Annotated in this window: 41 protein-coding genes (1 of these 41 only partly in view); 12 read left to right on the plus strand and 29 right to left on the minus strand. The window is 56.1% G+C overall.

Features of this window, described 5'->3' with window-relative positions:
* From DX909_RS21420 to DX909_RS21440, 5 genes are all read right to left on the minus strand, one after another.
* Positions 1 to 484, minus strand: the 5' portion of a protein-coding gene (locus DX909_RS21420; protein ID WP_229311137.1) for a TlpA disulfide reductase family protein. The gene continues 644 nt to the left of window position 1, outside the view; the window shows 484 of its 1,128 coding nt (coding positions 1–484); it begins with the start codon at positions 482 to 484; its stop codon lies off the left edge, out of view.
* An 18-nt stretch (positions 485 to 502) separates the two neighbouring features.
* Entirely contained in the window at positions 503 to 1,966 is a 1,464-nt protein-coding gene (gatB, locus tag DX909_RS21425; RefSeq protein WP_229311138.1) for an Asp-tRNA(Asn)/Glu-tRNA(Gln) amidotransferase subunit GatB, read from the minus strand.
* A 226-nt stretch (positions 1,967 to 2,192) separates the two neighbouring features.
* Positions 2,193 to 3,029 carry a phytoene/squalene synthase family protein gene (locus DX909_RS21430; RefSeq protein ID WP_128547265.1) on the minus strand — a complete coding sequence of 279 codons (837 nt, stop codon included), beginning with the start codon at positions 3,027 to 3,029 and terminating at the stop codon, positions 2,193 to 2,195.
* Between the two features lie 88 nt (positions 3,030 to 3,117).
* Positions 3,118 to 4,590: a bifunctional phytoene desaturase/3,4-desaturase gene (gene crtID / locus DX909_RS21435; RefSeq protein WP_128547266.1), complete on the minus strand. Its 1,473-nt coding sequence runs from the start codon at positions 4,588 to 4,590 to the stop codon at positions 3,118 to 3,120.
* Between the two features lie 213 nt (positions 4,591 to 4,803).
* Positions 4,804 to 5,316, minus strand: a complete 513-nt coding sequence (locus DX909_RS21440) for an RNA polymerase sigma factor (RefSeq protein WP_128547267.1) — start codon at positions 5,314 to 5,316, stop codon at positions 4,804 to 4,806.
* Between the two features lie 468 nt (positions 5,317 to 5,784).
* Between DX909_RS21440 and DX909_RS21445 the strand changes: the two genes are divergently transcribed.
* Positions 5,785 to 8,040, plus strand: coding sequence for a TonB-dependent receptor (locus DX909_RS21445; RefSeq protein WP_229311139.1), 2,256 nt, complete (start codon positions 5,785 to 5,787; stop codon positions 8,038 to 8,040).
* Here the strand turns inward: DX909_RS21445 and DX909_RS21450 are convergent.
* Both DX909_RS21450 and DX909_RS21455 read right to left on the minus strand, forming a co-directional pair.
* Positions 8,037 to 8,867, minus strand: coding sequence for an SDR family oxidoreductase (locus tag DX909_RS21450; protein WP_128547268.1), 831 nt, complete (start codon positions 8,865 to 8,867; stop codon positions 8,037 to 8,039). The genes DX909_RS21445 and DX909_RS21450 overlap by 4 nt on opposite strands.
* Before the next feature lie 4 nt (positions 8,868 to 8,871).
* Positions 8,872 to 10,293: a serine hydrolase gene (locus DX909_RS21455; protein ID WP_128547269.1), complete on the minus strand. Its 1,422-nt coding sequence runs from the start codon at positions 10,291 to 10,293 to the stop codon at positions 8,872 to 8,874.
* A gap of 237 nt (positions 10,294 to 10,530) precedes the next feature.
* Here DX909_RS21455 and DX909_RS21460 point away from each other — a divergent pair, with 237 nt between their 5' ends.
* Positions 10,531 to 11,277 (plus strand): hypothetical protein, encoded by a 747-nt coding sequence (locus tag DX909_RS21460; RefSeq protein WP_128547270.1) that lies wholly within the window; start codon positions 10,531 to 10,533, stop codon positions 11,275 to 11,277.
* A 90-nt stretch (positions 11,278 to 11,367) separates the two neighbouring features.
* On the opposite strand, the gene DX909_RS21465 is transcribed toward DX909_RS21460, so the two are convergent.
* Positions 11,368 to 12,939, minus strand: coding sequence for an OmpA family protein (locus DX909_RS21465; RefSeq protein ID WP_128547271.1), 1,572 nt, complete (start codon positions 12,937 to 12,939; stop codon positions 11,368 to 11,370).
* 195 nt (positions 12,940 to 13,134) lie between these two features.
* Between DX909_RS21465 and DX909_RS21470 the strand changes: the two genes are divergently transcribed.
* Positions 13,135 to 13,359 (plus strand): hypothetical protein, encoded by a 225-nt coding sequence (locus DX909_RS21470; protein ID WP_128547272.1) that lies wholly within the window; start codon positions 13,135 to 13,137, stop codon positions 13,357 to 13,359.
* On the opposite strand, the gene DX909_RS21475 is transcribed toward DX909_RS21470, so the two are convergent.
* From DX909_RS21475 to DX909_RS21510, 8 genes are all read right to left on the minus strand, one after another.
* Positions 13,356 to 13,910, minus strand: coding sequence for an LOG family protein (locus tag DX909_RS21475; RefSeq protein WP_128547273.1), 555 nt, complete (start codon positions 13,908 to 13,910; stop codon positions 13,356 to 13,358). The genes DX909_RS21470 and DX909_RS21475 overlap by 4 nt on opposite strands.
* Before the next feature lie 81 nt (positions 13,911 to 13,991).
* Complete coding sequence (locus DX909_RS21480; protein ID WP_128547274.1) at positions 13,992 to 14,744, minus strand: hypothetical protein; 753 nt, start codon at positions 14,742 to 14,744, stop codon at positions 13,992 to 13,994.
* Between the two features lie 39 nt (positions 14,745 to 14,783).
* Positions 14,784 to 15,119 (minus strand): phage holin family protein, encoded by a 336-nt coding sequence (locus DX909_RS21485; RefSeq protein WP_128547275.1) that lies wholly within the window; start codon positions 15,117 to 15,119, stop codon positions 14,784 to 14,786.
* A 77-nt stretch (positions 15,120 to 15,196) separates the two neighbouring features.
* A complete protein-coding gene (hisIE, locus tag DX909_RS21490; RefSeq protein ID WP_128547276.1) occupies positions 15,197 to 15,802 on the minus strand; it encodes a bifunctional phosphoribosyl-AMP cyclohydrolase/phosphoribosyl-ATP diphosphatase HisIE in 606 nt (201 codons plus the stop codon).
* Positions 15,803 to 15,837: 35 nt separating this feature from the next.
* Positions 15,838 to 16,599: an imidazole glycerol phosphate synthase subunit HisF gene (hisF, locus tag DX909_RS21495; RefSeq protein WP_128547277.1), complete on the minus strand. Its 762-nt coding sequence runs from the start codon at positions 16,597 to 16,599 to the stop codon at positions 15,838 to 15,840.
* Positions 16,600 to 16,626: 27 nt separating this feature from the next.
* A complete protein-coding gene (hisA, locus tag DX909_RS21500; RefSeq protein WP_128547278.1) occupies positions 16,627 to 17,355 on the minus strand; it encodes a 1-(5-phosphoribosyl)-5-[(5-phosphoribosylamino)methylideneamino]imidazole-4-carboxamide isomerase in 729 nt (242 codons plus the stop codon).
* 27 nt (positions 17,356 to 17,382) lie between these two features.
* Positions 17,383 to 17,970 carry an imidazole glycerol phosphate synthase subunit HisH gene (hisH, locus tag DX909_RS21505; RefSeq protein WP_128547279.1) on the minus strand — a complete coding sequence of 196 codons (588 nt, stop codon included), beginning with the start codon at positions 17,968 to 17,970 and terminating at the stop codon, positions 17,383 to 17,385.
* 174 nt (positions 17,971 to 18,144) lie between these two features.
* Entirely contained in the window at positions 18,145 to 19,071 is a 927-nt protein-coding gene (locus tag DX909_RS21510; RefSeq protein WP_128547280.1) for a DUF72 domain-containing protein, read from the minus strand.
* Positions 19,072 to 19,158: 87 nt separating this feature from the next.
* Between DX909_RS21510 and DX909_RS21515 the strand changes: the two genes are divergently transcribed.
* Complete coding sequence (locus DX909_RS21515; protein ID WP_128547281.1) at positions 19,159 to 21,819, plus strand: valine--tRNA ligase; 2,661 nt, start codon at positions 19,159 to 19,161, stop codon at positions 21,817 to 21,819.
* Between the two features lie 81 nt (positions 21,820 to 21,900).
* On the opposite strand, the gene DX909_RS21520 is transcribed toward DX909_RS21515, so the two are convergent.
* A complete protein-coding gene (locus DX909_RS21520) occupies positions 21,901 to 22,998 on the minus strand; it encodes an OmpA family protein (protein WP_128547282.1) in 1,098 nt (365 codons plus the stop codon).
* Between the two features lie 196 nt (positions 22,999 to 23,194).
* Between DX909_RS21520 and DX909_RS21525 the strand changes: the two genes are divergently transcribed.
* Positions 23,195 to 23,719 carry a D-glycero-alpha-D-manno-heptose-1,7-bisphosphate 7-phosphatase gene (locus tag DX909_RS21525; RefSeq protein ID WP_128547283.1) on the plus strand — a complete coding sequence of 175 codons (525 nt, stop codon included), beginning with the start codon at positions 23,195 to 23,197 and terminating at the stop codon, positions 23,717 to 23,719.
* Between the two features lie 207 nt (positions 23,720 to 23,926).
* Here DX909_RS21525 and DX909_RS21530 read toward each other — a convergent pair whose 3' ends face one another.
* Entirely contained in the window at positions 23,927 to 25,420 is a 1,494-nt protein-coding gene (locus tag DX909_RS21530) for a type III PLP-dependent enzyme domain-containing protein (protein WP_128547284.1), read from the minus strand.
* 329 nt (positions 25,421 to 25,749) lie between these two features.
* On the opposite strand from DX909_RS21530, the gene DX909_RS21535 reads away from it, so the two are divergent.
* Positions 25,750 to 27,108: a UDP-N-acetylmuramate--L-alanine ligase gene (locus tag DX909_RS21535; RefSeq protein WP_128547285.1), complete on the plus strand. Its 1,359-nt coding sequence runs from the start codon at positions 25,750 to 25,752 to the stop codon at positions 27,106 to 27,108.
* Between the two features lie 7 nt (positions 27,109 to 27,115).
* Here DX909_RS21535 and DX909_RS21540 read toward each other — a convergent pair whose 3' ends face one another.
* Positions 27,116 to 30,052: a PVC-type heme-binding CxxCH protein gene (locus tag DX909_RS21540; protein ID WP_229311140.1), complete on the minus strand. Its 2,937-nt coding sequence runs from the start codon at positions 30,050 to 30,052 to the stop codon at positions 27,116 to 27,118.
* Positions 30,053 to 30,163: 111 nt separating this feature from the next.
* Positions 30,164 to 31,042 (minus strand): sugar phosphate isomerase/epimerase family protein, encoded by an 879-nt coding sequence (locus tag DX909_RS21545; protein ID WP_128547286.1) that lies wholly within the window; start codon positions 31,040 to 31,042, stop codon positions 30,164 to 30,166.
* 137 nt (positions 31,043 to 31,179) lie between these two features.
* On the opposite strand from DX909_RS21545, the gene DX909_RS21550 reads away from it, so the two are divergent.
* The 6 genes from DX909_RS21550 to DX909_RS21575 all read left to right on the plus strand — a co-directional run bounded on the left by DX909_RS21550 (position 31,180) and on the right by DX909_RS21575 (position 37,273).
* Entirely contained in the window at positions 31,180 to 31,734 is a 555-nt protein-coding gene (locus DX909_RS21550) for an RNA polymerase sigma factor (protein WP_128547287.1), read from the plus strand.
* Positions 31,721 to 33,379, plus strand: a complete 1,659-nt coding sequence (locus tag DX909_RS21555; RefSeq protein WP_128547288.1) for an anti-sigma factor — start codon at positions 31,721 to 31,723, stop codon at positions 33,377 to 33,379. The genes DX909_RS21550 and DX909_RS21555 overlap by 14 nt, the downstream gene beginning before the upstream one ends.
* 90 nt (positions 33,380 to 33,469) lie before the next feature.
* Positions 33,470 to 34,720, plus strand: a complete 1,251-nt coding sequence (locus DX909_RS21560) for a serpin family protein (protein ID WP_128547289.1) — start codon at positions 33,470 to 33,472, stop codon at positions 34,718 to 34,720.
* The gene (locus DX909_RS21565; protein ID WP_128547290.1) at positions 34,717 to 35,169 is read left to right on the plus strand and encodes an META domain-containing protein; all 453 of its coding nucleotides are present in this window, start codon (positions 34,717 to 34,719) and stop codon (positions 35,167 to 35,169) included. The genes DX909_RS21560 and DX909_RS21565 overlap by 4 nt, the downstream gene beginning before the upstream one ends.
* Positions 35,170 to 35,381: 212 nt before the next feature.
* Positions 35,382 to 36,674: an LVIVD repeat-containing protein gene (locus tag DX909_RS21570; protein WP_128547291.1), complete on the plus strand. Its 1,293-nt coding sequence runs from the start codon at positions 35,382 to 35,384 to the stop codon at positions 36,672 to 36,674.
* Between the two features lie 8 nt (positions 36,675 to 36,682).
* A complete protein-coding gene (locus DX909_RS21575) occupies positions 36,683 to 37,273 on the plus strand; it encodes a hypothetical protein (protein WP_128547292.1) in 591 nt (196 codons plus the stop codon).
* Between the two features lie 55 nt (positions 37,274 to 37,328).
* Here DX909_RS21575 and typA read toward each other — a convergent pair whose 3' ends face one another.
* From typA to DX909_RS21620, 9 genes are all read right to left on the minus strand, one after another.
* A complete protein-coding gene (typA, locus tag DX909_RS21580; RefSeq protein ID WP_128547293.1) occupies positions 37,329 to 39,143 on the minus strand; it encodes a translational GTPase TypA in 1,815 nt (604 codons plus the stop codon).
* 159 nt (positions 39,144 to 39,302) lie between these two features.
* Entirely contained in the window at positions 39,303 to 39,512 is a 210-nt protein-coding gene (locus DX909_RS21585) for a hypothetical protein (protein WP_128547294.1), read from the minus strand.
* Positions 39,513 to 39,714: 202 nt separating this feature from the next.
* Positions 39,715 to 40,035 carry a hypothetical protein gene (locus DX909_RS21590; protein WP_128547295.1) on the minus strand — a complete coding sequence of 107 codons (321 nt, stop codon included), beginning with the start codon at positions 40,033 to 40,035 and terminating at the stop codon, positions 39,715 to 39,717.
* 103 nt (positions 40,036 to 40,138) lie between these two features.
* A complete protein-coding gene (locus tag DX909_RS21595) occupies positions 40,139 to 40,987 on the minus strand; it encodes a dienelactone hydrolase family protein (protein ID WP_128547296.1) in 849 nt (282 codons plus the stop codon).
* Between the two features lie 69 nt (positions 40,988 to 41,056).
* Positions 41,057 to 42,340, minus strand: coding sequence for a metallophosphoesterase (locus DX909_RS21600; protein ID WP_128547297.1), 1,284 nt, complete (start codon positions 42,338 to 42,340; stop codon positions 41,057 to 41,059).
* A 67-nt stretch (positions 42,341 to 42,407) separates the two neighbouring features.
* Positions 42,408 to 45,833, minus strand: coding sequence for an efflux RND transporter permease subunit (locus tag DX909_RS21605; protein WP_128547298.1), 3,426 nt, complete (start codon positions 45,831 to 45,833; stop codon positions 42,408 to 42,410).
* A 44-nt stretch (positions 45,834 to 45,877) separates the two neighbouring features.
* On the minus strand, positions 45,878 to 47,008 hold the full coding sequence (locus DX909_RS21610) for an efflux RND transporter periplasmic adaptor subunit (protein WP_128547299.1): 1,131 nt from the start codon (positions 47,006 to 47,008) through the stop codon (positions 45,878 to 45,880).
* A 47-nt stretch (positions 47,009 to 47,055) separates the two neighbouring features.
* Positions 47,056 to 48,441: a TolC family protein gene (locus tag DX909_RS21615; protein ID WP_206513031.1), complete on the minus strand. Its 1,386-nt coding sequence runs from the start codon at positions 48,439 to 48,441 to the stop codon at positions 47,056 to 47,058.
* Complete coding sequence (locus DX909_RS21620) at positions 48,416 to 49,048, minus strand: TetR/AcrR family transcriptional regulator (RefSeq protein ID WP_128547300.1); 633 nt, start codon at positions 49,046 to 49,048, stop codon at positions 48,416 to 48,418. Before DX909_RS21620 ends, DX909_RS21615 begins: the two co-directional genes overlap by 26 nt.
* Positions 49,049 to 49,372: the final 324 nt, after the last annotated feature.

The following is a 49,372-nucleotide window of genomic DNA, read 5'->3' on the forward strand; positions in this document are numbered from 1 at the left end:
TCTCGATCCGCTTGTTGTCTTTCTTCTGCTCCGCTTCACTATACTGCGACTGCCAGGCTTTCGACTTCTCCTGCATATCGGAATAGAGCGCCATCAGCTTCTGGTAATACTCCATGTTTCTGGAGCCTTTCACTTCCGTTTTTTTCCGATCTTTAGCGTCGATCGATACGTCGAAGGTTTCACCGCCTTCCACCAGCAGGCCGACACGCTGCTGATTGGCCACGTTGAGCTGGAAAAAACTTCCGCCCTCGGATTCGCGGCCTTTGAAGGTAAACCGGCCGCTGCCGTCGACCTGGGTGGAATCGAGCCGCCGGGCGGGCTGCCCTCCTGCTTCCAGATAAATCTTTCCGTCCAGCGGTCCGTTCTTTACCGTTCCGTTGACGGTGAATTCCTTTCCTGCCTCCTGAGCGGCAACGGCAAACGGCAGTGCCAGCCCCAGCAGAGCAGTGGCAACCATCCGGTTTTTCTTAATAATCGTTTTCATACGCTTGAGGTATTTTGACTACAGGGCCAGTGATTTCTGAATCAGTTCGTTCGTCAGCTTCGGGTCGGCGCTGCCTTTCGATTTTTTCATTACTTCGCCGACAAACAGACCCAGCAGCCCTTTTTTGCCTTTTTTGTATTCTTTGACCTTGTCGGGCCAGGCAGCCAGTACTTCATCTACCAACGCTAGCAGCGAGTCGGTATTGCTGTTCTGCAGCAAATTCTGCTCCCGTGCGACCTGCTCCGCCGATTTCTCCGGCTGTTCGATCAGTACCGGAAACATCCGCTGACTGGCCGTCGAGAAGCTTACCTGTCCGGAATCGACCAGATTGATCAGCTCCGCCAGCTTGTCGGCCGGGAGCGGAAACTGCTGCTCCCGCAGGTTCTTTTCGGAGGTCTGGGCTTTGACCGGACCCATGATCCAGTTTGAAGCCGCCTTGTAATTGGCGGTCCGGGTGCAGACGGCCTCGAAATAATCGGCCAGCTCCCGGGCGTCCGAGATCAGGGCCGCATCATATTCGGGCAGACCGTAATGGGCCAGCAGTTTCTCGTAGCGTTCTTTCGGCAGGGCAGGCATCCCGGCGCGGATTTCGGCCAGCCACTCGTCGGAAATGACGACGGGGCTAAGATCCGGATCGGGAAAATACCGGTAATCGTTCATCGTCTCCTTTACCCGCATGCCGGCCGTCTGGCCCGTAGCGGCATCGAACATCCGCGTTTCCTGAATGATCGGCTGCCCGGTTTCGATGGCTTCGATCTGCCGCCGGAACTCGGTTTCGATGGCCCGCTGGACGTTGCGGATGGAGTTCATGTTTTTCACTTCCACCTTCGTGCCGAGCCGTTCCTCCCCTTTCAGCCGGACCGAGATGTTGACGTCGCAGCGCAGGGAGCCTTCTTCCATGTTGCCGTCGCAGATGTCCAGATACCGGACCAGCCGACGCACCTCGGTCAGGTAAGCCGCGGCTTCCTCTCCGCTCCGGATCACCGGGTCCGTCACCATTTCGATCAGCGGGGTACCGGCGCGGTTATAATCCAGCCAGGTATCCCACTGGCCGGCCTCGTGAATGGACTTCCCGGCATCTTCCTCCAGGTGAATGTGGTGCAGCCGGACAGCTTTCTCAAGGGTCTGCCCTCCGGCATCCCGGAACCGGACCGGCACTTCGCCCCCGACGCAGACCGGCGTCTTATCCTGCGAGAGCTGGTAGCCCTTCGGCAGGTCCGGGTAGAAGTAATTTTTACGGGCAAAAAGGTTGTATTGGGTAATGGTGGAACGGCAGGCCAGCCCCATCCGGACGGCCAGTTCAACCGCCTTCCGGTTCAGCTTCGGCAGCGTTCCGGGATGGCCAAGCGTAATGACGCTGATATTGGTATTCGGTTCACTGCCGAACTGATTGGAGTCGGCGGCAAAGATTTTGGTGGCGGTCAGCAGCTGACAATGCACTTCCAGACCAATAACCATTTCATATTTCTCCAAAACCTCCATCGATGCCCTGAATGCTGGTGAACCGGCTTTTTCAAATACCATAAAACCGTACTGAATGCTGAAAAAAGGTAATAATCAACAAAGATACGGTTTTTGGCCGGAATGGCAGGCCCTCGGGCGGTCATTTCGGACAGGGAACGGGCCGGGCAGGCCTTCGGCATCCGGACGAAAACCCACCGGTTGCAGCCGCATCGGTACGGATATGGAAAGGACGGCCTAAAAGTCGTCAGATGACGTTCAGCCGGAAGCGGACGTAGGTCTGGGCCAGCAGCGCAATTTTCTTCATATCCGGCACCCGGACCCGCTCCTGCTGAATCCGGGAGGCCGGAATCTGTTTGATTTTACTGAACAGGGTGCGGTAGTAGGTGTAGGCCAGGTGAACGCCCATCCGGGCGCCACGGGGCAGGTTCATGATCCCGACGAGAGCCTCGTCGAAGTCGCGCTGGATGTCTTCCTCGATCAACTGCTTGGCATCTCTGGTAAAATCACCGAAATCCACCCCCGGAAAATAGACCCGGCCCCGGTCGACGTAATCGCTCTTCAGGTCGCGCAGGAAGTTGACCTTCTGGAAAGCCGCCCCGAGCTTGCGGGCCGGTTCCTTCAGCCGGTCGAACATGGCCTCGTCGCCTTCGCAGAACACCCGCAGGCACATCAGACCCACCACTTCCGCCGAGCCGTAGATGTATTCCTGATAGCCGAGGTCGTTGTATTCGTTAACATACAGGTCCATTTCCATGCTTTTCAGAAATGCATCGATCAGGGACCGCTCAATGTGGTATTGCCGGACTACCCGCTGGAACGAATGCAGAATAGGATTGAGGCTGATGCCGTCGCGGAGGGCTTCGTCGGTGTCCTGGCGGAATTTTTCGAGCAGGTATTTCTGGTCGTAATCGTAGAAGGTGTCCACGATCTCGTCGGCATAGCGGACAAACCCGTAGATGCTGTAGATAGGGTCGTGAAATCGTCGATCCAGGGTTTTGATCCCTAAGGTAAACGAGGTACTGTACTGCTCCGTGACCAGCCTGCTGCACTCGACGGAGGTTCGGTTGAATAACTCTAACATACCGGTTTTAGGTTGGGCCGGGTCCGCCTGGGGAGCCAGACACGGCGGTCGTGGTTTTTTGGGTTACTACGGTCGGTTACGCTGTATTCTATAGAAATTCTTTCGCCACCTCATCCGCCACCACCAAACCGGAAATCAACGAAGGCGGTACACCCGGTCCCGGGACGGTCAGCTGACCCGTGTAGAACAAGTTGTTTACCCTCTTGTTCTTAAGAGTCGGCTTTAATAGGGCGGTCTGCCGCAGGGTGTTGGCCAATCCATAGGCATTTCCCCGAAAAGCATGATAGTCCGCAATGAAATTACTGTGCGCATAGCTGCGCCGAAAAACGACATGCTCCCGGATCGGCTCCCCGACGAATCGCTCCAGACGCTCCATCACCAGCTGGTAATAGTGCTCGCGGGTTTCTTCCGGGTCATTCAGGTCCGGCGCCACCGGGATCAGGATGAACAGATTCTCCATGCCTTCCGGCGCCACCGACGGGTCGGTTTTCGACGGAGCCGATACGTAAAACAGCGGTCGGGTCGGCCACTGCGGTTTTTCGTAAATCTCGACCGCATGCTGCCGGAAATCCTCGTCGAAAAACAGGTTGTGATGCTGCAGCCGCGGAACCCGCTTCCCGACGCCGATGTAGAACAGCAGCGAGGAAGGCGCCATGACCCGGGTTTGCCAGTAACTGTCCGGATAATTTCGCCAGGCCGGTTCCAGCAGCTTACTTTCCACGTGGTGATAATCGGCCCCGGCAATCACCACATCCGCCTTGAATGATCCCTGATAGGTTTCTACTCTGTTGGCTATACCTTTTGTTACATCAATTTGTTTAACAGGATGGTTTAATAAAATTTTCACCCCCTTTTCCTCCGCCAGCCTGACCATTGCCTTGACGATCTCGTGCATACCGCCCATCGGATACCACGTACCCATGGAAATCTCGGCGTAGTTCATCAGACTATATAAAGCAGGCGTATTCTGCGGAGTGGCCCCCAGAAAAAGTATGGGAAACTCCATCAGCTGCAGCAGACGCTCATCGGAGAAGTATTTACGGACGTGGGCGGCAAAGGATTGAAACACGTCGAGCCGGGTGACGTCGGCCAGCAGGCGGAGGCTCATGAATTCGGAAACCCGACGGCTGGGCTTCCAGACAAAGTTATTCATGCCGACCTCGTACTTATAGGCCGCCTGTTTCAGAAAGTCGAGCAGCCGCCGGCCGGCGCCGGGCTCCATGGATTCGAAGAGTTGCTGAAGATTCTCGACCCCCGCCGGCAGACTGACGGCCTCGTCGGGTCCAAAAATGACGGCATAGGACGGGTCCAGACGCACCAGATCGTAATAATCGGATGGTTTTTTGCCGAAACGGCCGAAGTAATTTTCGAAGACGTCGGGCATCCAGTACCAGCTGGGACCCATATCGAAGGCGAAGCCGTCCTGGTGGAACATACGGGCCCGCCCGCCCGGCTGATCGTTCTTTTCGAGAATGGTGACCTGAAATCCCTTATCGGCCAGGCTGGTCGCAACCGACAGGCCGGCGAAACCGGCCCCGATGACAATCACTTCTTTAGGCATTTCCTTTCCGGACACGGGGTCCGCAGCTTATGTGAAACGGTGGTGAATCCAGTCAAACGGGGCAGGACCCCCTAAAACCAAAAAAGTTAGACGGAAACCATCTAACTTTTCGGAACCTTCCTCTTTTTTAACCAAAAACTACTCAATCAGTATTTTCAGTCGTAGTCTTCTTCCACATTCTATTTCCGAAGTATTGTAGTCAGACTACGGTAATCAGGCCTGATAGGCATAGACTTTCAGCTTGTCTTTCAGTTCCTTGCGGGCGATGTGAATCCGGTTTTTAACCGTTCCGATAGGGATATCCAGACGAGCAGCGATTTCGTGGTATTTGAAGCCCCGGAAGTGCATCATGAACGGCGTGCGGTAGGTTTCATCGAGTGAATTCACGGCACGGTTGATGTCATCCTGAGCGAAGGTGGAATAGGCCCCGTTGTCGGTGCTGCTATCCAGCGAGTTGATGTAGTGCAGATTGTCCGTCGTGTCGATGAAGGTGTTCTTACGAACCATCCGCTGGTAATTGGTGATGAACGTGTTTTTCATGATGGTATACAACCACGCTTTCAGGTTGGTACCATCCGTGTATTTATCACGATTCGTGAAGGCTTTCAGTAAAGTGTCCTGCAGTAAGTCATTCGCGTCTTCTACATCTTTCGTTAAACGCAGGGCAAAAGGCTTCAGCGACTTTGAAACTTTGCCGATATGGTAAGTGAACTCAAGTGCTGTCATGGTTAGTTGAAATTTTTTGTTGAACCAAATCTATTCACCTATTAAACAACAATGCAACCAAAAGAACCAAAAATTTTTTTCACCCCCCTCAGACCCGCTTAATTAAATGAAAAACAGCTTTTTAAAAATCACGAATTGAGCCAACGGACCAGACTGACCAATTGATTAAGCGGCAGAAAGTGTGGAATTTTTCCCACAGTGTGTGGAATAGGTGGTCCATAGTTTGTTTAATATTCCACACCTCAAAGTTAAACAAAAATAATCGGCTTCCACAAAATCCCGATAAAAATTATTCGATTGAGAAGCGAAGTACGATTCGAAAACAGATAAACTTGTTGCAACGTAGTTGCAAATTTAATAAATTTGCAACCTGCTTAAATTGACAACTCGTTGAAAAACAGGCTAAAAAGGATTTTTTTTAATACTTTTCTGTTTTCTCTGCTTTTGTTGGGGAACGGTTTCCCCACTGTGGCCCAGCTTCGGTGCGACTGTACGGTCCGGGGACTCGTGCTGGACAAGGAGACGCGGCAGCCCCTGTCCGGTGCGGCCGTCTTCATCAAAGAGTTGAACAAAGGCACCACGACCGATACCCTTGGTGTATACCGGATTGATAACCTCTGCCAGGGCCGTTATACGCTGATAAGCAGGATTCTCGGTTATCGCGAGTCGGCCCAGACGATCGTGCTGGAACATACCTCGGAGCAGAACCTGCTGCTCGATGAAGCCGACGTCCACCTGCAGGACATCAACGTCACGGCCCAGCGCACCGACGTCACGGCCGGCCAGACGGTTTCGACCCTGGAGGGAAAATCGCTCGACCAGACCCGCGGGCGGTCGCTGGGCGAAGCGTTGCAGGGGCTTACCGGCATAACCACCCTTCAGACCGGGTCGTCTATCGCCAAACCGGTCATTCACGGTATGCACAGCAATCGTGTCCTGATTCTGAACAACGGCGTCCGGCAGGAGGGCCAGCAATGGGGTTCGGAACATGCCCCGGAGATCGACCCGTTCGTGGCCGGCCGGATCAAGGTGGTGAAAGGGGCCGCGGGGGTGCAATACGGCCCCGACGCCATCGGCGGGGTCATTCTGGTCGAACCGGCTCCCCTGCCGGTGACGCCCGGCATCCGGGGTGAACTGAACGGGGTCGGGTTCAGCAACGGCCGTCAGGGAGTTGCATCCCTTCAGACCGAGGGAGCAGCAGGCAAAGGATTCAGCTGGCGGGTTCAGGGAACGATCAAACGGGGCGGCTCGCTTCGCACCCCGAATTATTTTCTCGACAATACGGGCATCGCCGAACGGAACTTCTCGGCCTCGGCGGGATACCGGACGTCCCGGTTTCGCTCCGAACTGTTTTACAGCCGCTTCACGACCCGGCTCGGAATTTTTTCCGGCTCCCATATCGGCAGCCTGACCGACCTGCAGAAGGTGCTTGAAAACGGAGAACCGCTCGTTAAAACCGGCTTCAGCTACCGCATCGACCGTCCGTATCAGCAAATTCGACATGACCTGCTCAAATGGCGGACCGCCTGGAAGCCGAAAGCCGGCGGTGAACTCAGCCTGACGCTGGCCCGGCAGTTCGACGACCGCTCCGAATATGATCTTCACCGGCCTAAAAACGACTCCCTGGCGGCCCTGAACCGGCCCGAACTCCGGTTTCAGCTCACCACTTTTACCGGCGATGCGGTTTTCGAGCACAAACCGGTCGACGGCCGGCTCCAGGGCCGTATCGGCCTGAGCGGTCTGTACCAGTTCAACATCATGAACGGACGTCCGCTCATTCCGAACTTCCGGACTTACCATGCCGGGATTTTCTGGATCGAGAAGCTGAAGGTAAACCGGTGGGAATACGAAGCCGGCCTGCGCTATGACTATCGCCGTATGCAGGTGTTCCGGTATGAACGGCAGACGCTGGAAACACCGGTTTTCGTTTTCGGCAACCTGTCGGGGACTGTCGGCGCAGCTTACAGCCCGTCCGAACAATGGACGACGCGCTTCCATGCCGGAACCTCCTGGCGTGCGCCCAACGTCAGCGAACTGTTCAGCGACGGCGTTCACCACGGCGCGGCCGCCTACGAGCGGGGCGACCGGACCCTCCGGCCCGAGGTGGCCTACAACCTGAATCTAAGTGCGGAATATACCGGAAAGCGGCTCCAGGCGGAGGTAAGCCTGTTTTACAATACCATCAGGAATTATATTTATCTGAAGCCTCAGCCGGAGCCGATCCTGACGATCCGGGGGGCCTTTCCGGCTTTCCGCTACACCCAGACCAACGCGCTCTATACCGGTCTGGACGCAAGCCTGACGGCGCAGCTATGGCCCCGGCTCAGCGGCACCTCCAAATTATCGCTGCTGTACGTTCAGGACCGGATCAACCGTCAGCCGCTGGTGATGACCCCGCCCAACCGCTGGGAAAACGGCCTGCGCTACGAGATCGGCAAATGGGGACGTCTGCGGGAAACCTTTGTCGGCGTCGAAAACCGGTGGGTGGCCCGGCAGAATCGGGTGCCAGAAAACAGCGACTTTGCCCCGCCCCCGCCCGCCTACGCCCTCTGGAGCCTGAGTGCCGGCCTTTCCCTCCCCGTCCGGCCCGAGCGGGCCGTCGAACTGGGTCTGACGGTGACCAACCTTTTCAATACGCGCTACCGCGATTACCTGAACCGCTTCCGGTATTATGCCGACGATCCGGGCCGGAATATCTCGGTGCGGGCGAAATGGAGATTTTAACGGGGTCGGTAAAAGAACTTCAGCGGGTCGTCATACCTGAACGCATATCCAACGGTTTGCTGCAACTCCCGGGAACTGATGATTTTAAACGGGGCCGGAGTTTCAGGTTCGGTGAAGGTGGGTAGTTCGTAGCCGAAATCTTCGCTGTTTTTCCGGTAAACAGCCTCCCGCGTGGGGTGCCGGGGTGCCACCACGTTGAACGTCCGGCCGGGCTGCGGTTGCCGCAGCAGAGCCTCAAGTACGGCGACTCCATCGTCCCGGTGTATATAGTTGACCGGCACGGCTCCCGTGGTCAGCCCTTTCTTCCCGGCCACATAGCGCCCCGGAATCCGGTCATACCCCAGCAGACCGCCGAACCGCAGGACGGTCGTATGGCCCAGCGCCAGCAGTTCCAGTTCCGCTTCCACATAGGCCGGTGCCGCCGACTGCCCGGGTACCACCACGTCCGATTCGGTCATTTCCCGGTTCAGGTCCGGATAGACCGAAGTGGAACTTATATACATAAGGTACGGCGGAAGCGTGTCCGTTTCCCGGAACAACCGGACGAGGTTTCGGATCTGTTCGGGATGAAACCCGTCGCCCATCTGCCCGGCTTTAGGCGGTATATTGATGATGAGGGCATCGGCGGTCAGAAAATCCCGGAGATGTTCGCCTTCCGGCTGCGGATTCAGCCGGAGCAGGAAGGGACGAATCCCCTTTTGTTCGAGCAGCGCCAGTTTTTCGGCGGAAGTCGTGCTGCCTTTCACCTGAAAACCGGCCTGCACAAGCCGTTCGGCCAGCGGCAGCCCCAGCCAGCCGCAGCCCAGAATGCTTATCGTTGAGAACATGGCATCAGTTTTTTTCCAGGAGGCTGAGCAGCCCGGCGGTCAGGGTATCAATCGGGTTCTGGCTGTTGGTCAGGAGGACGACGGCCGTCCGGCGGTCCGGATTAAACGCCGTGAAAGTGACGAAGCCGCCGGTTCCTCCCTGGTGCCAGTACCAGGGGCGGGCGGCTTCGGTCCGGCGGTGCCAGCCCAATCCGACGGAAGTATCGCCGTTTTTAAACGTAGTTTCCTGAGTCTGCTTCATGGCGCTGACCAGTCTGGCCGGGCCATTACCCAGTTCTGCTTTCAGATACCGGATCAGGTCCCGCACGTCGGACCGAATCCCTCCGGCCGCCGTCAGGGCCTGAAATTCCCAGGACGACACCGGGTTACCCTTCGCGTCGTGCCCCTGCGCAAAAGCCGCCTTGTCCTGATCACCCAGCGCGATGACCGTATGTTCCATTCCGAGCGGCCGGGTAATGCGCTCCCGCACCAGTTCTTCAAAGGGTTTCCCGGCGACATTTTCCAGGACCGTTCCCAGCAGACCGACGGCCAGGTTGGAGTACTCATACTGTTCGCCGGGCCGGCGCGGAAGGGTAACGGTTTTCAGAAAGGCATACAGTTCCTTCCGACCGTAGTGCCGGTAGGGATTGTTCATATTCGTGGCAAAGGTGAACAGGTTGGCCGGAAGCCGGGGCAGCCCGGAGGTATGATTGGACAGCGTTTTCAGCGTCACGGGAATACCGTCTTTCTGTAGGGCCGGGATGGAGTCGGGCAGATACCGGTTAATCGGATCGTCGAGCCGCACTTCTCCACGCCGGACCGCGTCCATCAGCAGCGTTGCCGTGAAAGTCTTGGTAATCGACCCGATTTCAAACAGGGTCGTTTCGTCGGGAATCTTTCCGCTATCCCGTCCGGTTTCTCCATATCCGTAGACCCAGAGGCTGTCGTTCCGGAGCAGGCCGATGGACAGACCGACGGTATTCTGCCGACGGATATAGGGCTGCACCACCGTATCCACCTCCCGGTCGAAGGCCGTCCGGAGCGGATTGCTGCTGAGCGCGGGGGTCTTCCGGTCGGGCAGATCCTCTTCAAAAGGCCGGAACAGGAATGTATGCAATTTGCCTTGAGCATCCAGGCTGAGGTGGAAATCCATCTTTGCCCGCTCGAATACCGCCTTATACCGAACCACCTCCCCCGCCGTACTTCTCCGCTCCACCGATTTCCACCGACCGGTCTGGCCGAACAGCCCGCCGGTCACCAGCCGGAACTGTTCCGCCGAAATCTGCCGGCGGAAAACCTCGCCGGCCAACGCATAGATGGAATCGGGCTGCCGGTCATTGTAATGCCGACGGACCAGAGAAGCCACCGAATCCGGCGGGAGATGCCGGCCGCTCTGGGCCTGGGCCAGTTGTGCCAGAAGGGTGAAAATTAAAATCAGGCGTTTCATAAAATCAGGCAGGGAATTTGCTACTCCCTAAAGTACTATTTTCTTTTTTGATCGACGATTAAACTTAACCGAAGCGAGTCTATCTAAAGAATGCAATCAACCGAAGGATCTATGCCGGTTTTGCAATTTTACAATAGGAATTATTAAAAATTAATTAATCCAACAGTATGATATACAGGCAACTGGTTTTCGTGTTATTTTTATAAAAATCCAACGTAACCATAAACGTACAACCCAATGGAAGAGAAAGCGGAGTTGATACCGGGCATATACAATTATTGTGATTCGTGGTGTGAACGGTGCCTGTTTACCAAACGGTGCCGGAATTTCTCTCAACACTATCCTGATGGTCTCAAGCAGCAGGATATGGATGCGGAAACGCTGGTGAAACGACTGATGGAAGCGTTGGAACAGACGAAGGCGTATGTTCATAAAGCCCGGCAGCGGGAAGCCCTGTCGGAGGCCCAGGTCGTGACGCAGGAAGCAGAAGCGGCCGGTCTGTACGCCAATGAGCCGAAGAAAAGCCCGCTGGCCGCCCTGTGTGACGAATACCTGCGCGAAACGGCCGTCTGGCTGAAGGAAGAGAAGGACCTGCTCCGGCAGGCCGGCCATCAGCAGGCCTTCGAGGTGAATCTGGGCCTTCGGTCGGAAGAGGAAGCCCTCGGGCTGCTGAACACGCTCAAGGATGCCTGGGAAATCATCAAATGGTATCGTACGCTCATCCCGGTGAAGGTGATCTCCGCCCTGCAGATCAACCAGTCGCCGGACGGCAATAAAACCCTGTCGGAGTATTTCAACGGCAAGGCGAAACTGGTGCTGGTCAGCGTGGATCGCTCGCTGCTGGCCTGGCACACGCTGCTGAACAACTACCCGGAAAAGACCGACGAGGTGCTGGATATGCTGGTGCTGCTCGACCGGATTCGCCGGCAGATGGAAGGAACGTTTCCCGATGCCCGGACTTTTCTCCGGCCGGGTCTGGATTAATAAACCAACTGATTGAATTGAAAAGCCGGCGGGAAACCTTTCCCGGCCGGCCTTTTTTTATGCCCACGGTGAAGTGATTTCCGCAGAAGATTATTTCTTTTTGATGACGAACTCCACCCGCCGGTTGGCCTGTTTGCCCACCTCGCTGTCGTTGGTAGCCACGGGTTTCGCTTCGCCGTAGCCTTTGCTGGCGATGCGGTCCGGCTCGATGCCTTTGCCGATGAAGTACTCGCGGACGGCATCGGCCCGGTCCTGCGACAACTTCAGGTTGAATTCGTTCGACCCGGAATTGTCGGTATGGCCGCCGAGTTCGATGGTCATTTTCGGATTCTCGTTGAGCGTAATCACCATGCGGTCCAGTTCGGGAAAGGACTCCTCCCGCAGCGTGGCTTTCCCCAGATCGAAGAAAATATTGTTCAGACGAACGGCCCGGCCCACTTCGATGGGCACCAGCGTCAGTTCCTGCCCCTTGATTTCCTGGAAGCCTTTGGTTTCAGTCAGGTCGATGTTGCCGCCTTCGGCGATGAAATTAGGCGCGATGGCCCGCATACTGTATTTCTTGCCGTAGGGCAGCACGATCTTATATTCGCCCGTGACCGGGTCGGAAGTGGCTTCACCGGCCTCCGCGCCGTCGGGCAGGGTCTGGTACACGATCCGGGCTTCGATGGGCTGACCGGTTTTCTGGTCGATCACCTTCCCGCTAACCAGCGCCACGGGGTCGGGGCGGGTTTCGGCCGGGGCGGTTTTGTCGTTTTTGTCGTCGATAAGTTTGATCCGGACGATGTCGCCTTTTCCGAGCGTATTCTTGAAGGTGGTCATGTAGGCGTACTCACCCGAAGCCGACACGGAATAATAGGCGTCGTAGCCGTCGGTATTGATCGCCGGACCCAGATTCACCGGCTTCGACCAGTGCTTCCAGGTTTTATCGACCCGCCGGGTTACATAAATATCGTTACTGCCGGACCCGCCGGGCCGGTCGCTGGAGAAGTAAAGCGTAGCCCCGTCGGCGGCCAGGAACGGCGTAGTTTCGGTTCCACCGGTATTGACCTCCGGCCCCAGATCGACCGGTTTGGTCCAGGAGCCGTCTTTCTGGCGGAAACTGACGTACAGATCGTCTTCCCGGCTGTTTTTCTTTTCGCTGAACGCCATCACGAGCACCTTGCCGTCGGCGGAAAGGTAGCCGCAGTCATATTGTCCCTTGCTGAGTTTCTCGTAGCCGGGGATATTGATCTTCTGCGGGGCCGACCAGCCGGTGCCGGTGCGTTTGCTGATCGAAAAGCCCCGGGTTTCGTAATTTCCGGCGGTATAAGCCCCTTTGATCAGCATGGTATTGCCGTCGGGCGTGATGCTGTAGGCGCAGTTGTATTCGTCCTTATTGAGGGGAGAGGCCAATCGGCGGGCGGGCGTCCACTGGTTGGCCTGATCCAGTTCTGAAAACCAGATATCCTGGCTGCCTTTGTTTCCGTGCGTATTCTGAGGGTGGCTGATCCGGGCAAAATAAAGCGTACGCCCATCGGGCGAAATCATCGGATTGACCTCGTTATATTCCGAATTTACCTGATTACCAAGATTTTCAGCTTTGGATGCACTTTCCTGCTGGGCCACGGCCACGCGACCGATTACGACCGAAAGTCCCAACAGAACACTTACCCCGAATTTCATTCGCTGCAAAGGGAGAAGTTGATTAGTTAGTATAACGAAGAAGCCTTTCCCGTTAGTTTACGGTATTGTTGTCAAATCGAGTGCCACAATTGCGGGGAGGCCCGGTTTTTGCTGTGAAAGTTTATGAAAATCAGTTGGATAGTCCAGCTTTTATGTATATTCAGACCGGTACCGGCAAGCGGTATCGAAAACCGTATGGGACTTTTTCGAAAGCGAAGCAGAAAAGCGACCGAACCGCGGGTTTCGGAGATGTATCGCGAAACCGTCCGGACGCTTCTCAATATAATTTTCTGTATCGTCGGCCTCGCCCTGGGCATCGTCTATCTGTCCAAGGGGTTGCTGGTCGGCTGGGTGTTCATCGCCGGTTTTACCTTCTTCCTGCTCATTCAGTTCTCCGACCCCAGCGACACCGACATTTAGACCGGTTCTTCCCAAAGGGCTTCGATGCGGGCCAATAAGTCATCTACCGTCTCCGTTACGATCAGGATCTCCCGGTTTTCAGGCTTCAGAAAGCCGTCCTCCACCATAAGGTCCAGTTGCTGAAGCGTCAGGTCGAAATAGCCGTTTATGTTCAGAACGGCAACCGGACCCTCGTAAAGTTTCAGTTGCCGCCAGGCCAGAATTTCGAATAATTCGTCGAAGGTTCCGTAGCCGCCCGGCAGGGCCACCACCCCTTTGGCGAGCTGCACCATCCTGAACTTCCGTTCGTGCATGGTTTCCACGAAGTGGAGTTCCGTCAGGGTGGCATGAGCCACTTCGAGAGCCGCCAGGAAGTTTGGGATAACACCGGTTACCTGACCGCCACTGGACAAAACCGCATCGGCGACGGTTCCCATCAGACCCAGATTCCCCCCTCCGTAGATCAGCCGGATGTCCCGTTCGGCCAGCTTTTCGCCGAGTTCCTGGGCCACTTGCTTATATACCGGGTTGGTTCCCGGGCTCGATCCGCAATAAACGACAATACTCTTCATGCCGCAAAAGTACCACAACGAAGCGTGTTTTCCGGTATGGCGGACGGAAAAAGCAACCGATTAAAGCCATCCGGCCGCCTGCTATTTCGTCAGCGTATTGCTGATGGCCTGCCAGTCTACCTTCCGGACGATTTCCTCGGCCACGTCGAAAGGCGCCTTAATCGTGACGACCAGATTTTCGATCAGATTTCCACCCTTCGTATACGAATAATGGTACAGTTTATCCCCTTTGGCACTGGTACGAAGGTTATTTTTCCAGTTACCAAGCAGCACCACCGTCTCCGGCCGGGCCGCGATGCCGGACTGATCGGGCTTGAGCGTGATCTGCAGCGCCAGCGGGGCGCCGTTGACCTTGATGGTTTTATGGGAAGCCGCGAACCGGTTGCTGATGGGTTCCTCGACCCGGTAGTTACCGGCGTTCATCTCCACGTTGATATCGACGGCCGATTCCGCCAGGCGGCCGGTGCGGCCCGGATCCGCTTCCTTATATACGGAGTCCGTGCTCAGCACCAGCGAATGCTGCTGGGTAGTGATGGTGTCCCCGATGGCCTTGGCGCTGTCGGCCCGGGCGCGCTGCCGGCGGGCGGCATTGCCGCGCTGGAACGTCAGGTCATAGCGATCCCCGCAAACCCGGAAGATTTTGCCGTACTCGTCGCTGAGTTCCAGTTTCCCCAGCGAATGACGTTCGTCGAAAACCTGCCAGTCGCCCGAGGGAGGGTGGTTGCGGAATTGATTCTGAAGCTCTTTCACCACCCGTTCGTAGGCCGCCGTCTGGGCCGGCGAAGGGGGATCGCACTGGCTGTAGGCAGCCGCCGGAACCAATAAGAAACTCATTATCAACAAAGTGTGGCTTTTCATAGGGACAGGAGGTGATTAGTTGATGATCGAGTCGATCAGCCAGGTCACGACGGACACCAGAAGGCTGAACAGCAGGGCGGCTATGAAACCGCTCACCCCGAAGCCGGCGACCAGATAGTCGGTCAGATAGACCATCAGGACGTTGAGGACCAGATAGAACAGCCCGAGGGTGAGGATGGTGATCGGAATGGTGAGAAAAACAAGAATTGGTTTGACGAAGGCGTTCAGTAAGCCCAGAACGATGGCTACGATGAGTGCGGTGCCGAAACTGGCTACCGAAACGCCCGGAATCACGTAGGCGGCAACCATCACCGCGACCGCGCTGATGAGAATGCGAATAATAAGACCCATAACACGTTTGAGGTTTGAAGATTGATGGCGATGCAATAAATGAAATCGACAACAAAGGACAAACTTCAAACCTTCATCTATTGTTTGGCGTGCCGTTCCTGCAGAACCGCAATGATGTCGTCGAGGTCGATATTTTTCTGTTCGAGCAGCACCAGATAATGAAACATCAGATCGGCCGCTTCCCCTTTAAAAAGCTCGTCGTTATTGTCTTTGGCCTCGATCACCAGCTCGACGGCCTCCTCCCCTACCTTCTGGGCAATCTTGTTGACGCCCCTGGCGAACAGCTTCGCCGTGTAGGACGCTTCGGTCGGGTTCTGCTTCCGGTCGCGGATGATGTTTTGCAGGTAATTGAGAAACAGGCCCCTGCCCCGGTTCACCTCATTGAAGCAGGTATCAGCCCCGGTGTGGCAGGTCGGGCCGGCGGGATTCACCTTGATCAGCAGCGTATCGCCGTCGCAGTCGACCATCATCTGCCGCACATGGAGAAAATTGCCGGAGGTTTCGCCCTTGGTCCAGAGCCGCTGTTTGCTGCGGCTGAAGAAAGTAACGATGCCCTCGCGGCCGGTTTTTTCGTAGGCTTCGGCATTCATGTACCCGAGCATCAGCACCCGGCCGGTTTCGGCATCCTGAATGACGGCCGGAACGAGGCCGTCCGGCGATTTGGTAAAGTCGATTGGAATCATCGGTTTAGATTAATGGTTTAACGACCGGCGGTTTTTCAGGCGGTGGTCCGCATCGGGACCCCCCGGCCGACGAGATACTGCTTCAGCGCCGGTATTTCGATTTCCTTGAAGTGAAAGATGCTGGCGGCCAGACCGGCATCGGCCTTTCCGGTCGTGAAAACGTCCACAAAATGGTCCATTGTACCGGCTCCGCCCGAGGCAATGACCGGGATGTTGGCGGCCCCGGAAATCCGGGCGGTCAGTTCGGTGGCGAAGCCGGCTTTGGTGCCGTCGGTATCCATCGAAGTCAGCAGGATTTCGCCGGCGCCCCGGTTTTCGACCTCCTTCGCCCAGGGAATGGTGCGGAATTCCGTCGGTGTGCGGCCGCCGTGGGTATGCACGATGTGCTCACCGTCCACAAACCGGGTGTCGATGGCGACTACGATGCACTGGCTGCCGAACTCCCGCGCCAGCTCATCAACCAGGCCGGGGTTCCGCACGGCCGAGGAGTTGATGGAAATCTTGTCGGCTCCGGCGTTCAGCAGGGCCGAGACATCGGCTTTGGTCGAGATGCCCCCGCCGACCGTAAACGGAATGTTGACGGTATGCGCCACTTTCCGGACCAGTTCGATCAGCGTTTTGCGGCCCTCCACGGTAGCCGTAATGTCCAGAAAAACCAGCTCGTCGGCACCCTGCCGGGCGTAGATGGCGCCCAGCTCGACCGGGTCCCCGGCGTCGCGGAGGTTGACGAAGTGGGTGCCCTTGACGGTCCGGCCGTCCTTGATATCGAGGCAGGGAATGATTCGTTTCGTTAGCATGGCAATGGGTCCGGCCGGCGGCCAGGCTTATTTCATCTGTTCAATAAAAGCCGTCAGCTGGTTCAGTGAAATTCTTCCCTCGTAAATAGCCTTGCCGACAATCACCCCAAACAGCTTCATTTCGGCCAGTTTTTCAATGTCTCCCATGCCGCTTACCCCACCGCTGGCGATGATCGCCAGATCCGGAAACCGGTCCTGCAACTCGCGGTACAGGTCGAAGGAGGGGCCCTGGAGCAAACCGTCTTTGGCGACATCCGTGCTGATGGCGTACTTGATGCCTTTCTCCACGTACTTCTCGACGAAGTCGTATACCCACATTTCGGTGGCTTCCTCCCAGCCGCCGACGGCGATCTTCTCGTTGCGGGCGTCGGCGCCGAGGATGATGGCCTCCGGCCCGAACTGCTTCAGCCAGCTTTCGAACAGGTCCGGATTTTTGACGGCAATGCTGCCGCCGGTTACCTGCCGCGCGCCCGAATCGAACACGATGCGTAAATCCTCGTCGGACTGCACCCCGCCCCCGAAGTCGATGTGCAGCCGCGTTTTGCCCGCAATCAGTTCCAGCACTTTCCAGTTGACGACCCGCTTCTGCTTCGCCCCGTCCAAGTCGACCAGGTGCAGGCGCGTCAGGCCGGCATCCTCGAACTGCTGCGCCACTTCGAGCGGGCGGGCGTTGTATTCTTTCTTCCGGCTGTAATCGCCCTGCGTCAGCCGGACGGCTTTGCCTTCAATCAGGTCGATGGCGGGGATAATGTGCATCGTTACGGTTGCCGTTACCGGCGGTCATCAGATGTTCAGAAAATTTTCGAGGATGCGCTGCCCGACGTCCCCGCTGATTTCGGCGTGGAACTGGGCCGCGTAGAAATTGTCCTTTTGCAGCATGGCGCTGAACGGGCGGACATAGTGGCAGACCCCCACGGTTTCGGGGCAGACGTCGGCGCAGTAGCTGTGCACGAAATACACATACGGGTCCGGCGCCAGCCCGGCGGTCAGCGGGCCGTTGAGGTCGGTCAGGTTGTTCCAGCCCATGTGCGGCACCTTGAAGCCGGGCAGCGCCGGAAACCGCCGGACATCGACGTCGAAAACACCCATGCACTCGGTATCACCTTCTTCGGAATACCGACAGAGCAGCTGCATACCGACGCACGTACCCAGCACCGGCTGTTTCAGGGAGGGAATCACCCGATCCAGCCCCCGCTCCCGCAGGTAAGCCATGGCGGTGCTGGCTTCGCCCACACCGGGGAAAATTACCTTGTCGGCCGACCGGATTTCAGCTTCGTCGTCGGTCAGCAGGTAGCCGGCGCCCAGGCGGTCGAGGGCATACATCACCGACTGAACGTTTCCGGCATTGTACTTGATTATGACCGTTTTCATAACAAAAAACCCGGTTCGATGACAGAACCGGGTTGGGTATCGGGAGATTCGTTTTTTCGTTGCTTAACCCCAAAGACACATCCGTTCCGTCTGAAACTACCGGACAGAATGAGGATGGTGATGCGTGGCTTTGGAAAAATTCATAGCGCAAAAGTACGGGGAACGGTTCTGAAATCAAAACAAACTTCCCTGAACTACTTCGGGCCGGATGGTGGGCTCGTGCAGGTTGAGACCACAGACGGTGTTCAGTTTCCGCACCCAATACCGGATCAGCTCCGGAGCGGTGTCGTTTTCGCCCCCGCCGTGGACGAACAGATAGGCGGTTTGCAGGCCCTTCCGGAACCATTCGTTCAGCCGTTCGACCCAGGCGTCGACGCGTCGGTAATCGCTCGGATGGCCCTCGTTACCGATGAACCGCAGCACCAGAACCGGACTGGTCAGGCTCATGTGCAGCACATCGCGCCGTCCGGCGACATCGGTCATCACCAGGTCCCGGCGCAGCGCATAAAGCCCTTCCAGCGTCCGCTGCCAGACCTCGGGCCGGCTGAACCAGGTGGGATGACGAAACTCGACGGCCACTTCCAGATCGTCCGGCAGGCTTTTCAGGTACCTCTCCACCACCGGCCAGCGCGCCGGCTCGAACGACGGCGGCAACTGGAGAAACGTCGTGCCCAGATACTCTTCCAGGCTCAAAACCGCGTCGACAAATTCCTCCGTCAGGTCTTCGGCCGCGACCAGTCCGTGTTCGTGACTGATGATCTGCGGAAATTTGGGGCAGTAGGCGAAACCGGGTCGGATGGGCGAACCGGCGGCTTCCTGCTTCCACTTCTCCACCATCGACGGGGACGGAATATGATAATGGGTGCTGTTGAGTTCGACGGTATTGAACTGCCGCGTATAATAATGAAGAAAATCCCGCTCCCGGGCCTGGGAGGGATACACTTTTCCGATATAATTCTTATTGGCCCAGACCGGCCCTCCGATGAAGACTTCGGGGTGGGCGGTCGGCTCGACGTTGTCCCAGACTTTCCGGTTGAACGGATGGTCGGGCGGCAGGCTGAAATCGACTGCATCGACGTCAGGTACTTTTCCGAATTCCATGGTGTGCAGCGGTTAAGGTGCCAAAGTAAAACTACCAAACCTATGCTTTCGTTTTCGCACCCGTTCCGAATTGACTAATTTTGCACCATGATTTCGAAAACCTATAATCCGAAAGAGATTGAGGAAAAGTGGTATCAGTACTGGATCGATCACCGCTTTTTTCATTCCACTCCCGACGAACGCGAACCGTATACCATCATCATCCCGCCACCAAACGTGACCGGGGTGCTGCACATGGGCCACATGCTGAACAATACCATTCAGGATGTGCTGATCCGGAAGGCCCGGATGGAGGGGAAAAATGCCTGCTGGGTACCCGGCACCGACCACGCTTCCATCGCCACGGAAGCGCGGGTGGTGGCGATGTTGAAAGAACGCGGCATCGACAAACGGGAGATCGGCCGGGAAAAATTTCTGGAACACGCCTGGGAGTGGACCCATAAGTACGGCGGCATCATCCTGCAGCAGCTTCGGAAACTCGGTGCTTCGTGCGACTGGGACCGGACCCGCTTCACGATGGAACCGGCCCTGTATGATTCGGTGATCGACGTCTTCGTCGACCTCTTCAATAAAGGCCATATCTACCGGGGCGTCCGGATGGTGAACTGGGACCCGCAGGGCCGGACGGCGGTTTCGGACGAGGAGGTCATCACCAAAGAGGTGCAGCAGAAACTCTGTTACATCCGGTATGAGATCGTCGACGGCCATACGCCGGTCGACGGAGAGACAGATGCGGAACACCGCCTGGCGGCCGACTACATCACCATCGCCACCGTCCGCCCGGAGACGATCATGGCCGACGTCGCCATCGCCGTCAACCCGAACGACGAGCGGTATACCCACCTGCACGGCAAAAAAGCGCTGATTCCGCTGATCAACCGGGCGATTCCGATCATTACGGACGAATACGTCACGATGGAATTCGGAACGGGCTGCCTCAAGGTGACGCCCGCCCACGACCCGAACGACTACGAACTGGGCCTGAAGCACAACCTGCCGGTCATCGACATTCTAAACGACGACGGCACGCTGAATGAAAAGGCGCAGATTCTGGTCGGCCAGGACCGGTTTGCGGCCCGGAAGGCCATCATCCGCGAACTGGAAGAGAAAGGCCATCTAGTCAAAGCCGAGGAGTATAAGTCGAACGTCGGTTTTTCGGAACGGACCAACGCCGTCATCGAGCCGAAACTGTCGCTTCAGTGGTTTCTGAAGATGAAGGAGCTGGCCCGGCCGGCGCTGGAGAACGTCATGAACGACACCATCCAGCTGCACCCGGCCAAATTCAAGAATATGTACCGCTCCTGGATGGAGAACGTCCACGACTGGTGCATCAGCCGCCAACTCTGGTGGGGACACCGGATTCCGGCTTTCTACATGAAAGACGGTACCGTGATCGTGGCGAAAACCAAGCGCGACGCCCTGCGCATCGCCCGCGATCGCTACCAGCTTTTTGCCCTCAGCGAAGCCGACCTGACGCAGGACGAAGACGTGCTGGACACCTGGTTTTCGGCCTGGCTCTGGCCCATGTCGGTTTTCGACGGGCTGAAAGACCCCGATAACGCCGACATCAAGTATTATTATCCGACCAACGACCTCGTGACGGCCCCCGAAATTCTGTTCTTCTGGGTGGCCCGCATGATCATTGCCGGCTACGAATACAAAGGCCGCGAGCCGTTCCGCAATGTATATCTGACCGGTATCGTGCGCGACAAGCTCGGCCGCAAAATGTCCAAATCGCTCGGCAACTCGCCCGATCCGCTCGACCTGATCGGCCAGTATGGGGCCGACGGCGTCCGGACGGGGATGCTGTTCAGTTCACCCGCCGGCAACGATCTGCTGTTCGACGAAAAACTGTGTGAGCAGGGCCGCAACTTCTGTAACAAGATCTGGAACGCCTTCCGGCTCGTGAAGGGCTGGACGGTAAGCGAAACGGCCGATCCCGGCGACAGCCGACTGGCCGTCCGCTGGTTCGAATCGCGGCTGAACCAGACGCTGAACGAACTGGAAGACCACTTCGGCAAATACCGCATGTCGGACGCCCTGCATACGGTTTACAAGCTGATCTGGGACGATTTCTGCTCGCAGTATCTGGAGATGATCAAACCCGGCTTCGAGCAGCCCATCAGCCGGGAGATTTACGAAGCCACCATCGACTTCTTCGAGCGGCTGATGAAAGTCGCCCATCCGTTTATGCCGTTCATTTCGGAGGAAATCTGGCAGGACATCCGCGAACGGGCCGACCAGGAAAGCATCTGCGTCGCCGACTTCCCGAAAGCCGGGGTCGTCGACACCCAGTTGCTGGCCGACTTCGAGCTGCTGTTCGAGGTGGTTTCGTCGGTCCGCAACATCCGCAACGGCAAGCAGATCAACCCCCGGACCGAGCTGCCGCTGGCCATTCGGACGGGCGCCCCGCTGCGGTTCGACGCTCTCCAGGGTCTGATTCGCAAGATGGCGACGGTTTCGGAGGTCAGCTACGTGACGGAGAAGGCCGAAGGCGTCTCGTTCATCATCAAAGGCGATGAGTTCTTCGTGAACGTGGCCGGGGAGATCGATGCGGAGCAGGAACGGGCCAATCTGGAGAAGGAGCTGGAATACACCCGCGGCTTTCTGCAATCCGTTCTGAAGAAGCTTTCCAACGAAAAATTCGTCGCCAACGCCAAAGCGGACGTGGTGGAACGCGAACGCCGGAAACTGGCCGATGCCGAAGCGAAAGTCAGGGCGCTGGAAGAGAGTCTCTCCGCGCTTTAAGAAACCATAAACCCCCGGCCTTTGGCGGAAGACCCGGTCAGACAGACCCGGTCGGGTGGCCCGGAAAGGTTGGGGGTCTTTTTATTCCCTCAGAATCGTCACCTCTACCCGCCGGTTCAGCCGCCGGGTTTCTTCCCGCGTATTGTCGGCAATGGGTTTGCTGCCCCCGTTGGCCTGCGTTTTGATCCGGGCAGCCTGAATTCCTTTATTCGTCAGATAACTCTTCACCGCATCCACGCGCTGCCGCGACAGGGCCACGTTGAGTTTCGGATCACCGACGTTGTCGGTATGACCCGCCAGTTCGATCTCCATCGTCGGGTTGTCTTTCATCAGCGATGCCAGGGTGTCCAGCTGCGGGTACGAACTCGGCTGAATATGGTAATCCGACTGTCGGAACAGCAGGTTGTTCAGGCGGTAGGTCCGGCCGGCTTCGACTTTCGAGCCGAAATTCTCCACTTTTGGAGCCGGGGCCGGCGGTTCGACTGGGGGTGCCTTCGCCACTACCGTATCTTTGGGTGCCGGTTTCGGCGTGGCCTTCGCCACCGGCGGAGGAGCGGTCGTTTTCGGTGGGGTCTTTGCCGGGGCCGATGGTCTGGAAGCGGTGACGGGGGGTTTGGAATTCCGCAGATCATCCGTAAACGGCAGCACCCGAAGTTCATATACGTTATACGGCCACTGCGACCGCGATCCGCCCAGCGGGTTGTAGGGGTCCCGGCGGTTGATGTAATATTCCACATCCTCCTCGATCAGGTCCACGGACTGAACGCCCTTGCCCGGTCGCTCGAAGTGGGCCTCGCAGGTCAGCCGGTACACCCAGCGGAACCGGACGCCCCGGGGTTCGTCGAGGATATCGACGGTTTTTTCGCCCTCCAGACTTTCGACCCGGATGTTTCTGATATAAAGCAGCGCATACTCCAGGTTGTTACGGGTGTCGTACAGCCGCCAGGAGTTCTGGTGACCAGGGCCATACAGACTGGCGCTCTGCACGGGTTCGCCACGGTCGTCCGCCACAAAATGGACGATCATTTTGTGGTTCGTATATTCAACTTTCGATACTCTTCCCACTCCCTTCAGATTGCGCTGGGGAGGGTCAAAATCGCGTTGTACGATCTTCTGGGCATATGCAGGTAACGCCCAGCTGATACTCATGATCACCAGTCCCAACAGCCAGCGTCCCATAGTCTCCGTTCATTTGTGGGTAGTATACTTCTCTAAACGAATTTAACTCAGGTTAATCTACCTGTTTTGTTATTTTTTGTTAAAAAGTTTGAAATTTTTCATCCAGTATTTTCTAATTATTTCATAAAAAAGTACTATTATAGGAAATTAATGACCAGGGCGGCAACGTTTAGCGTCTGACAACGTTCTCTCCACAATGAACAAATGCGTTTTTTTAGACCGTGACGGGGTTTTGAATGAAGACCGGACCGATTATGTCTACCGGATCGAAGATATGATCGTGCCGGACGGCGTCGTAGAAGCCCTCCAGTTATTGAAAGAGGCCGGCTATTTGCTGATCGTCGTTACCAACCAGGCGGGCATTGCCAAAGGGATGTACTCGCGGGAGGATGTGATGCAATGTCACCGTCACCTGCAGGACCTCTGCGGCAACCTGCTCGACGACATCTATTACTGTCCGCATCACCCGGACTACGACACCCGGTCCCTGCTGCGGAAACCGGATTCGCTGATGCTGGAGAAGGCCATCGCCAAATACAACATCGATGTAAGTCGTTCGTGGATGATCGGAGACGCCATCCGTGATATGCAGGCCGGCCGGCGCGTGGGCGTCCGAACCGTACATATCACGAATGACCGTCAAAAACCGGCCGTGAGCGACCGGCAAGCTCCTAATCTGCTCGAAGCCTCCAGAATGGTAGTTAGCGCCGTGATGGCCTGATCAGGCGGCCCGTTCGGTCGTGACCGGCTGTTTTTTTATCAGGTAACTGTCATATGCCGGGCAGGATCTGCGCGCGCAGGAAGCCAGGGAGATCATCGCAACCAATCCTAAGGCGATACCAATTTTTTTCATAGATAGTAAAGTGTTTTCCGTAGTCAGTAACCCCAGGTTCGGGATTACTGATTACAGTGCAAAAATAATGCAGTATTAACTTTCCTGCCGTTCGAGTTCTTCGACCGGCTGTTCTTCCCCATTCTTCGACGCTTCCACCGATTCCAGTTTCTGAACCGGAGCGGGAGGGGCCGTCTCCTGAAAGCCCAGGATTTTCAGCATCACCTCACTGTCCTGTTCGGGCGCAAACAGCCGGGTCGTCAGGTTGCCATCGGTGTCCCGATCGACGATGACGTGCTGCGGAGCGGGAATCAGACAATGCTGAATACCGCCGTAGCCGCCCAGCGACTCCTGATAAGCGCCCGTATGGAAGAACCCAATATACTGATCTTCCGTCTCCTGTTCAAAAATCGGCAGATACAAATCGGCGCTGTGAGCCTCCGTATTGTAAAAATCATGCGAGTCGCAGGTCAGCCCGCCGAGGTTCACCTTCTGGTACGGATTGTCCCAGTTGTTGACCGCCAGCATAATATATTTCTGCCCCAGACCCCAGGAATCCGGCAACTGGGTGATGAATGAGCCGTCGATCATATACCACAGCTCTTTATCGTTCTGAAGCTTCTGATCGACCACCTTATATATAACGGCGCCACTCTCTCCTACCGTATAACTTCCGAACTCGGTGAAGAGATGCGGGACCGGCACATTGTTCTTGTTACAGATCCACTGGATGCTTTCGACGATCTGATCGACCATCGCCTGGTAGTCGTACGTGAACTGAAACGAGGTCTGGATCGGCATACCGCCACCGATGTCGATGGAGTCGAGGTCCGGGCAGATTTTCCGCAGTTCGCAGTATTTGTACATAAACCGGCTCAGTTCGCTCCAGTAGTAGGCGCTGTCTTTGATACCGGTATTGATGAAGAAGTGCAGCATCTTGAGCTTGAACTTCTCGTTATGCTGGATCTTCGACCGGTAGAGTTCATTGACGTCGCTGTACCGGATGCCGAGACGCGAGGTATAGAACGCGAAGTTCGGTTCTTCGTCGGTTGCGATCCGTATCCCCAGGTTCACCGTTTCCGCCGTCACCGTATTCTCATAGGCTTCGATTTCCTTGAGGTTGTCCAGCACCGGGATGACGTTGAAACCGTCGTTCAGCAGCTCACTGATATGCTGCGTATACAGCGGCCGCTTGTAGCCGTTGCAGATGATGTACGTACTCTTGTCGACCTTCCCGTTGTTGTACAGTTCCCGGATAATGGGAATATCGTACGCCGACGAGGTTTCCAGGTGTATTTTATTCTTCAATGCTTCTTCCAGCACAAAACGAAAGTGCGATGATTTGGTGCAGTAACAGTAGGTGTAGGTCCCTTTGTAGTTGTACCGCTTCATCGCATTCTTGAACAGCATCCGGGCATGTTCGATGTGTTCGCTGATCTTGGGCAAGTACGTCAGTTTAAGTGGCGTACCATACTGCCTGATGATTTCCATCAGGGGCACGTTGTTGAACAACAGATTATTATTCTCTACTTTGAATTCAAGTGTCGGAAATTCAAAGGTCTGTTCGATCAGGTCGTTGTAACTTTTCATCCTTTCGGCAGAAGCATAAAAGAGTTTTGTTTGTTTCGGAAAAAGCCTGCGAAAATGACATAAAAAGAGCAGCTTTGCAATACAGTAAGAACCTGTTTACAAAAACATGATGTACCGCAGGTCGGTTACCTGATTGTCAAGCTGCTGAGAGTTGGTCTACTCGCATGATAGAGAACGCAGAAACGGCGATTTTGATTCGGAAACCGGGTTAAATTTTACAGTACCCCGTCGGCGGCAAACCGGCTGCCCCCATCCCATAGGCCGGTTCTTATCGTAACCCTTTGCACCTTGGGGTTTAACCTCTATTTTTAGCGCCACAAGTTTTATAAATGAAGCCCTTGAAGATTCATTTCATTTCCATCGGCGGCAGCGTCATGCATAATCTCGCCATTGCCCTCCACCAGCAGGGCCATCAGGTCACCGGCTCCGACGATGAGATTTACGAACCCTCCCGTTCCCGGCTCGAACCCTTCGGGCTGCTCCCACGGCAATTCGGCTGGTTTCCGGAAAACATTCACACCGGGCTGGACGCGGTCATCCTCGGTATGCACGCCCGGCCCGACAACCCGGAACTCCGGAAAGCCCGGGACCTGAGCCTGCCGGTGTATTCGTATCCGGAGTTCGTTTACCGGCAAAGCCTCCACAAGCAGCGGGTCGTCGTGGCCGGCAGCCACGGCAAAACCACCATCACCTCGATCATCCTGCACGTTCTGCGCTATCACAAGCGGACCTTCGATTACCTGGTGGGCGCCCAGCTCGACGGCTTCGACACCATGGTGCAGCTGACGGATGACGCTCCGGTCATTGTCGTCGAGGGCGACGAATACGGCACCTCTCCCATCGACCCGCAGCCGAAGTTTCTCCACTATCAGCCCCACATCCTGCTCATCAGCGGCATCGCCTGGGATCACGTCAATATCTATCCGACCTACGAGTCCTACGTGCATCAGTTCGAGCTCCTGGCCGATTCGATGTCCAAAGCCGGCACGATCGTCTTCGACGATACCGACGACATGCTGGACGTCATCGCTCTGAAGGAGCGCGAAGACGTGACCCGTCAGCCGTACGATGTGCACCCCTATCGGATCGAAAACGGCCGGACGCTGCTCGTTACCCGCCAGAACGGCGAGGTGCCGGTCCTGGTATTCGGAGAACACAACATGAAAAACATCAGCGGGGCAATGGCCGTCTGCGACCGGCTGGGGGTTCCGGAGGACCTCTTCTACGAAGCCATCCAAAGCTTTCGGGGCGCTCACAAACGGCTGGAAAAAGTTGCCGAAAGCGCGCAGACCACCATCTACCGGGACTTTGCCCATGCACCTTCCAAAGTGGAAGCCACCACGGCGGCCGTCCGCGACCAGTTCCCGGACCGGAACCTGGTGGCCTGCGTCGAACTGCACACGTTCAGCAGCCTGAACAAAAGCTTCCTGAATCAATACCACGACACGCTGGCCAGAGCGGATGTTGCGGCTGTCTTCTATAGTCCGCACACGCTGGAGATGAAACGGCTCGAACCGATCAGCCCCGCCGAAATCGTCGCAGCCTTCGACCGCCCCGACCTTCAGGTGTTCACCGATGCCGGAGCGCTGCAAACCTTCCTGAAAAGCCAGCTCAACGGCCACCCAACGATCTATCTGCTGATGAGCTCCGGCAACTTCGGCGGGCTGAATGTGGAGAGTTTGACTTAGGAGCCTCCTATTTATCCCCTTTCATCAAATAGGCCACCAGGTCGGCCAGTTGCTGCTCCGAAAGGCCCAGCGAGACGGGGTCGGGCATCAGACTGGTCGTGTATTGTTTGCGGGAGGCTATCCGGTTCGTCGGGATGGTCTGTTTCTGGCCGGCCGCGTCTTTGACCACCACCGCCTGCTGGCCGTCGCTCAGCAGAAACCCGTAGTACGTCTGTCCGGTCTTGGTGGTGATCAGCCAGGGTTCGTACCCGAAAGCCAGTCCGGCGCTTGGATTCAGGATCGCGTCCAGCAAGGTATTTCGGTCGAACTTCTGATGAATCCTGGTCAGTTCCGGCCCGATGTCTTTTCCGTCCTGCCCGTGGCGGTGGCAGGTCGCGCAGGTCGTCCGGAACACCGTCTGCCCGGCCACCGCGTCACCGGAGATCGCCGAAAGCTTTTTCAGCGATAACGTCGCGCCACCGCCCGGCCGGGTGAAGTAGTCGCCGGCCATGGTCCGGACGCTCTGGTCGGGATTGGTGAAGATCGTTTCACCGATGGCGGCTTTCAGGGCGTCCGGCAGTTTTTTGTCGGCGGCCAGACCCACCAGCAGCTTACCCCCTTCCGGGCTGGCCGCCATTTCTTTCGCGAGTTTCACCCGGTCTTCCTCTTTGGTATATTCATCCATCAGTTTCTGCCGCATCGCCATCATTTTCTGTTCGGCTTCCGAAAGCTTCGGCGGCATGATCTCATCCCAGTTGAGCAGGGTGGCCCAATCGTTGGCCCGGCGGAAGCCGACCCAGTACCCGGCCTGTGAAGCTATGGTTTTGTCGGCGGCTTTAGCCAGATCGACCATGGCCCGGGCCGCCGTCTCGTCTTTAATGAAGCCGAGGGCGACGAGGGCCTGCCGCCGGGCATCCGCGCTCAGCCCGATTGCCAGCGCCCGCTGTTTCAGAAGAGCCGCTGCGCTTTTCGGATGCAGACGCCAGACCAGATCGGCGGTTCTCTGATCCCATTGAACCGGGTCGGCGGGCCAGCCGGCTTTGAGTGCAGCAAACAGGTCTTCTTCCTTTTTGTCGGCGGCCAGGCCAAGGGCTTCCAGATAATAGCGATCCCTGCCGTCATAGCTCCGGGCCAGCTTCAGCAGCAATTCCTTACTTTGACCGAACGGCACATCCCGCAGGGCAATCGCCACCTCCCGGCGGACCATCGCCGACGGATCGTCGACCGCCTGACCTGCCAGTTTCAATATATCCGGTACTACCTGCTTCAGCGCCCGGAAGGCGGTCACCCGCAGATCGGGGGTTCCGGACTTTAAAACTTCCTCTACCTTTTGCCGCCCTTTCGGCCCCAGTTGAGCGAGCAGCCAGACGGCGCGGGCCTGGTGATACGGGTTCGGGTCTTTCAGTAAACGCGCGACCGGCTTCACCGCCTTTTCGCCCTGGGCGCGAAGTTTCTCGAAGCCCAGCAGCCGGACGTTGACCGCCGGGTTGGTCAGGGCCGCCAGCTGTCCTTTTGTCTTTTCGGTATCGATGACCGGCGTCTTCAGGTTTTTGCCTTTGGGCGTAATCCGGTAGATGCGTCCATAGCCTTTCCGGTCTTTCATCTGGTGGCCTCCGACGACCGGGTCATACCAGTCGGCGATATACAGGGCACCGTCCGTTCCGACGGCGACGTCGCTCGGCCGGAACCACTTGCGGGTATCTTCCCGGATGTCGTTCCATTTATAGGCGGTATCTACCTGGGCAAAGGTGCTGATGAAGTCGGTCCGGGGCAGGCTGAATCCGGCCCCTTCCGGTTGGGGTTTATAACCGAAGATCACGTTTCGACCGGCTTCGGCGCTCAAGAGCATTCCGCGGTAGGCAGGTCCCAGCTGGTCGCCCTCATAAAAAACGACTCCAGTGGGAGACCCGGCTCCGGTGATGTCTCCGGCCGGCACGACGCCGGGGTCTTCCTGGTGCCAGTGGGCGGTGGGAATGTCCTGCCCGGGCCGCTGGTCAGCCTGCCAGAAGCGGGTACCGTCCTGACTGAAATAGCCCATGTTTCCGCCCTCCATGAGCCAGCTCGTCCGGCAGGAAACCACCTGATCGTCGTTGTCGTTCTGCCACATATTCCCGTAGGAATCCAGGGCGGTTTCGTAATTGTTCCGAAAGTTGTGCCCCATCACTTTCAGTCCGGTTCCGTCGGGGTTGATGCGCAGGGCCAGCCCTCCTACCCAAACCCGCCCGTCGTCGCTGGACAGGTTTCCTTTGTTGCTGGTATTATAGGGAGTGCCGCCGGAATAGATGCTTCCGGAGCGGAGCGTCCAGCCGGCTTTATCCGTGACGGTATGCGGACCGGCATTTCCGGTATTGAAATACCATTTGCCGTCCGGTCCGGCGACCAGCGCGTGCAGGGAATGGTCGTGATCGAGGCCGCCGAAGCCGGTCAGGAAGACCTCTTTTTTATCCGGTTTATCGTCGCCGTTTTCGTCGGTATAGATGACCAGATTCGGAGCGGCCGAGACAATGACCCTGTTGCCGATGACGGCGATCCCCAGGGGGGAAACCAGGTCCTTGTCCTGCACGAACACCTTGGTGCGGTCGGCTTTTCCGTCACCGTCGGAATCTTCCAGAATCATCACCCGCTCCCCTTCCGGGTGGTCCAGCCGGGTGTCGGGTTTGTTATTGAAGTTTCGGTAGTTGACGGCCTCGGTCAGCCAGATCCGACCCCGGGCATCCACGTCGATATTGGTGGGGTTGTAGAACATCGGGGCCTCGGCCCAAAGGGTGGCTTCGAGGTCGTCGGGCAAATAAAGCCGGGTCGAGTCGGAGCCGGCCGGGAGGCTTTGGTTGACGACCTCCCGGGGGTCGCTGAACTGGGTCGCCGGACGAGGGACGGTCAGGGTTTGAGTACCCCACCAGAACATCCCGCCGGTCAGGAACAAGGCCCGAACGATCGGAGTTGGTTTAGGAATGGAAAGCTTCATCGACAAGTGTTTCACGTGGAATAATTACCTGAAAAACAATATTTAAGACCTCTCAAACTTATTATAATAAGCTGTAATTTCAAAATTTCGTGGAACAATGTCGCAACCTTCCTATGACATCACTTCCCTCACAAACTTATTATTATAAGTGTAACTTTCCAAGATGTTTTTACCCTCTAGCACAGCACCTTCGATATGCACCCAGCCTGCGTACCCAATGTCGTCAATCGCCTTCCTGACTTCCGGATAATTTACCTTCCCCTGGCCCAAAAGGAACCCGTTCTCCTTAAAATGGAATTCACATATCTGTTTTTGCTTCCCGAGCCAGCGGATTTCCTTTAAAATATCATATCCCATAACCGTGGAGTTGCAAACGTCGTAATACACCTTCACGGCGGGGGAGCCGACGGCCTCGATGATGGCCATGTGTTCCTCGGCACTCAGCCACGATTCGATCGCCAGCGTCACCCCCGCCTTCTCGGCTTTGGGGGCTACGGCCTTCAGTTTTTCAATGACCGCCCGGGTTCCCTGCGGGTCGTTTTTCAGGTCGCCCTTGCTGAAGAAAGCCAGCAGAATATTTTTGACGCCGAGCGCCCGCGCCACGTCGACGCTGTCCTGCACCCACTGCTCCGCCCGGGGGTCGGACTTGTAGGGAACGTTGTTCAGTTCGCCCAGTGCCAGACTGCCGATCCGGACCCCCGTCCGGCGGGCGGTTTCACGGTAGACTTTCTGACGTTCCTTCTGCCGCAGGTGCATGTCGTTCTTCTCCGAACCCATGTTGACCTGCAGGCCGTCGAGCCCGATGGCCTTCGCCACTTCGAAGGCTTCGATCTTCGACGACTGCCCGATCGACCAGTCGCAGGCCCCAATCAGAAAGCGACGGTTATTTGCATTTTGTAACTTAATTTTGTGGCTTGGGAACGCCCCTGAAGAAATGGCACTCATCGAAAAAAGACCCAGGGTTTGCAGAAGGGCAGTGCGTCGGTTCATAATTTTAAGAGAGCAGGTTTTGTTCAAAAGTAAAGGCTAATAGTAATATTCTCTCGCTGCCAGGGAATTAGGCCTGATTTTTTTTGTGTACTTTCCAACCGTTTATCTCCGGTAAGGGTCCGTAGTCATGAATTGGTATGTTGGATGAACGAGCGTTAGTTGATGGCTGTCGACATAGAGACCGTACGGCTCAGCGGAAACTCTACGAGTTATTCGCCCGGAAGCTCTTTGTGGTCAGCCAGCGGTATACCAAAAACCGGGACGATGCCGAGGACGTGCTTCAGGATGCCTTCGTAAAGGCGTTTCAGCACATCGACTCGTTTCGGTTCGAATGCCCGCTCGAAGCCTGGCTCAAACGCATCGTGATCAACACGGCGCTCAAACACATCCGCAAACAAAAGCCCTGGCAGAACCAGGCCGAACTCGACGACGTTCCGGCCGCTGCCTTACCGCAGACGGACGACAGCCTTTCGGGCCTGCACTATCAGCAGCTGCTGAAAATGGTGCAGGAACTTCCGCCGGGATGTCAGGCCGTATTTAACCTGTATGCCTTAGAAGGATACACGCACCCGGAAATCGCCGAACTGCTCGAAATTTCCGAAGGAACATCCAAATCCCAGTACGCACGCGCCCGTATGCTGCTGCAACAAAAGATTCAGAACGAACGTAGATTCCGAAATGAGTCTGTCTGAAGAAGATAAATTTAACGAAGCCTGGAGAAGCGCCTTCGACGACCAAGCCGAAAACCCGTCCGACGGGCTTTGGGAAGCTATTGAACGTCGTCTGGACGAGGAGGATAAAGGACGGGTCATCCCGATCTGGCCCCGGTTCCGGCCGTGGGCCTACGGAGCGGCTGCCGCCATTCTTACCATTGTTTTAGGATGGTGGGCCACCGAGTCCATCGAAACCATGCAGAACAACCGGCCCGTGGCCGGCCAGACCGCCCGCCCGTCCGGTGCGGAATCGGCCCAGGTACCGAATACGAAAGAAAATACCGGGGAAACTCCCGCCGGCATTACCGCATCGCCCTCGGCCTCTTCTGCGCCGGCGGATCGTCCGGGCCGTCTGTCCGACGAGACGGTAGCCGCCCGGCGTCTGCCTTCCCGCCGGAAAACGACCACCGGCCCGGAGACGAACCCTGAACTGGAAAGCTCGCAAACTGCCGGAACCATCGACCAACTGATCAAAGACCGGTCGGTTTTATCGGGGAAACGGGTTTCGCCCGCGCCGGAAATTTTAAAGTCGCAGGAAGCCCTGGTCGCCAATCCGCAGGGCAGCCGCCCGGCCAACCGGCCCGATCAGCCGCAGGTTTCCTTTTCGGCGCCGTCGGCCGCCCGGACAGGGGAGCCATCCCCAATCCCGGCCGGAGGTAATCCTGCCGAACCCGCCGAAGAACGCCTGGCTTTTGACGCCGACCTGCTGAAAGGCAAAGCCATTCAGGGGAGACGTTACACGCAGGTCGATCGGATCGTCTGGTACCGGGCTCCAGAGACCGCCGTCGAACCGCAGATCAAAGAACGCGCCCGCAAAGAATACTGGGCGGGTCTGACGGCAACCCCGACCTCGTTCAATCCGATGGCCTCGGTGGGTCTGGTGGGGCAGTCGAATTACGGCCTGGCTTATGTCTCATCCAATTCCGTACAGCAGGGCCGGTTCCAGCAGGAAGGGTCTACCGTCCAGAACAAAGCCCGGATTTCAATGGCCTGGCAGGCCGGTGGCGGAGTTCATCTGAGCCGGCACTGGTCGGTTGAAACCGGGGTTCAGTACCTGAACGGCCGGTCACAGGCCATCAGCAATTCGGCCGTTGCCAACGCCTTTACCAACCAGCCCGAAAACCTGCTGGTGAATGCCGTCCGTAACAGCAGCCCGACGGTGGCCCAGGCCGACGTCCAGAAAAACATGAATACCAACTTTCTGCCGACCTCCTCGGACGGCACCTCGACGCTGGTCAACCCCGGCTTCGCGGCCGTCGTTCCGGAGGAGCAGAGCGTTTCGAACAACTTCCAGTATCTGCAGATTCCGGTCCAGCTCGGGTATCATATCCTGCCCGACAATAAGCTCAGCTACGCCATTCTGGCCGGGGTGATGGCCAATGTTTTTCTGCAGAACACAATCAACGGCACGGTGGAAGTAACGCCTTCCGATCAGGTCTATCGCCAGATGGTCATGGCCGGAACCGCCGGGCTGCGCATCAACTACCACCCGACGCGCCACTGGTCCGGATCCCTGACGGGTTCCTATCAGCAGGCGCTGCAGAACGGGACGGTGTCGAACGCCCAGCTTCAGGTTCAGCCCCAGGCGATTGGAGTCGGTTTCGGACTGAACTATCATTTTTAATTTTTTTCATTCGCTTCCCAACCCTTTTCCTTCCCGTCGGGTCTTTACTCATGAGCGCTCAGCAAATGGTGTAACCAAATCCGATTTGTGATGAGAAAAGTAGCTTTTTTAAAGAATACGGTGCTGGCCGCAACGGCCGGGTTTCTGCTGACGACGGCGGGCTGCCGGAATGAGAATGCACCCAATCCCGGCGGAAACCCGCTGCCCTCGACGCCCCAGGCCCGGCAGTTTGCCCAAAAGACCAACGACTTCTCCTTCGACTTCCTGAAACGGGTCAACGACCAGCAGAAGAAGGACGAAAATATTTTCATTTCCCCGCTGAGCCTGCACATGGCGCTCGGTATGCTCCTGAACGGGGCCGACGGCCAGACGGCGGAAGAGATGAAAAAAGCGATGCGTCTGGAAGGCGTATCGCTGGCCGACGCCAACCAAACCTATGAGATGCTGATCAAGGGGCTGCCCACCGCTGATCCGAAAGTAACAACAAAGCTTGCCAATTCCATCTGGTACCGGAACGGCTTCTCCGTGGAGCCGGCTTTTCTGGACGAGGCCCGGAAATCCTTCAGCGCTCAGGTGTCGGGGGAGGATTTCGGCAACCCTGCCCCGGTGATGAATAAGATCAACCAATGGGCGAGCGACAATACGAACGCCAAAATCAGGAAGGTGATTACGGAGATTCGGGACGAGCAGGTGATGTTTCTGCTGAATGCGCTGTATTTCAAAGGCGACTGGAAATACCAGTTCGAACCGAAAAATACCTACGATTCGCCGTTCCGGTCGGAATCCGGCACGCAGAAACAGGTACGGATGATGAGCATGAACGCCAACCTGCGTCATGCCTTCCGCCCGACCTACGGAGCCTTCGACCTGCCCTACGGCGACGGCACCTACACCATGACGGTACTGCTGCCGAACGAAAACTCGTCTGCCGACGCGTTGATCAACAGCCTGAATGCCGGCGAATGGAGCGAGCTGCAGAACGCCATGAAGGAGAGCAAGGTGCTGGTGGGCCTGCCGAAGTTTACGCTGGAATACGAGAGCTTCCTCAATGATGTGCTGGCGAAGATGGGCATGCCCACAGCCTTTACCGACGGGGCCAACTTCTCGAAGATCAGCAAAGGCCAGGGGCTAAAGGTCAGCTTCGTAAAACAGAACACCTTTGTGGCGGTGGATGAGAAGGGAACGGAAGCGGCCGCGGTCACGAGCATCGGCGTCGAATTGACTTCCATGCCGCCCTCACTGGTCTGCGACCGGCCTTTCGTAGTCATGATTACCGAAAAGCAGACCGGCTCGGTTCTGTTCATGGGTAAAATCGTCGATCCGAAAACGACTTCGTTATGAGAACGATTCTCGCCCTGATTACCGGTTTATTCCTGATGGCCGCCGGCTGCGACCGGGGCAGCGATTCGACGGTTCAGCCCGTGTCCATCGAAACCATCGCCGGAAAATACCGGCTGGCCGAACCGGCTTCTAAATTCGAGGTGACGCTGGAGATCAGCCCCGATTCGGCCGGAACGGAAGTCAAAAACGCGGTGGCCTACCGCATCGGCGGCCGCTCGTCGGTGAACCATTACTTCGGTGCCCTGACCGGCTCGAAGACGTCCGACCAGGTGACGATCAGCGCGATCGGCAGCACGAAAATGGCCGGACCAGCCGACGCCATGCAGTTCGAATTCGATTACTTCGAAAAGCTCAGGGCGGTGAAACGCTTTGAGATGGCCGGCAACCGGCTTCGTCTGATCGCCGAGGGAGAGAAACCGGGCATTCTGACCTTTGAAAAAACGAATTAATACAACCTGATAAACGGAGTGAAGCCGGTGCAGGCTCACACCAGCCGGTTTCCTCCGGAATCATCAATACCGTAGTAAAGATCTGACCTCTGATTCATTGTGCAAATCGGATTGCCCGACGGCCCTGCCAGTCGGGCAATTTTTTTGTCTCGAATCCAACTGTTTCAGAATCAGCGGGGTCATGATAGTACATTTCCAAATAACCCTGTGCTATGAGACCGAAACTTTACTTTTTGCTTTCCGTTCTGCCCTTTCTTTACTCCTCCTGTACGGACCGGTGTGAAGAAACCCGCACGTTCCGGCGGTTTACGCCCATGACGATAACGTTCGCCCAGGTTCGTCAGGCCGTTCAGACCGAGCCGCCCCGCAGCCTGGTCAACCCCGGCAAGATTTACACGAAAGACGGTTTTCTGTTCATCAACGAGATCAAGGAAGGGATTCACGTCATCGACAACCGGAATCCGTCCGATCCGAAGATGGTTTCGTTCCTGCGCATACCGGGCAACGGCGACATGGCCGTCCGCAATAACGTGCTGTATGCCGACAGTTACATGGACCTCGTGGCGCTGGACATCAGCAACCCGCAGGGCGTCCGGGAGCTGAAGCGGATTCAGGACGTCTTCCCGAACGGTCAGTTCGACGGCGGCTGGTGGAGCCCGAACCAGCAGCAGCAGATCATCAACGATCAGAAGGTCGAATACGTCACGGAAACCGTCAAAACCGACTGCGACAACTCCGTCAACGCCAACGGAGGCTGTATCAACTGCCTCGTCTTCGACAGCCGGGGAGTGGCCCAGAGTTTCAACAACGCTCAGGCGGCCAACGGCAGCACCAGCGGCACGGCCGGCTCGATGTCGCGGTTTGCGCTGTACGACAACTTCCTGTATACGGTCAACCAGTCGGAACTCCAGCTTTTCGATATCAAAACCCCGTCAAACCCGGGTAAAGCCGGCAAGGTGAACCTCGGCTGGGGCATCGAAACCATCTTCCCCTACCGCGACAAGCTGTTCATCGGCGCTCAGTCGGGGATGCACATCTACGACAACCGCAACCCGGAAAAGCCGGTGCATATGTCGACCTTCGAGCACGCCCGCGTCTGCGATCCGGTGGTGGTCCATGAAAATACGGCTTATGTGACGCTGCGGTCGGGTACCCCCTGTCAGGGCTTTACGAACCAGCTGGACGTCGTGGACGTATCCAATCTGTACAGCCCCCGGCTGATCAGGAGTTATCCCATGAAGAACCCGCATGGCCTGGGCGTCGACTTCCCGAATCTGTTCATCACGGAAGGAGCCTACGGGTTGAAAACCTTCAACGCCGGTGATCCGCTCAAACTGGACCAACTGGAGCAGTTGGAAGGGCTGCACGCCTACGACGTCATCCCGCTCGGCAAATCGCTGCTGGTGATCGGTCAGAGCGGTTTTTACCAATATGACTACAGCAACCCCCGGAAGCTGCGGCTGTTGAGCAAAATCCCCGTGAAACGACCGTTCCCCGAAAGCTGATGCCGACCATGAAAACCAGACTTCTCTGCGGCATCGGGCTGCTCGGCCTGCTCGCTTTCCCTGCCTTTTCCCAGAAAGGCCCTTTTAAGCCCACTTACACGAACATGACTGAATTCGGGGTTCTGTTCGGGCAGGTGAGATATAACGTCACAGCGGCCACGGAAACCGTCTCCAAACGGCAGAACATCACGGCCCAAACCTTCAACGGCGTACAGCTGCGGCCGAAGCTCGCCGTCGGCGGCACCGTGGGTGTCGACTGGTACCATTCGGCTTTGCTGATGCCGGTTTGTGCGGGTGTGCGGTATGATCTGGCACAGCCGGGCAAGAAGAACCTCCGGGTGTTCACCAGCCTCGACACAGGCTACAGCTTTCCCTGGCTGAACGAAGATCCCACCGGCTACGAAACCCGGGGCGGCTGGGTGATTTCGCCCGGCATCGGTTTTCGCATCGGGCGGCCTCAGAATGCCAACTTCATTCTATCGCTCAGTTACAAGCGCCAGGAAGCGGAAGCCGACAAACCGCTGGGCTGGAACGAAACCTACAAATTTGAAACCCGGGTTTACAACCGGATTGCCTTTCGGCTCGGACTTAGTTTTTAATGAAAACAAAAAACCCGGCCCGATGAGATCGGGCCGGGTTTTTTCGGTTATTCTATCAGGCCATTGCCATTTTGTTCTCCATGCGCTTCCGCTCGTTCTCATCGAGGTAGATTTTGCGCATCCGAATGGATTTCGGCGTAATTTCCAGGTATTCGTCTTTCTGGATGTATTCCATGGATTCCTCCAGCGAAAAGCTGATTTTGGGGGTGATTTTGACGTTGTCGTCCGAACCGGAAGCCCGCATGTTGGTCAGTTTCTTGGCGTTCTGGAGGTTCACCACGATGTCGTTCTGGCGGTTGTGTTCACCGACCACCTGACCCGTATACACGTCTTCGCCCGGATCGATGAAGAAAACCCCGCGATCCTGAAGTTTGTCGATTGAATAAGCCGTTGCCGGCCCGCCGTTCATCGAAATCAGCGAACCGTTGATCCGGCCGGCGATGGGCCCTTTGTAGAGCTGGAAATCCTTGAAGCGGTGGCTCATGACGGCCTCTCCGAACGTAGCGGTCAGGACGTTGGAACGCAGGCCGATCAGCCCCCGCGACGGAATCTCGAACTCCAGGTGCTGCAGGTCGCCTTTCGGCTCCATGATCAGCAGTTCGCCTTTCCGCTGCGTCGCCAGTTCGATTACCTTGCCGGCGGTTTCTTCCGGGACGTCGACGACCAGCGTTTCGATCGGCTCCAGCCGGTTGCCGTGTTCGTCTTCCTTAAAAATCACCTGCGGCTGCCCGACCTGAAGCTCGTAGCCTTCGCGACGCATGGTTTCGATCAGGACCGACAAGTGCAGAATGCCCCGGCCGAATACCAGAAATTTATCTTCATTATCGGTCGTTTCGACGCGGAGCGCCAGGTTCTTTTCCGTTTCCTTGAACAGACGGTCGCGGAGGTGACGGGACGTTACGAATTTACCTTCCTTCCCGAAGAACGGGGAGTTGTTGATGGTAAAGAGCATGTTCATCGTCGGCTCGTCGACCGAAATACGCGGCAGCGCTTCCGGAGTCTCGGCATCGGTCAGCGTGTCGCCGATCTCGAAATCTTCCAGACCCGTTACGGCGCAGATTTCACCGGAAGACACCTCGGCCACTTTCTGCTTGCCCAGGCCTTCGAACACCTGAAGTTCTTTGATCTTTACTTTCTTGATGGACCCGTCGGCTTTCACCAGCGCCATCTGAGCGCCTTCACGCAGGGTGCCGCGGTTGACGCGACCGATGGCGATCCGGCCGACGAACGAAGAGTAATCGAGGGAAGTGATCTGCATCTGCGGCAAACCCTCGTTGACGGGTGCCGGCGGAATGACCTCGACGATCGTATCGAGCAGAAAGGTGATGTTGTCGGTAGGGGTTTTCCAGTCCTGGCTCATCCAGCCCTGTTTGGAAGACCCGAACACGGTTACGAAATCCAGCTGGTCTTCGGTGCCGCCGAGATTGAACATCAGGTCGAACACCTGCTCCTGCACCTCTTCCGGGCGGCAGTTCTCCTTGTCGACCTTGTTGACGATCACCACCGGTTTCAGGCCCAGCTGGAGGGCTTTGCTCAATACGAAGCGCGTCTGGGGCATCGGCCCTTCGAACGCATCGACCAGCAGCAGTACGCCGTCGGCCATTTTCAGGACCCGCTCGACCTCGCCCCCGAAATCGGAGTGGCCCGGGGTGTCGATGATGTTGATTTTCACATCCTTGTAGCGGACGGAAACGTTTTTCGAGACAATGGTAATACCCCGCTCCCGCTCCAGGTCGTTGTTGTCCAGGATCAGGTCCTCGAACTCCTGGTTTTCCCGAAAGATCTTGGAGGCATGAATGATTTTGTCGACCAGCGTCGTTTTACCGTGGTCAACGTGTGCTATAATAGCTATGTTGCGAATGGATTGCATACAATTTCAGGTCGGGACCTTTTCAGCCTGCAAAATTACTGAATTTTTAGCTGAATAACAGATTTTTACAATTTATTAATCTATAACAAAACAAAAAGCCGGTTTGATCCGGCTATAAGTACAATTCCTGTTCCAGAAGGTCCTCCGACCCCCGGTTTTTTAATGGTTCGGACAGCCGCAGGGGTTTTTCTTGCGGAACAGGCCCCACATAAACCCTTTTTTCTTGCGGTATCCCCGTGCCTTCTTGCGTTTGAAGACCGAGACGGTTTTCACCTCGCCGGCGGCCGTTGTCGAAACGGCGGTTTCGGCCAGGGTTTCCATCGGAAGCAGAAATCCGGCCATCAGACCCAGTATCAATACTTTTTTCATAACTGCTGCTTGCTGCTTTCTTACTACCTTACCCTAAAACGCAAAGACGCCGGGTTTTGACGCAAAATACGGAAAGAATTTTAATTATCGGCCCAAAACCCATTCAAAGGCCTTTTCCTGAGCACGAAACCGAAGAATATATAACAAAAATACCGACCCTTTCGTGTCGGTATTTTTGTTATCATTTGTCAACCTTCCCGCCTTAACGCGGCCCCCGGCTTCTCGGCGAACGATAACCGTATTGAGGAGACTGACGATATTGGGGAGACTGACGGTAATGGGGTCGATATTGAGGAGCCCGGTAAGACCGGCGATACGGCCGGCCATAATATACCCTCGGTGGGGGCGTCACGATCACGGGCGGAGCCGGGCGGTAATAATACGGCCGGTAGCCATACCCATAGCCATAATTCGGTCCATAGCCGTAGTCGGCTCTCACACCGACGGCCGCCGGAGCACAACTGGCCAGAACCAGACCAATCAGCAGCACCGGAAGCATCGAAATCAGTTTACGCGTTTTCATGGTTGTAAACGGTCTAAGCGGTTAGTTTCTGATAGCCATCTTAAGCTACCGTTAGACTGATTTGGTGTACAATAGTTTAACGCATAAACCGCCTAAATCGTTTTTATGCCTTCAGCCGATTTTTCAAATAATCAAGGGTCAGCTTGTAGGCATCGGCCGTCGCTTCCTTGTTGTGTCCCGGGTTGCTCGGGTTGGCGAAAGCATGCGGGGCGTCGTACATTTTCACGGTCACCTTTTTGCCGGCTTCCTTCATGTTTTTCTCGAATTCGGCGACGGTAGCCGGCGGAATTCCGGAATCCTGCGCTCCAAAGATTCCGAGCACGTCGGTATTGAGGGTTTTAAGCCGCTCCACATTTTTCTCCGGCTGCCCGTAATAAACCACACAGCCGACCGCCTGCTTGCCTCCCAGCAGGGCGGATTGCAGCGACATACCGCCCCCGAAGCACCAGCCGATGCTCGCTATTCTGGCGTTCGGGCCGACGAAACCGATGGCTCCCTGCATGATGGCTCCCAGCCGTTCGCGCGGTGCCTGGACGAGTTTGGAAGCCTCCTCACGGGTGGTGGCTACTTTTCCGTCATACATATCCACCGCCAGCACGTTGACGTCCGTCAGGTCGTTGTAAAGCTTTTCAGCCTCCTGCTTGATGTAATCGTTCAGGCCCCACCATTCCTGGTAAACCAGCAGCCATTTGTCGGAAGGGTTTTTGGCTTTCAAGAGAAACCCGTTGGCTTCCTGACCGTCGGGCGTTTTGAATTTAATCATGTCGCCGGCCGCGCTCCGGTAGGTGTAGGGCAGCGGTTCTTCATGCAGCATTACGAACCCTTTATTACTCGCCAGCATAGCCATATCGTTCGATACGTCGGCGATGGGTTTGTGGCAGCAGGCCGGGTCCTGGGCAAAGGCGGCCAGCGAGAGGCAGAATGTCCCCGCCAATAACAGCACATTTCTCATAACTGAAGTGAAAACAAGGTGGAAGTTAAGCGTGTCGATAAGTTAATCGTTTTCATCAGGAAATCGGCATCAGGCTTTCTTCAACTCAAAAATGGTGACCTCCGGCAGAATTCCGACCCGCCCCGGGTAGCCCAGATAGCCGTAGCCCCGGTTGACGTAAAGATACTGATTGCCCTCCGTATACAATCCGGCCCACTGCCTGTACACATACTGCGAAGGGCTCCACCGGATAGTGCCGACCTCCACGCCAAACTGCATTCCGTGGGTATGCCCGGCGAACATGACGTCGATATCCGGAAACTGAGGCCGCACCTGCGCATCCCAGTGGCTCGGGTCGTGGGAAAGCAGCAACTTAACCGGCTGTTCCTCCGCCCCTTTATACGCTTGGGCCAGATTGCCGTACTTCGGCCAGCGGGCCCCCGCCCCCCAGTTCTGAATGCCTATTAAAGCGATTGTGTCGCCGTTTTGTTCTAAAATCCGGTTCTCGTCCAGCAGCAGATTCCAGCCCAGCAGCTTGTGAGCCGCCATGAGGTTCTGCAGGTTCTTCCGCTTGGCGTCCTGGCTCGGCCAGTTGACGTAATCGCCGTAATCGTGATTGCCGAGCGTCGAATAGACGCCCAACGGAGCCTTCACCTTTCTGAAGATGTCGATGTAATCCTGCACCTCATCGGCGGTATTATTGACGAGGTCGCCCGTAAAGAACACCAGGTCCGGTTTCTCGCCGAGCAGCAGATCCACCCCGCCCTTCACGGCGGTTTTGTTGAAAAAGCTCCCGGAATGGATATCCGACAGCTGCGCGATCTTCAGGCCGTCGAAACCGGAAGGGAGATTTTTCAGGGACAGCCGGATGCGCCGGATGCGGTAATCGTGAGCGCCCGACACGATGCCGTAGGTGAACGCCACCAGCGGAACGGCTCCGGCAATAAGGGCGGTTTTCATCAGAAATTCCGAGCGGGGAATGACGTTGTTCGCAGCCGGAATGGTTTCCCGACTGGTGTCGTTCACCGCAGCCCGGACGTCGGGGCTGTAGAACAGCGAGGCCACCCAGCGGACAAACCGGCCCAGGTCATCCACCAGAATGAACAGGATGGCGAATACTTTTGAAAAATAGGGAATCAGAATGGCCGTCCAGATAAAGCTTCGGGCCACACGCCCGACCGCATCGGGCGGCAGCAGCTGCATGGTCAGGTAGGTGATGATGGTGAGAGCAGTAAATCCCCAGTAGAGGTAGGTGACGATGCGCTGGGTGGTTTCGCCGGCCGAGCGTGTTACGGTTTTGATGGCCTGAAAAACATACCAGTCCAGCAGCAGAAGAACGGCGGATACGATAAAAAACAAAACGATACGGTTCATAATGGCAGAAAAATAAACCCCACAGCGTAAACGGAGGCTGTGGGGTTTGGTTCAGTGTTTTGGTCGATTATTCATTGACGAACTCCGGCTCCGGGGCGGGTTCGGCGGTTTTTTTCACAAACCGGGCTTTGACGCGCTCGTTGAGCCAGTACATACAGGGAACGATCACCAGCGTCAGAACCGTCGAAAAGGTCAGACCGTAGATGATGGTCCAGGCCAGAATGTTCCAGAAGACGGCGCTGTCACCACCGATCAGCACGTGCGGATCGAAATCCCGGAACAGTCCGACGAAGTCGATGGTCAGACCGAGAGCCAGCGGGATCAGCCCCAGAACGGCGGCTGAGGCCGTCAGCAACACCGGCGTCAGACGAATCCCGCCGGCTTCGATGATCGCTTCCCGCAGCGGCATGCCGCGTCCGCGGAGTTCCTCGATGAACTCGATGAGCAGAATCCCGTTCTTCACCACAATACCGGCCAGGGCGATGATGCCGACCCCGGACATGATGATCGAGAACGTTTTGCCCGTAATCATGAAGCCCAGAAGCACCCCGATCAGCGACAGCAGGATGGTTACGAAGATAATCAGCGGCTTGACGGCCGAGTTGAACTGCGTCGACAGGATCAGGTAGATCAGCAGGATGGCGGCACCGAAGGCCGTCATCAGGAATTGCGCCGATTCCTGCTGCTGTTCCTGCTCACCGCCCATCCGGACCACATAGCCGTTCGGAACCTCGATGTCCCGCACCACTTCCTGAATCTGCTGAACGATCTCGTTGGCGTTGTAGCCCGGAACGACGTCGGAACTCAGCGTAACCACCCGCTCCTGGTTCTGCCGGTTGATCTGGCTGAAGGTGGTCGAGTAGCTGATATCGGCGACGGACTGGATAGGAACCTGGCGCAGCTGGCCCCCTGCATTCATATCCCGGTAGACCATGTTCAGACTCAGCAGTTGTTCGATCTGGCTGCGGTCGTCCGGTTTCAGCCGGACCATGATCGGATACTCGTCCTTGTCGTCCCGGAACTTCGATACTTCCAGACCGAAAAGGGCGGTCCGAACGGCCATCGCAACCTGCGAAGACGAAATCCCTTCCCGTTCCGCCTTTTCGCGGTCGATGTTGATCACGATCTCCGGTTTGTTGGTAATCAGGTCGGATTTCAGCTGGTCGATCCCCTCGATGCCGGCCTGAGTGATCCGCTGGCGAACCTGCTTTTCCAGATTCTGAAGCGTTTTGAAATCATCCCCGGCAATTTCAATCGCAATGGGTTTACCGGTCTGCGGACCATTGTTTTCCCGTTCCACCGAGATTTCGGTACCCGGAATACCCTGCATGGCCGTCCGGACCTTATTCAGAACCTCCTGCGTCGACAGGCCGTGGCGGTCTTCGTTCTTTACGAATGCGACCGTCACCTTCGACTTATGCGGGGTATCGGACCGGTCCGGGTTGAACGGGTCGCCGGCGTTTTTACCGACGTTGGCAATGACCGAGTTGACGATATCGGTAGCATTGTTTTCGTCCAGTACCTTGAAGATCCGTTTCTCGATTACTTTCGTGACCGAATCGGTCACCCGGGCATCCGTTCCCACCGGCATCACGTTGTAAACGTAGACATAGTCGGGTTCGCCACTCGGGAAAAAGATTACCTTCGGCTGCACCACGCCCATCAGCATGAACGTACCGATCAGCAGTACAAACATGCTGAGGATGGCCCAGACCGGCCGCCAGCCCGTCAGAATCCAGGAGATCAGCTTCCGATAGCCGTTTTTGAGTCCCGGCAGCAGGTTCTCCTGGAAAGGAACGATGATGCGCGGGGTCAGCACATAGTGGTTGAACGTATACAGAACGATCAGGGCCACGAACAGGTTACCGATACCCCGGTCGATCAGGTAGCCCAGCACGGCCAGCACGGCCATGATGATCAGCGGCCGGCGGATGGCCCGGAAGCTCTGTTTGTCTTCATGATGGTCGTCTTCGTGCCGTTTCATGAAGGTCACGGCAAATACCGGGTTCATGACGTAGGCGACGAACAGCGACGCGAACAGCGTCAGGATGAGCGTCAGGGGCAGAAACTTCATAAACTCCCCGACGATGCCCGGCCAGAACAGCAGCGGGAAGAACGGAGCGATGGTCGTCAGGGTTCCCGACAATACCGGAATGAATACCTCGCCCGCAGCGGCTTTCACCGACTTCTTGATGTCCCAGTCCTTGTTCAGGTTAAAGAGCCGGTGGGTGTTTTCAATAACCACGATGGCGTCGTCCACCACGATCCCCAGCCCCAGCAGAAAGGCAAACAGCACGATGGTGTTGAGAGTAAAGGTCGTTCCGACGATCGGGCCGACGATGGGCATGCAGACGAAAGCCACCAGCGCCGACAGCGGTACCGAAAGGGCCACGAAGATGGCGTCCCGTACCCCCATGAAAAACATCAGGACCAGGACCACGAAAATAAAGCCCAGAACGACCGTATTGACCAGGTCGTGGAGGTCGGCCCGGGTCCGTTCCGACTGATCGGCCGTTACCTTGATGTCCAGCCCCTGCGGAAAGCGGCTGCTCTTGTATTCGGCAATGATCTCTTCAATGCCGTCGGCCGCCGAAATCAGGTTGGCTCCGGCCCGCTTGATCACGTTCAGCGTCACGACGGATTTACCGGCCAGACGGGCAAAATCCTGCTGATCTTCGAAGCTGTCCTGCACCTGGGCCACATCCCCCAGACGAACCGTGGCTCCGGTCGCCGTCCGGATCTGCAGTTCCTGAAGCTGCTGAACGTCGCTGAATTCCCCTTTTACCCGCAGCGTCCGTCGCACGCCGTCGACGTTCAGGTCACCGCCCGAAACGTTGATGTTTTCGCCCTGAACCGCCTGCTGGATATCAAAGAAAGCCAGGCCGGCCGACTGCATCCGGGGAAGGTCCACGTTGATCTGAATTTCACGTTCGAGGGCTCCGACAATATCCACCCGGCTGATTTCCGGGCGGGCCTCGATGGCATCCTGGAGGTCTTCGGCATATTCCTTCAGTTGTTTCAGCGAGAAGTTACCGGCCAGGTTAACGTTCATGATCGGGAACTCCGAGAAGTTGACGTCCTGGGCCGTCGGTCCGTTGTCCAGCTTCTGGGGCAGGTCGCGCCGGGCCTTGTCGATGGCATCCCGAACGCGCTGGAGGGCATCCGAAACCTGCACATCCGGGTTGAATTCGACCAGAATGACCGAAACGTCCTGCAGAGCGTTGGATTTAATCTTCTTTACGCCCGTGACGGATTTCAGCTGTTTCTCAATCGGTTTGTTGATGGTGTTCTCCACGTCGGCCGGAGCCGTTCCGAAATATACCGTGTTAATGTAGATCTGCGGAATCTTGATATCCGGGAACTGCTCCTTGGGCAGGTTATTGTAGATGAATAACCCACCCATGGTGATAATGAACGTGAAGATGTAGATCGCCGTCCGGTTCTCTACGCACCAGTTGGTGAAACTCAGGGTTTTATATTGTTCAAATTTCATGGCCTTGGTTTGGTTATCGCCATTGACTGGATAGGAATCCGATTCTAAAAGTTGATGGGCTGGCCGTCAACCAGTTCCTGATAGCCCTGCATGATGAGCTGGTCACCCGCCTGTAAGCCCTCCGTTACTTCCACCTGTCCGCCATAGCTCAAACCCAGCTTGACGGGACGCGCCTTCGCCACTTTCTTCCCGCCTTCATTGACCGCTACGTAGACCAGCTGCCCGTTTTCCGTGCTCTGCACCAGGTTCTGATTAATCACGATCGCTTTGGGTTTCGAGACGTCGTTGATTTTTACCTGCGCCAGCATATTCGGCTTCAGACCGTTATCCGACGGCAGGGGAGCCTCGATGGTAAACGTCCGGGAAAGCGGATCGACGGTCGTCGAAACGAAATTGATCCGGGTGGTAAGTTCTTTGTTGACATCGGGGAAGCGAACGACTACCGGGTCACCATTCCGGACGCTGCCCGCGTAGGTATCAGCCACTTTGGCGACCACCTTCAACTGAGACAGATTGACCACCCGGACGATACCCATGCCCGGCATGGCGGTTTCGCCGGCTTTCACGTTGACTTGATCGACGACCCCGGAAATCGGCGAGGTGACGTTCGATTGCGAAAGCTGGGCATTCAGCGTCACCAGCCGTTTTTCGAGCCCTTCCTTGTTATTTTTGGCCTGTAGGTACTGAATTTCAGTGCCGATCTGCTGTTTCCATAGGTTGGCCTGCTTTTCATAAACCGTATTGGCCAGCGTGAGCTGATTGCGGATTTCCTCAATGGATTCCCGGAGGATCTGATCGTCGATCTTGGCCAGCACCGAACCGGCCCGGACGGCATCGCCCTCTTTCACATACACGGCCGTAATCGGGCCTCCTGATTTTGGGCTTACCTGTACGTTGTTTTTGGCATCGATCGTGCCCTGAAGTTCCACGAAGTGTTTAAACGTCGTAGCCGTCAGCGGAGCCACGACCACATCTTTCACTTTGACCTGCTCCGCCTGCGTAGGGTCCGATTTGGCAAGTTCAGTCTCCAGCGACTTGATCTTCGCCGAAAGCTCGGTCTGCTGTTTTTTCAACTCGGCGAGTTCCTGTTTTTTCGATGCAGGGTCCGATTTTTTTTCAGAGGAACAGGCCAGGAATAAAGTGGCGGCCAGTCCGATAGCGTAGTATGATTTCATATGGTTTTGGCTGAAATACCGTCTTGAAAAGATGGGATGTATTGTAATTATTGTCCGGTGTAGAGTTTACCAAGGGCTTTGTCCAGATCTACTTTCGTAATCATATAATCGAGCAGCGAGGCAAAATAGTTGGTCTGCGCTTCCCGATAAGAGGTTTCGGCATTCAGCACCTCGATATTGGAACCGACGCCCTCCTTGTACTTGATGCGGGTTACACGAACCACCTCCTGGGCCAGATCCATATTCCGCTTCTGCGTTTGCAGTGTCTGGAGGTTATTGGCCAGCGTAATGGATGCCTGCCTGATCTGAAGGTCGATGGAGTTCTTCAGCAGTTCCCCGCTCTGGCGCACCTTATCCAGCGTAATCTTCCGTTGCTGAGCCGCATACCGTTTCTGGAAGCCGTCGAATACCGGGATGTTCAGGTTGACGGTGATGGCTGCGGAATTGAACCATTGGGTCGTCCAGAAATCCATAAAGTTGTTCCGGCCGTTGTTATGTCCGTAGGTAGCGGCCGCCGTCAGGCGCGGATAATATTGTTTCCCGATGCTTTGCAGGTCCAGATCGGCAAGGCGGGTTTGCGTTTGAAGCGTCGAATACTCGATCCGCTGTCCATAGTCGAACGCCGAGTCCAGCACGGCGGCCCGGTCCAGGTCCTGCTGTCCGTACGTCTCCACCTTATCCGTAAGCCGGATGGACGTATTCACCGGTAACCCCATCTGGAATTTTAGCAGGTAGTAGCTCAGATCGACCAGATTCTGCACGTTCTGGCGTTCGGTTTTCAGGTTATTCAACTGAACTTCCAGCCGGTCCACGTCGAGTTTTTCCACGAATCCCTGTCGTCTCAATTCATTGGTTTCCCTCAGCAGCGTATCCACCCGGGAAATATTCAGGTCAAGCAGTTTGATTCGCTCCGAACTGACCAGCACCCCGTAATAGGCTTTGGCCACCTGCTCGGCTACCGTAATTTTTGAAGCCGTGATATTTTTCTGGGCCAGTTCCCGGTAGGTTGAGGCTGCCTTGAGGCCGATCTTATACGAAGCGTCGAATAAAAGCTGGTTCAGACTTGCCGCGATGCTGCCCTGGAGTTTGACACCGAATGGAATGGCCGTGACGGCATCAGATCGGCCCGATGTATCCGGAGAGGGCCCAAAGCCGCCCGCCGGAAGGATAAACCGCTGAATAATGGCGTTGTAGGTGACCTGCCCATTCACATTCACCTGGGGCAGGGCTACTCCGCGAATCTCCTTGATACGGGCTTCGGCACTCAGAGCATCCAACTGCGTATTCCTGACGTTAAGGTTCTGCTGGGTTGCAAATTGAATAGCCTCGTTCAAAGAAAAGTCCCGTGGTTGCTGGGCCATCGCCGAGCCGGCCACGCCTATTCCCAGAAACAAACTGAAGATGATTCTATTGGGAAACGGAAGTCGGATCATTTTGATATTGTTTAATGTACTGGTTGTAGATGGATAAGCCCTTTTCGGTAAGTATGCCCCGGATGAAATGATGGAGCAGTTGGATCTGAACTTCAATCATGCCGGCCCGGCCGGTCGGGAAAACTTCGGAGTCGAATCCGAGTCGCAGCAACTCAAGCCGCAAACGCGCCATCACTTCCACATCAATCTCCGGACGATAAAGTCCTTCCTGCACACCACGTTTCAAATTTGATCGAATCGATTCGAGAAGAAATTTTTCTCTAAACTCCCTGCATAATTCCCAGGCTCTGGGATAATGGCGCTGAATATCAATCATCAATGAGGGATTCATACCTCCGGTATGTTCACGCATCATTTCAGAAGCAATCAGAATTTCTTCAATGGGGTCATGGGCATCGGCAATTTTACACTGGACATTATCACGGTTTTTTTCAACCCTATACTGAATGACTTGATAAACAATATCGTCTTTGTCCGTAAAGTGCTGATAGATCGTCTTTTTCGAAATACCAACCTCCCGGGCAATATCATCCATGGTTATACTTCGCGTGCCAAATTTCCAGAAGAGGGCTTCAGCTTTCAGCAGAATGCGTTCTTTAACTTCCACGTATTTATGACTATTTCAAGCAAAAAACGGCGGAAACTTTTTTTAAGTTCAGAGTTTCCTAAGTTTTTTATAAGAAATAATCGCTAAATCAGAAGGACAAAGGTCGAAAGGAGATCGATGAGGTTCAAGAAATTAGGCGCGAAACGGCTGATTTCAAGGACGAATCAAAGAAAAAAGAGAGATGAAAGGTAAAAGGCCAAGATAAAGTGAATTATCATTTTTGACTTTCTGTACACCGGTTACTTAAAAAGAAATATAATTTTTTAACTATTTATTTTACCAATTTAAATCTTGGGCATAAAAAAAGCGTCCGAAGCGATGCTT

The sequence above is a fragment of the Larkinella soli genome, assembly GCF_003703975.1.
Taxonomy (GTDB): domain Bacteria; phylum Bacteroidota; class Bacteroidia; order Cytophagales; family Spirosomataceae; genus Larkinella; species Larkinella soli.

Coding starts and splice junctions, on each gene's coding strand:
- DX909_RS21570 (WP_128547291.1), top strand. CDS start 35,382: ATGAGACCGAAACTTTACTTTTTGCTTTCCGTTCTGCCCTTTCTTTAC.
- hisA (WP_128547278.1), bottom strand. CDS start 17,355: ATGCACATTATCCCCGCCATCGACCTGATTGAAGGCAAAGCCGTCCGG.
- DX909_RS21615 (WP_206513031.1), bottom strand. CDS start 48,441: ATGATCCGACTTCCGTTTCCCAATAGAATCATCTTCAGTTTGTTTCTG.
- DX909_RS21530 (WP_128547284.1), bottom strand. CDS start 25,420: ATGAAAAGTTACAACGACCTGATCGAACAGACCTTTGAATTTCCGACA.
- DX909_RS21605 (WP_128547298.1), bottom strand. CDS start 45,833: ATGAAATTTGAACAATATAAAACCCTGAGTTTCACCAACTGGTGCGTA.
- DX909_RS21560 (WP_128547289.1), top strand. CDS start 33,470: ATGAGAAAAGTAGCTTTTTTAAAGAATACGGTGCTGGCCGCAACGGCC.
- DX909_RS21520 (WP_128547282.1), bottom strand. CDS start 22,998: ATGGGACGCTGGCTGTTGGGACTGGTGATCATGAGTATCAGCTGGGCG.
- DX909_RS21565 (WP_128547290.1), top strand. CDS start 34,717: ATGAGAACGATTCTCGCCCTGATTACCGGTTTATTCCTGATGGCCGCC.
- DX909_RS21450 (WP_128547268.1), bottom strand. CDS start 8,867: ATGTTCTCAACGATAAGCATTCTGGGCTGCGGCTGGCTGGGGCTGCCG.
- DX909_RS21535 (WP_128547285.1), top strand. CDS start 25,750: ATGAAGCCCTTGAAGATTCATTTCATTTCCATCGGCGGCAGCGTCATG.
- DX909_RS21475 (WP_128547273.1), bottom strand. CDS start 13,910: ATGAAGAGTATTGTCGTTTATTGCGGATCGAGCCCGGGAACCAACCCG.
- DX909_RS21460 (WP_128547270.1), top strand. CDS start 10,531: ATGGAAGAGAAAGCGGAGTTGATACCGGGCATATACAATTATTGTGAT.
- DX909_RS21465 (WP_128547271.1), bottom strand. CDS start 12,939: ATGAAATTCGGGGTAAGTGTTCTGTTGGGACTTTCGGTCGTAATCGGT.
- DX909_RS21510 (WP_128547280.1), bottom strand. CDS start 19,071: ATGGAATTCGGAAAAGTACCTGACGTCGATGCAGTCGATTTCAGCCTG.
- DX909_RS21595 (WP_128547296.1), bottom strand. CDS start 40,987: ATGAGAAATGTGCTGTTATTGGCGGGGACATTCTGCCTCTCGCTGGCC.
- DX909_RS21525 (WP_128547283.1), top strand. CDS start 23,195: ATGAACAAATGCGTTTTTTTAGACCGTGACGGGGTTTTGAATGAAGAC.
- DX909_RS21585 (WP_128547294.1), bottom strand. CDS start 39,512: ATGAAAAAAGTATTGATACTGGGTCTGATGGCCGGATTTCTGCTTCCG.
- DX909_RS21545 (WP_128547286.1), bottom strand. CDS start 31,042: ATGAACCGACGCACTGCCCTTCTGCAAACCCTGGGTCTTTTTTCGATG.
- crtID (WP_128547266.1), bottom strand. CDS start 4,590: ATGCCTAAAGAAGTGATTGTCATCGGGGCCGGTTTCGCCGGCCTGTCG.
- DX909_RS21600 (WP_128547297.1), bottom strand. CDS start 42,340: ATGAACCGTATCGTTTTGTTTTTTATCGTATCCGCCGTTCTTCTGCTG.
- DX909_RS21440 (WP_128547267.1), bottom strand. CDS start 5,316: ATGACAGCACTTGAGTTCACTTACCATATCGGCAAAGTTTCAAAGTCG.
- DX909_RS21540 (WP_229311140.1), bottom strand. CDS start 30,052: ATGAAGCTTTCCATTCCTAAACCAACTCCGATCGTTCGGGCCTTGTTC.
- gatB (WP_229311138.1), bottom strand. CDS start 1,966: ATGGAGGTTTTGGAGAAATATGAAATGGTTATTGGTCTGGAAGTGCAT.
- DX909_RS21590 (WP_128547295.1), bottom strand. CDS start 40,035: ATGAAAACGCGTAAACTGATTTCGATGCTTCCGGTGCTGCTGATTGGT.
- hisH (WP_128547279.1), bottom strand. CDS start 17,970: ATGAAAACGGTCATAATCAAGTACAATGCCGGAAACGTTCAGTCGGTG.
- DX909_RS21550 (WP_128547287.1), top strand. CDS start 31,180: ATGTTGGATGAACGAGCGTTAGTTGATGGCTGTCGACATAGAGACCGT.
- DX909_RS21470 (WP_128547272.1), top strand. CDS start 13,135: ATGGGACTTTTTCGAAAGCGAAGCAGAAAAGCGACCGAACCGCGGGTT.
- hisIE (WP_128547276.1), bottom strand. CDS start 15,802: ATGATTCCAATCGACTTTACCAAATCGCCGGACGGCCTCGTTCCGGCC.
- DX909_RS21430 (WP_128547265.1), bottom strand. CDS start 3,029: ATGTTAGAGTTATTCAACCGAACCTCCGTCGAGTGCAGCAGGCTGGTC.
- DX909_RS21555 (WP_128547288.1), top strand. CDS start 31,721: ATGAGTCTGTCTGAAGAAGATAAATTTAACGAAGCCTGGAGAAGCGCC.
- DX909_RS21455 (WP_128547269.1), bottom strand. CDS start 10,293: ATGAAACGCCTGATTTTAATTTTCACCCTTCTGGCACAACTGGCCCAG.
- DX909_RS21480 (WP_128547274.1), bottom strand. CDS start 14,744: ATGAGTTTCTTATTGGTTCCGGCGGCTGCCTACAGCCAGTGCGATCCC.
- DX909_RS21485 (WP_128547275.1), bottom strand. CDS start 15,119: ATGGGTCTTATTATTCGCATTCTCATCAGCGCGGTCGCGGTGATGGTT.
- DX909_RS21575 (WP_128547292.1), top strand. CDS start 36,683: ATGAAAACCAGACTTCTCTGCGGCATCGGGCTGCTCGGCCTGCTCGCT.
- DX909_RS21515 (WP_128547281.1), top strand. CDS start 19,159: ATGATTTCGAAAACCTATAATCCGAAAGAGATTGAGGAAAAGTGGTAT.
- hisF (WP_128547277.1), bottom strand. CDS start 16,599: ATGCTAACGAAACGAATCATTCCCTGCCTCGATATCAAGGACGGCCGG.
- DX909_RS21610 (WP_128547299.1), bottom strand. CDS start 47,008: ATGAAATCATACTACGCTATCGGACTGGCCGCCACTTTATTCCTGGCC.
- typA (WP_128547293.1), bottom strand. CDS start 39,143: ATGCAATCCATTCGCAACATAGCTATTATAGCACACGTTGACCACGGT.